General features: G+C 44.8%; 58 protein-coding genes (2 of these 58 cut by a window edge). 26 read left to right on the top strand and 32 right to left on the bottom strand.

Features of this window, described 5'->3' with window-relative positions; genetic code table 11:
- Positions 1-1,814 carry the 5' portion of a carbamoyl-phosphate synthase large subunit gene (gene carB / locus H8K55_RS12350; protein ID WP_186942373.1) on the bottom strand. Its footprint begins 1,405 nt before the window's first position, so only the first 1,814 of its 3,219 coding nucleotides appear in the window; its start codon is at positions 1,812-1,814; its stop codon lies beyond the left edge, outside the window.
- On the bottom strand, positions 1,807-2,973 hold the full coding sequence (carA, locus tag H8K55_RS12345; RefSeq protein WP_329605036.1) for a glutamine-hydrolyzing carbamoyl-phosphate synthase small subunit: 1,167 nt from the start codon (positions 2,971-2,973) through the stop codon (positions 1,807-1,809). The genes carB and carA overlap by 8 nt, the downstream gene beginning before the upstream one ends.
- Before the next feature lie 332 nt (positions 2,974-3,305).
- On the opposite strand from carA, the gene rsxB reads away from it, so the two are divergent.
- Together rsxB and nth are read left to right on the top strand one after the other, a co-directional pair.
- Positions 3,306-4,007, top strand: coding sequence for an electron transport complex subunit RsxB (rsxB, locus tag H8K55_RS12340; protein WP_186942420.1), 702 nt, complete (start codon positions 3,306-3,308; stop codon positions 4,005-4,007).
- Between the two features lie 21 nt (positions 4,008-4,028).
- Entirely contained in the window at positions 4,029-4,676 is a 648-nt protein-coding gene (gene nth, locus H8K55_RS12335) for an endonuclease III (protein ID WP_186942371.1), read from the top strand.
- A 61-nt stretch (positions 4,677-4,737) separates the two neighbouring features.
- On the opposite strand, the gene H8K55_RS12330 is transcribed toward nth, so the two are convergent.
- A complete protein-coding gene (locus tag H8K55_RS12330; RefSeq protein WP_186942370.1) occupies positions 4,738-5,322 on the bottom strand; it encodes a malonic semialdehyde reductase in 585 nt (194 codons plus the stop codon).
- A 154-nt stretch (positions 5,323-5,476) separates the two neighbouring features.
- Between H8K55_RS12330 and H8K55_RS12325 the strand changes: the two genes are divergently transcribed.
- Positions 5,477-5,908 (top strand): DUF1841 family protein, encoded by a 432-nt coding sequence (locus H8K55_RS12325; RefSeq protein ID WP_186942369.1) that lies wholly within the window; start codon positions 5,477-5,479, stop codon positions 5,906-5,908.
- A gap of 78 nt (positions 5,909-5,986) precedes the next feature.
- On the opposite strand, the gene H8K55_RS12320 is transcribed toward H8K55_RS12325, so the two are convergent.
- Together H8K55_RS12320 and H8K55_RS12315 are read right to left on the bottom strand one after the other, a co-directional pair.
- Complete coding sequence (locus tag H8K55_RS12320) at positions 5,987-6,331, bottom strand: c-type cytochrome (protein WP_186942368.1); 345 nt, start codon at positions 6,329-6,331, stop codon at positions 5,987-5,989.
- 12 nt (positions 6,332-6,343) lie between these two features.
- Positions 6,344-6,676, bottom strand: coding sequence for a c-type cytochrome (locus tag H8K55_RS12315; protein WP_186942367.1), 333 nt, complete (start codon positions 6,674-6,676; stop codon positions 6,344-6,346).
- Between the two features lie 289 nt (positions 6,677-6,965).
- Here H8K55_RS12315 and H8K55_RS12310 point away from each other — a divergent pair, with 289 nt between their 5' ends.
- Positions 6,966-7,820, top strand: coding sequence for an AAA family ATPase (locus H8K55_RS12310; protein WP_186942366.1), 855 nt, complete (start codon positions 6,966-6,968; stop codon positions 7,818-7,820).
- 57 nt (positions 7,821-7,877) lie between these two features.
- On the opposite strand, the gene H8K55_RS12305 is transcribed toward H8K55_RS12310, so the two are convergent.
- The 4 genes from H8K55_RS12305 to H8K55_RS12290 form a co-directional block, all read right to left on the bottom strand.
- Positions 7,878-8,900 (bottom strand): VirK/YbjX family protein, encoded by a 1,023-nt coding sequence (locus H8K55_RS12305; RefSeq protein WP_186942365.1) that lies wholly within the window; start codon positions 8,898-8,900, stop codon positions 7,878-7,880.
- Positions 8,901-9,188: 288 nt separating this feature from the next.
- The gene (gene ilvC, locus H8K55_RS12300; RefSeq protein ID WP_186942364.1) at positions 9,189-10,205 is read right to left on the bottom strand and encodes a ketol-acid reductoisomerase; all 1,017 of its coding nucleotides are present in this window, start codon (positions 10,203-10,205) and stop codon (positions 9,189-9,191) included.
- Between the two features lie 164 nt (positions 10,206-10,369).
- Positions 10,370-10,861 carry an acetolactate synthase small subunit gene (gene ilvN / locus H8K55_RS12295; protein WP_186889435.1) on the bottom strand — a complete coding sequence of 164 codons (492 nt, stop codon included), beginning with the start codon at positions 10,859-10,861 and terminating at the stop codon, positions 10,370-10,372.
- Entirely contained in the window at positions 10,861-12,636 is a 1,776-nt protein-coding gene (locus H8K55_RS12290; RefSeq protein ID WP_186942363.1) for an acetolactate synthase 3 catalytic subunit, read from the bottom strand. The genes ilvN and H8K55_RS12290 overlap by 1 nt, the downstream gene beginning before the upstream one ends.
- Positions 12,637-13,274: 638 nt before the next feature.
- Between H8K55_RS12290 and H8K55_RS12285 the strand changes: the two genes are divergently transcribed.
- From H8K55_RS12285 to H8K55_RS12240, 10 genes are all read left to right on the top strand, one after another.
- Positions 13,275-13,844 (top strand): RNA polymerase sigma factor, encoded by a 570-nt coding sequence (locus tag H8K55_RS12285; RefSeq protein ID WP_186942362.1) that lies wholly within the window; start codon positions 13,275-13,277, stop codon positions 13,842-13,844.
- Entirely contained in the window at positions 13,841-14,272 is a 432-nt protein-coding gene (locus tag H8K55_RS12280; RefSeq protein WP_186942361.1) for a DUF3619 family protein, read from the top strand. The genes H8K55_RS12285 and H8K55_RS12280 overlap by 4 nt, the downstream gene beginning before the upstream one ends.
- 2 nt (positions 14,273-14,274) lie before the next feature.
- Positions 14,275-14,949, top strand: coding sequence for a DUF3106 domain-containing protein (locus H8K55_RS12275; protein WP_186942360.1), 675 nt, complete (start codon positions 14,275-14,277; stop codon positions 14,947-14,949).
- An 18-nt stretch (positions 14,950-14,967) separates the two neighbouring features.
- Positions 14,968-15,489, top strand: a complete 522-nt coding sequence (locus H8K55_RS12270) for an RDD family protein (RefSeq protein WP_329605033.1) — start codon at positions 14,968-14,970, stop codon at positions 15,487-15,489.
- A 129-nt stretch (positions 15,490-15,618) separates the two neighbouring features.
- Complete coding sequence (locus H8K55_RS12265; RefSeq protein ID WP_186942358.1) at positions 15,619-16,293, top strand: TetR/AcrR family transcriptional regulator; 675 nt, start codon at positions 15,619-15,621, stop codon at positions 16,291-16,293.
- A 9-nt stretch (positions 16,294-16,302) separates the two neighbouring features.
- Positions 16,303-16,863 carry an LOG family protein gene (locus H8K55_RS12260; protein WP_186942357.1) on the top strand — a complete coding sequence of 187 codons (561 nt, stop codon included), beginning with the start codon at positions 16,303-16,305 and terminating at the stop codon, positions 16,861-16,863.
- A 249-nt stretch (positions 16,864-17,112) separates the two neighbouring features.
- Positions 17,113-17,322 (top strand): DUF3460 family protein, encoded by a 210-nt coding sequence (locus H8K55_RS12255; protein ID WP_186942356.1) that lies wholly within the window; start codon positions 17,113-17,115, stop codon positions 17,320-17,322.
- A gap of 51 nt (positions 17,323-17,373) precedes the next feature.
- The gene (locus H8K55_RS12250) at positions 17,374-18,228 is read left to right on the top strand and encodes a segregation and condensation protein A (RefSeq protein WP_186942355.1); all 855 of its coding nucleotides are present in this window, start codon (positions 17,374-17,376) and stop codon (positions 18,226-18,228) included.
- Positions 18,229-18,270: 42 nt separating this feature from the next.
- A complete protein-coding gene (gene panC, locus H8K55_RS12245) occupies positions 18,271-19,110 on the top strand; it encodes a pantoate--beta-alanine ligase (protein ID WP_186942354.1) in 840 nt (279 codons plus the stop codon).
- Between the two features lie 10 nt (positions 19,111-19,120).
- Positions 19,121-20,053: a cobalamin-binding protein gene (locus H8K55_RS12240; RefSeq protein WP_186942353.1), complete on the top strand. Its 933-nt coding sequence runs from the start codon at positions 19,121-19,123 to the stop codon at positions 20,051-20,053.
- A 251-nt stretch (positions 20,054-20,304) separates the two neighbouring features.
- Here H8K55_RS12240 and H8K55_RS12235 read toward each other — a convergent pair whose 3' ends face one another.
- Positions 20,305-20,481, bottom strand: coding sequence for a hypothetical protein (locus tag H8K55_RS12235; RefSeq protein ID WP_186942425.1), 177 nt, complete (start codon positions 20,479-20,481; stop codon positions 20,305-20,307).
- 187 nt (positions 20,482-20,668) lie between these two features.
- Here H8K55_RS12235 and H8K55_RS12230 point away from each other — a divergent pair, with 187 nt between their 5' ends.
- Positions 20,669-21,307 (top strand): protein phosphatase CheZ, encoded by a 639-nt coding sequence (locus tag H8K55_RS12230; RefSeq protein ID WP_186942352.1) that lies wholly within the window; start codon positions 20,669-20,671, stop codon positions 21,305-21,307.
- 116 nt (positions 21,308-21,423) lie between these two features.
- On the opposite strand, the gene H8K55_RS12225 is transcribed toward H8K55_RS12230, so the two are convergent.
- From H8K55_RS12225 to H8K55_RS12210, 4 genes are all read right to left on the bottom strand, one after another.
- Positions 21,424-21,648, bottom strand: coding sequence for a hypothetical protein (locus H8K55_RS12225; protein ID WP_186942351.1), 225 nt, complete (start codon positions 21,646-21,648; stop codon positions 21,424-21,426).
- Between the two features lie 196 nt (positions 21,649-21,844).
- A complete protein-coding gene (locus H8K55_RS12220) occupies positions 21,845-23,449 on the bottom strand; it encodes a serine hydrolase (protein WP_186942350.1) in 1,605 nt (534 codons plus the stop codon).
- 54 nt (positions 23,450-23,503) lie between these two features.
- Positions 23,504-24,190 (bottom strand): lipoprotein-releasing ABC transporter ATP-binding protein LolD, encoded by a 687-nt coding sequence (gene lolD / locus H8K55_RS12215; RefSeq protein WP_186942349.1) that lies wholly within the window; start codon positions 24,188-24,190, stop codon positions 23,504-23,506.
- Positions 24,183-25,439 (bottom strand): lipoprotein-releasing ABC transporter permease subunit, encoded by a 1,257-nt coding sequence (locus tag H8K55_RS12210; RefSeq protein ID WP_186942348.1) that lies wholly within the window; start codon positions 25,437-25,439, stop codon positions 24,183-24,185. Before H8K55_RS12210 ends, lolD begins: the two co-directional genes overlap by 8 nt.
- 176 nt (positions 25,440-25,615) lie before the next feature.
- Between H8K55_RS12210 and H8K55_RS12205 the strand changes: the two genes are divergently transcribed.
- Both H8K55_RS12205 and recJ read left to right on the top strand, forming a co-directional pair.
- A complete protein-coding gene (locus H8K55_RS12205; RefSeq protein ID WP_186942347.1) occupies positions 25,616-26,617 on the top strand; it encodes a hypothetical protein in 1,002 nt (333 codons plus the stop codon).
- Between the two features lie 68 nt (positions 26,618-26,685).
- Entirely contained in the window at positions 26,686-28,380 is a 1,695-nt protein-coding gene (gene recJ, locus H8K55_RS12200) for a single-stranded-DNA-specific exonuclease RecJ (protein ID WP_186942346.1), read from the top strand.
- 37 nt (positions 28,381-28,417) lie between these two features.
- On the opposite strand, the gene H8K55_RS12195 is transcribed toward recJ, so the two are convergent.
- From H8K55_RS12195 to H8K55_RS12185, 3 genes are all read right to left on the bottom strand, one after another.
- Positions 28,418-28,930, bottom strand: a complete 513-nt coding sequence (locus H8K55_RS12195; protein ID WP_186942345.1) for a hypothetical protein — start codon at positions 28,928-28,930, stop codon at positions 28,418-28,420.
- 179 nt (positions 28,931-29,109) lie between these two features.
- A complete protein-coding gene (locus H8K55_RS12190) occupies positions 29,110-30,639 on the bottom strand; it encodes a S1C family serine protease (protein ID WP_230408587.1) in 1,530 nt (509 codons plus the stop codon).
- A 184-nt stretch (positions 30,640-30,823) separates the two neighbouring features.
- Positions 30,824-31,423, bottom strand: coding sequence for a hypothetical protein (locus tag H8K55_RS12185; RefSeq protein WP_230408586.1), 600 nt, complete (start codon positions 31,421-31,423; stop codon positions 30,824-30,826).
- A gap of 308 nt (positions 31,424-31,731) precedes the next feature.
- On the opposite strand from H8K55_RS12185, the gene H8K55_RS12180 reads away from it, so the two are divergent.
- The 6 genes from H8K55_RS12180 (at position 31,732) to H8K55_RS12155 (ending at position 38,816) form a co-directional block, all read left to right on the top strand.
- Positions 31,732-32,097 (top strand): hypothetical protein, encoded by a 366-nt coding sequence (locus H8K55_RS12180; RefSeq protein WP_186942343.1) that lies wholly within the window; start codon positions 31,732-31,734, stop codon positions 32,095-32,097.
- Between the two features lie 283 nt (positions 32,098-32,380).
- Positions 32,381-34,576 carry a YgiQ family radical SAM protein gene (locus tag H8K55_RS12175; protein WP_230408596.1) on the top strand — a complete coding sequence of 732 codons (2,196 nt, stop codon included), beginning with the start codon at positions 32,381-32,383 and terminating at the stop codon, positions 34,574-34,576.
- 221 nt (positions 34,577-34,797) lie between these two features.
- Positions 34,798-35,088, top strand: coding sequence for a hypothetical protein (locus tag H8K55_RS12170; protein ID WP_186942341.1), 291 nt, complete (start codon positions 34,798-34,800; stop codon positions 35,086-35,088).
- A 321-nt stretch (positions 35,089-35,409) separates the two neighbouring features.
- A protein-coding gene (prfB, locus tag H8K55_RS12165; protein ID WP_186942340.1) for a peptide chain release factor 2 occupies positions 35,410-36,514 on the top strand; the annotation gives its coding sequence in 2 pieces (ribosomal slippage) (positions 35,410-35,490 and positions 35,492-36,514; 1,104 coding nt in all).
- 171 nt (positions 36,515-36,685) lie between these two features.
- Entirely contained in the window at positions 36,686-38,218 is a 1,533-nt protein-coding gene (gene lysS / locus H8K55_RS12160) for a lysine--tRNA ligase (RefSeq protein ID WP_186942339.1), read from the top strand.
- A 364-nt stretch (positions 38,219-38,582) separates the two neighbouring features.
- Positions 38,583-38,816 carry a hypothetical protein gene (locus H8K55_RS12155; protein WP_186942338.1) on the top strand — a complete coding sequence of 78 codons (234 nt, stop codon included), beginning with the start codon at positions 38,583-38,585 and terminating at the stop codon, positions 38,814-38,816.
- Between the two features lie 146 nt (positions 38,817-38,962).
- Here the strand turns inward: H8K55_RS12155 and H8K55_RS12150 are convergent, their stop codons facing one another.
- Positions 38,963-39,955: an NAD(P)/FAD-dependent oxidoreductase gene (locus H8K55_RS12150; RefSeq protein ID WP_186942337.1), complete on the bottom strand. Its 993-nt coding sequence runs from the start codon at positions 39,953-39,955 to the stop codon at positions 38,963-38,965.
- A 166-nt stretch (positions 39,956-40,121) separates the two neighbouring features.
- Positions 40,122-40,577, bottom strand: a complete 456-nt coding sequence (locus H8K55_RS12145; RefSeq protein ID WP_186942336.1) for a CBS domain-containing protein — start codon at positions 40,575-40,577, stop codon at positions 40,122-40,124.
- Positions 40,578-40,836: 259 nt separating this feature from the next.
- Here H8K55_RS12145 and H8K55_RS12140 point away from each other — a divergent pair, with 259 nt between their 5' ends.
- Positions 40,837-42,147 carry an O-acetylhomoserine aminocarboxypropyltransferase gene (locus H8K55_RS12140; RefSeq protein WP_186942335.1) on the top strand — a complete coding sequence of 437 codons (1,311 nt, stop codon included), beginning with the start codon at positions 40,837-40,839 and terminating at the stop codon, positions 42,145-42,147.
- A 1-nt stretch (position 42,148) separates the two neighbouring features.
- Positions 42,149-42,955 carry an alpha/beta fold hydrolase gene (locus H8K55_RS12135; protein ID WP_186942334.1) on the top strand — a complete coding sequence of 269 codons (807 nt, stop codon included), beginning with the start codon at positions 42,149-42,151 and terminating at the stop codon, positions 42,953-42,955.
- 123 nt (positions 42,956-43,078) lie between these two features.
- Here the strand turns inward: H8K55_RS12135 and H8K55_RS12130 are convergent, their stop codons facing one another.
- Genes H8K55_RS12130 through H8K55_RS12120 form a run of 3 tightly spaced genes read right to left on the bottom strand, consistent with a single transcriptional unit; the run spans position 43,079 to position 46,635 of the window.
- On the bottom strand, positions 43,079-44,596 hold the full coding sequence (locus H8K55_RS12130) for a DUF4407 domain-containing protein (RefSeq protein ID WP_186942333.1): 1,518 nt from the start codon (positions 44,594-44,596) through the stop codon (positions 43,079-43,081).
- A gap of 7 nt (positions 44,597-44,603) precedes the next feature.
- Positions 44,604-45,389, bottom strand: coding sequence for a LytR/AlgR family response regulator transcription factor (locus tag H8K55_RS12125; RefSeq protein ID WP_186942332.1), 786 nt, complete (start codon positions 45,387-45,389; stop codon positions 44,604-44,606).
- Between the two features lies 1 nt (position 45,390).
- On the bottom strand, positions 45,391-46,635 hold the full coding sequence (locus H8K55_RS12120; protein WP_186942331.1) for a sensor histidine kinase: 1,245 nt from the start codon (positions 46,633-46,635) through the stop codon (positions 45,391-45,393).
- Positions 46,636-46,858: 223 nt separating this feature from the next.
- Here H8K55_RS12120 and H8K55_RS12115 point away from each other — a divergent pair, with 223 nt between their 5' ends.
- On the top strand, positions 46,859-47,803 hold the full coding sequence (locus tag H8K55_RS12115; RefSeq protein ID WP_186942330.1) for an MBL fold metallo-hydrolase: 945 nt from the start codon (positions 46,859-46,861) through the stop codon (positions 47,801-47,803).
- A gap of 4 nt (positions 47,804-47,807) precedes the next feature.
- Here the strand turns inward: H8K55_RS12115 and H8K55_RS12110 are convergent, their stop codons facing one another.
- From H8K55_RS12110 to rseP, 10 genes are all read right to left on the bottom strand, one after another.
- The gene (locus tag H8K55_RS12110; protein ID WP_186942329.1) at positions 47,808-48,332 is read right to left on the bottom strand and encodes an energy transducer TonB family protein; all 525 of its coding nucleotides are present in this window, start codon (positions 48,330-48,332) and stop codon (positions 47,808-47,810) included.
- A 14-nt stretch (positions 48,333-48,346) separates the two neighbouring features.
- Entirely contained in the window at positions 48,347-49,021 is a 675-nt protein-coding gene (locus tag H8K55_RS12105) for an ankyrin repeat domain-containing protein (RefSeq protein WP_186942328.1), read from the bottom strand.
- Between the two features lie 16 nt (positions 49,022-49,037).
- Complete coding sequence (locus H8K55_RS12100) at positions 49,038-49,823, bottom strand: TatD family hydrolase (RefSeq protein ID WP_186942327.1); 786 nt, start codon at positions 49,821-49,823, stop codon at positions 49,038-49,040.
- A gap of 89 nt (positions 49,824-49,912) precedes the next feature.
- Positions 49,913-51,061: a lipid-A-disaccharide synthase gene (gene lpxB, locus H8K55_RS12095; protein WP_329605032.1), complete on the bottom strand. Its 1,149-nt coding sequence runs from the start codon at positions 51,059-51,061 to the stop codon at positions 49,913-49,915.
- Between the two features lie 19 nt (positions 51,062-51,080).
- Complete coding sequence (lpxA, locus tag H8K55_RS12090; protein ID WP_186942417.1) at positions 51,081-51,872, bottom strand: acyl-ACP--UDP-N-acetylglucosamine O-acyltransferase; 792 nt, start codon at positions 51,870-51,872, stop codon at positions 51,081-51,083.
- Entirely contained in the window at positions 51,872-52,381 is a 510-nt protein-coding gene (gene fabZ, locus H8K55_RS12085) for a 3-hydroxyacyl-ACP dehydratase FabZ (RefSeq protein ID WP_186942326.1), read from the bottom strand. Before fabZ ends, lpxA begins: the two co-directional genes overlap by 1 nt.
- A 1-nt stretch (position 52,382) precedes the next feature.
- The gene (lpxD, locus tag H8K55_RS12080) at positions 52,383-53,477 is read right to left on the bottom strand and encodes a UDP-3-O-(3-hydroxymyristoyl)glucosamine N-acyltransferase (protein WP_186942325.1); all 1,095 of its coding nucleotides are present in this window, start codon (positions 53,475-53,477) and stop codon (positions 52,383-52,385) included.
- Positions 53,478-53,479: 2 nt separating this feature from the next.
- On the bottom strand, positions 53,480-53,998 hold the full coding sequence (locus H8K55_RS12075) for an OmpH/Skp family outer membrane protein (RefSeq protein ID WP_230408585.1): 519 nt from the start codon (positions 53,996-53,998) through the stop codon (positions 53,480-53,482).
- Between the two features lie 87 nt (positions 53,999-54,085).
- Positions 54,086-56,440 carry an outer membrane protein assembly factor BamA gene (gene bamA, locus H8K55_RS12070; RefSeq protein ID WP_186942324.1) on the bottom strand — a complete coding sequence of 785 codons (2,355 nt, stop codon included), beginning with the start codon at positions 56,438-56,440 and terminating at the stop codon, positions 54,086-54,088.
- A 71-nt stretch (positions 56,441-56,511) separates the two neighbouring features.
- Positions 56,512-57,671, bottom strand: the 3' portion of a protein-coding gene (rseP, locus tag H8K55_RS12065) for an RIP metalloprotease RseP (RefSeq protein ID WP_186942323.1). 214 nt of this gene lie beyond the right edge of the window; only the last 1,160 of its 1,374 coding nucleotides appear in the window; the start codon falls outside the window, past its right edge — the gene reads right to left on this strand; the stop codon is at positions 56,512-56,514.

The following is a 57,671-nucleotide window of genomic DNA, read 5'->3' as shown; positions in this document are numbered from 1 at the left end:
TCGTAATCGGTAGAAACGGTTTCTGGATTACAGTTAACCATAATCGTTTCGTAGCCATCTTCACGCATCGCGAACGCTGCATGCACACAGCAGTAATCGAATTCAATACCTTGACCAATACGGTTTGGACCACCACCCAAAACTATGATTTTCTTCTTGTCGGTGGGCGCTGATTCGCACTCATCTTCATAAGTAGAATACATGTAAGCTGTTTTAGTCGCGAACTCACCGGCACAAGTATCAACACGTTTATAGACAGGACGCACATTCAAAGCAATACGTTTTTCACGCACGGCTGTTCCTGTGGATTTCAAGAGTTTTGCCAAACGACGATCAGAGAAACCTTTTTTCTTCAGCTTCAACAACAGATCTTTATCGACGGCGTCCAAAGACTGTGTCTCCAGCCACAATTCGATATCAATGATATCTTTGATTTGCGCCAAAAACCATGGATCGATGCGCGTCAATTGATGCACTTCTTCCATCGTAAAACCTTGTGCGAACGCGTCACCAACGTACCAGATGCGATCTGGGCCTGGCGCACCGAGTTCTTTTTCCAAGACTTCGCGGTCAGTGGTTTTTTCGTTCATACCATCCACGCCGACTTCCAAGCCGCGCAAGGCTTTTTGGAAGGATTCCTGGAAGGTACGGCCAATTGCCATCACTTCACCAACCGACTTCATTTGTGTCGTCAAACGGTTATCCGCTTGCGGGAATTTTTCAAATGTAAAACGTGGAATCTTCGTTACAACGTAATCGATAGATGGCTCGAAAGACGCCGGCGTTTGACCGCCCGTAATTTCGTTACGCAATTCATCCAATGTGAAACCGACTGCAAGTTTCGCAGCAATCTTCGCGATTGGGAAACCAGTCGCTTTCGATGCCAAAGCAGATGAGCGAGAAACACGTGGATTCATCTCAATGACGATCATACGACCATCAGCAGGATTGACGGAGAACTGTACATTGGAACCGCCCGTATCGACACCAATCTCGCGCAAGACTGCCAAAGAGGCGTTACGCATGATTTGGTATTCTTTATCGGTCAAAGTTTGTGCTGGCGCTACCGTGATTGAATCACCCGTATGCACACCCATAGGATCTAAGTTTTCAATCGAGCACACGATGATACAGTTGTCCGCTTTATCGCGCACGACTTCCATCTCGTACTCTTTCCAACCAATCAAAGATTCTTCAATCAATAATTCGTTGGTTGGTGATGCTTCCAAACCGCGTTTGCAAATCGTTTCGAATTCTTCTTCATTGTAGGCGATACCACCACCCGTGCCACCCATCGTGAAGGATGGACGAATGATGACTGGGAAGCCGACTGTCTTTTGCACAGCCCATGATTCTTCCATGCTATGTGCTACGCCAGAACGCGCAGAACCCAGGCCAATTTTGGTCATCGCATCTTTGAATTTGGAACGGTCTTCCGCTTTATCGATTGCTTCCGGAGATGCACCGATCAATTCACATTTGTACTTTTCCAGCACGCCATGCTTATGCAAATCCAGAGCACAGTTCAAGGCAGTTTGACCGCCCATCGTCGGCAAGATCGCATCTGGACGTTCTTTGTCGATAATGCGCTCTACCACTTGCCAGGTAATTGGCTCAATGTAAGTCACATCGGCCATCTCTGGATCCGTCATGATGGTGGCAGGATTGCTGTTCACCAAAATAACTTTGTAGCCCTCTTCACGCAAAGCTTTGCAAGCCTGTGCGCCAGAATAATCAAACTCGCACGCCTGACCAATAATGATAGGACCCGCGCCAATAATTAAAATACTTTTTATGTCTATACGCTTAGGCATTTTTGTTCTTCTCCAACTTTGCTGTCTTCATCAAGTTCGTGAAACGGTCAAACAGGTAGGCAATATCATGCGGACCTGGTGAAGCTTCAGGATGACCTTGGAAACAAAATGCTGGTTTATCCGTACGGGCAAAACCTTGCAAAGAACCGTCGAACAAAGATACATGCGTGACGCGGCAATTGTCTGGCAAGGATGCGGCATCAACCGCAAAACCATGATTCTGCGAAGTGATCAAAACTTGTTTAGTATCAAGATCTTGCACAGGATGGTTGGCACCGTGATGACCAAACTTCATCTTCAAAGTTTTTGCACCAGACGCCAAAGCCATAATTTGATGACCGAGACAAATACCGAAAGTTGGAATACCTTTTTCGATCAATTCCTTAGACGCTGCAATCGCGTAATCGCAAGGTTCTGGATCGCCAGGGCCATTCGACAAAAATACGCCATCAGGATTCAATGCCAGTACGTCCGCCGCTGTAGATTGCGCGGGCAACACGGTTACTTTGCAACCGCGCTCTGCCAACATACGCAGAATATTACGCTTCACGCCGAAATCGAAAGCAACGACATGAAATTCTGGATTACTTAATTGTCCGTAGCCTTGACCGAGTTTCCATTCTGCTTCTGTCCACTCATAAGACTTAGAAACAGAAACCACTTTCGCCAGATCCATGCCCGACAAACCTGGGAAAGACTTCGCCAACTCTAAAGCTTTCGCTGCATCTTTGCCCACCAAAATCGCACCACCTTGCGCACCTTTTTCGCGCAAGATACGTGTCAATTTGCGCGTATCAATACCGGCGATAGCAACGATGTTTTGTGATTTCAGGTAATCCGCCAAAGATTGCTCAGAACGGAAATTCGATACCAGCAAAGGCAGATCTTTGATGATCAAACCAGCAGCATGAATTTTATCGGATTCGACGTCTTCCGCATTCACACCCGTATTGCCGATGTGCGGATAAGTTAAGGTAACGATTTGGGAACTATAACTAGGGTCAGTCAAGATTTCTTGATAACCAGTCATGGAGGTATTGAAAACAACTTCACCGATCGTATGACCGGCGGCGCCAATGGAGACACCCGTAAAAATCGTGCCATCAGCGAGGGCAAGAATAGCGACGGTATCGGGATTGGAACTTAAGGACTGCGGAATGGGCAGCAAGGGCAACTCCTGTAGTGTTACCGCCGTTGCGCGCCCAAACATCGATCGTTACTTGCTGTTCTCAGAACACCGCTTTAATAACAGAGCGCTATCCGGAGAATGAGGAACAATCAAAGTAGAGAGTGATTTTTTGGATATGCGCTACGACGAGATTTGAATAAGCTAAACCCTCGAATTATAGCGCAATTGAGCCCCTCAGGCAATCGCAGAATACTTTCCAAAAAGCATTTTCTCAATTTTAGGCTGCAATCTGCTCGCAAACTTAGAGGGAAATACTGAAGATTTTCACAAGGAATTTGTCCAGCTTTAGCTTTGAGCGGATAATATCAACTTTATCGCAAAGAGAATTAGAAGCCGTGGCACCCACTCTCGCTGAACAAATCAATAACTTATTACCACAAACGCAATGCACCAAATGCGGATACCCCGCCTGCCAAGAATACGCCCTTGCGATAGCAGATGACAGTGCAAACTACAATCAATGCCCTCCCGGTGGACAAGAAGGTATCAATAGACTCGCCAATTTATTAGGCAAAACAAGCATTCCCTTGAATCCAGCCAATGGCATAGAGAAAGCACGCACCGTCGCCTTTATTGAGGAAGCCACCTGCATCGGTTGTACGCTTTGCATACAAGCATGCCCAGTCGATGCCATCATGGGTGCGAACAAGCAAATGCATACCGTCATTCCTGATTTATGCACGGGCTGCGATTTGTGTGTTGCGCCCTGCCCAGTAGATTGCATCATTATGTTACCAACCTCTAGCACATCAACTGGCTGGCAAGCGTGGTCACAAGAACAGGCTGATAGCGCAAAATTACGCCACCAACAAAGAGAACTGCGTCTCATTCGAGAAAAACAGGAAAATGAAAAACGCTTATTAGCAAAGGCGCACGAAAAACTCCAATTAGTCTCGTCCGAGACCGCAGAAACGCAAAGTGAGTTAGACGAAAAAGAACGCAAGAAGAAAATCATCGCCAACGCAATCTTACGCGCCAACAGCAAAAAAGAGCTGCAACAATAATATTAAGTCGACCGAAATCTTATGAATGCCAACAAACGCCTGGAAATATTCACCCGCTTGCGAGCACAAAATCCGCATCCGACCACTGAGCTAGAATACACAACGCCGTTTGAATTATTGATCGCGGTCTTACTATCCGCCCAAGCGACCGACGTCTCCGTAAATAAAGCAACTAAACGGCTCTACCCTATCGCCAACACATCACAGAAGATATTTGATTTAGGTGTAGACGGCTTAATTCCCTACATACAAACGATAGGACTTTTTCGCACCAAAGCCAAGAATACCATCGAAACTTGCCGCATTTTATTAGAACAACACAAAGGTGAAGTGCCACGTACACGAGAAGCTTTAGAAGCGCTACCTGGCGTCGGTAGAAAAACGGCGAATGTCGTGCTCAACACTGCATTTGGTGAGCCTACGATTGCGGTCGACACGCATATTTTCCGCGTTTCAAATCGCACTGGTATCGCGCCAGGAAAAAACGTTGATATCGTCGAAGAAAAATTATTGAAATTTGTGCCGAATGATTTCAAACTCGATGCCCATCATTGGCTGATCTTGCATGGTCGCTACACTTGCATTGCGCGTACACCCAAATGTTGGAATTGTATGATTGCTGATTTATGTGAATTCAAACAAAAAACGCCCTTACCAGAGAATGTGTAAGAGCGTTTGTTTTACTACGACAACGATCAAGATTTGACCTACATCTCGCCTAATCACCTAATTAAACGATTTGGCACGCCTCATCAAAATCCAAACGTGGCGAACGCGGGAATAGTTTTTCCGCATCACCATAGCCGATACTGCACACAAAATTCACTTTTACTGGCGTATCGGCAAAAAAAGCAGCATTGATTTTATCCGCATCAAATCCTGACATAGGGCCACAATCCAAACCTAAAGCACGAGCTGCCATCATCATGTAAGCACCTTGCAAACTAGAGTTTCTGAAAGCAGTCGCTTCAATATTCGCTTGATTACCTTCGAACCAAGAGCGTGCATCAGGCGCATGTGGAAATAATTTGATCAATTTTTCATAAAACGCTAAATCCATCCCAATGATTACAGTCACAGGCGCCTGGCGCGTTTTTGCTGCGTTACCTGGCGACATACATGCTACCAGTTTCTCTTTTTGCTCTGCCGATTTTACAAATACAAAACGTGCTGGGCATGAGTTAGCTGATGTTGGCGCCCATTTCATCGCATGGTAGATCGCCTGAATTTGCTCATCACTAACTGCTTTATCCAACCAAACATTGTGCGTGCGTGCGGAAGAAAATAATAAATCCAATGATTCTTGATTTAACATGATGAGATAACTTTCAATAAACGAAGTCGCGATCATAACCGAAAATAGTTTTTTCTTCAGGGGCATGCTCCCCAATATGATCAGGCAAAAATTACGGGCATATCAAATCCCCAGTAAAATACTGAAATTCAATCAAGAGCTCATCAAGCAGAACATGTTCAATCCCAGTCAAGACGACGTACGCCGTTTTTTTTGCGAGACCTTCCGCAAATATCACGCTAAAGAAATTCTCACGCCTTTAGAAACCATCGCTGCCGATTGGATTTCTCAACATCCTGAATATGCCGAAGACTTTCGCGATGTTGAAGCTGCACTACAAAGAAATTACAGTGTCGATTCGGGCAAAACCAATCCCTTTCTTCACCTCTCTATGCATTTGACGATCGCTGAACAAGTCACGATTAATCAACCACATGGTGTGCGTGTTGCGTATGAAGCCTTGGCGCACAAAAAAAATTCCATTCACGAAGCACATCATGAAATGATGGATTGTTTGGGTGAAATGATTTGGAATTCGCAGCGAAATGGTACGCCACCAGATGGTGAGGCTTATTTATCCGCCTTGATGCGCAGAGCTGGAAAATAGATACAAACACCGCATTCAAATGAGCAATAAAAAAGCCACGCGAGAACGTGGCTTTTTTTCGAGCAAAGCGCAGAAAAATTATTTCTTCAGAACTAAGCTACCTTGCAAACTATTTAAATACGCTGCAATGTTTTCAATGTCTGCATTGCTCAAAGCTTTGGCTTGCGCTTCCATGATCGCATTACTACGGCCTGAAGTACCTACTCCAGCGCGTTGATAAGATTTCAATGCCTGAACCAAATAGTCCTTATGTTGACCAGCCAACTTCGGATAGCTTGGATCAACAGGCTCATTAAAATTAGCACCATGGCATGATGCGCAGTTAAATTTGGCAGCAGCTGCTTTACCAGCTTCTATATTTGCACCTGCAAATGCAGCAGAAGACATGACAACAGCCAAAACGGCGAAAGCGATTTTTTTCATAATTTCCCCTGCTTATTTTTGTTGTGCGTTTTGTTGTGAATAGTAAGCAGCTAAGTCAGCGATATCCTGATCGCTCAAGCTACCGGCAATACCGCGCATTGATGGATGTTTGCGATCACCTTTACGATAGGCTTTCAACGCACTTTCAATGTATTTCGCAGATTGACCACCAATCATAGGCACTTGATAAACTTCAGGGAAAGTTGCTTTATAACCTGGGATTGCGTGGCAACCGATACACATTGCCACTTTGTTTTCTGCGGCTTTCGCATTACCAACAACTTCAGCCGACACAGCAACCTGTGCGACGCTCGCCAAAGCGAGTAGAGCAAATAATTTTTTCATATTAGCTGAGAGAAAATAATCAAGAAAATCAAAACAGCGATTTGATCGAAGTCAGCATTTTAGCCGATAACCGTTAATTTTGCGCAAATTTCATGTGTGTTTCAGTCACAAATTACGAGGCAAAGGGCATTTAAGTAATTCTTATGAAAACACAATTCAGCAATTTTGACGATTCGAGGCTTTCCGCCAGAATTCCCTTGCTTCACATGTAAATAAGTTTTTTTGTTTATACTCGTACCTAAATTTTTAGCAGCTCAACGCAACAAATCCTTTCGCATCATTTCACTACATGAAAACCAATCAACGTTTTAACGGTGCAGACAACTATGTCGCCACCGATGATCTCAAGCTCGCCGTCAATGCTGCATTAACCCTGCAACGCCCTTTATTGATTAAAGGTGAACCAGGTACAGGCAAAACCATGCTAGCAGAAGAAGTCGCTGCGGCCTTAAATATGCCCTTGATGCAATGGCACATCAAATCTACTACCAAAGCACAGCAGGGTCTCTACGAATACGACGCCGTCTCGCGTCTGCGCGACTCACAACTCGGAGATGAACGCGTAAAAGATATTCACAACTACATTGTCAAAGGGGTATTGTGGCAAGCCTTCCACGCCGACGAACCTGTAGTTCTTTTGATTGATGAGATCGACAAGGCCGATATTGAATTCCCTAACGATTTATTGCGTGAATTAGATCGCATGGAATTTTATGTCTACGAAACCCGTGAAATGATACGTACCAAACATCGACCTTTGGTCATCATTACCTCAAACAATGAGAAAGAATTACCTGACGCCTTCTTGCGTCGTTGTTTCTTCCATTACATTAAATTCCCTGACAAAGAAACTATGCAGGCGATTGTCAATGTACATTTTCCGAATTTAAAAAATGAATTGCTCAACAATGCTTTGGAAGCCTTCTATCAATTGCGCGAAGTCAATGGCCTCAAGAAGAAGCCATCCACGTCTGAATTGATCGATTGGTTGAAATTATTACTGGCGGAAGATATACCTGCGGAAGCTCTACTGAGCAAAGAGAACAAGAATATCGTTCCCCCGCTACATGGGGCGCTCTTGAAGAACGAGCAAGACGTACATTTGTTCGAGCGACTAATGATGATGTCACGTAATCATCGTTAACATTGACAATCAGCGGATGCCTCATGCAAATGGAGCATCCAGCCGTGTCCAAGATGTCTATGCTTGCACGAGCCCTGACATCTGCAAAGTTGTGGAGTTAGCCTTATCACCAAAACCTAATGCCTGTTGAACCTGATCACGCAATTCAGCGATCAGCAATGCACGTCGACGATACTCACTACGCTTATTTGATGGACGTTCATCGATAGACTTTTCAACCAAACTAGTAGGTATGGCGTAGTTGCCACTTGCATTTTTCCCACCGCCAGCCAACTCCCACAATTGATTATATTCAGCGCTCACGCTCTTCTTAAAACGATAACGCCATGCTTGATAAATGTGATTCTCAAGTGAAATGCATTCAATATTATTGCAATTCAATTGCTGCCCTATCGTTCGCAACACTTCGATCAACAACAATCTTGGCTGTATGCCATGCATCGCCACAGTCGCCAATTTAATTTTTTGTCGCCCCTCACAATTCCCAGACTGAATTCCACCTACCTTGAAGGCAACACCATCGACACTCTTCGCCAAGCTAAAAGTCAAAGACAGCAAAAAGTCTCCATTAAAACTCATTATCAAAGTCGCTCCACCTTCACGCTTGTAAGCGTCATTACGCACTAAATGTACTTGCACGACCTCTTGCTTTTTTCCGGTCAATTTCAGCACTTCGACTTTTTTTGAAAAAAGCAGGCTCTGAAAATGTTCTTGGGTAAAATTTCTCCGCATTAATTCAAAATTATCACGCAATAAGCACGCTCGCTCGAGTGCTGACAGACGGCGATCAAAGAAAGGTCGATGCACAGCTTCCAACAAACTTGGCTCAAATTTGGTCGCATGACGTAGTTCGCTTTGACGAATATAGGAGAACCACATCACGCTTGCTCTTGCATAAAATACACATCTTATCAAGAATCGGAGACGTTTTATGGCGCCGACAAAGGTAAACGGGAACGCCTGCACTACTGCCCAAAGAATATGAGAGATTGACTGTACGACAACCCGATAGAACACTTTCCCCCTTGAAATAAAGCTATTTCCCAAAAGTGCAACGACGATTTCTTCGGCAAATTCCATAAATCATTTTTTCTGGTTACAAATCATTTCACATTGTAACTTAATGTAGCAAAGCAGAATAACCTTATGTTACGTCAAATCGAAAATAGTTATTTCAATTTAATCATTAAAAAACCATCATTACATCCACGTTCCAACTAACTGAATTTGAATTCAGTTGATATCTAGATCGACGACGTTGCGCAGTGATCAGATCAATAAATTGAAAAAGCCACCCGAAGGTGGCTCTGTTCTTACAGCAAAAACTTAACAAAATAAATGTTACATTTTGTTAAAATAAACGGTGAATCAGTTTTTCGATTGATCAACCATTTTATTCTTCGCAATCCAAGGCATCATCGCGCGCAATTTTGCACCGACTTGTTCGATTTGATGTTCAGAATTCAAACGACGACGAGAGATCAAAGTTGGCGCGCCTGCTTTGTTTTCCAAGATGAAACTCTTCGCGTATTCGCCTGTTTGAATGTCTTTCAAACATTGACGCATTGCCTGTTTAGTATCGTCAGTAACAATACGCGGACCAGTAACATATTCGCCGTATTCTGCATTATTTGAAATCGAATAATTCATGTTGGCGATACCGCCCTCATAGATCAAATCGACGATCAATTTCAGCTCGTGCAAGCATTCAAAGTAGGCCATCTCTGGTGCGTAGCCGCCTTCAACCAAAGTTTCAAAACCTGCTTTGATCAATTCCACTGCGCCGCCGCACAAGACTGCTTGTTCACCGAACAAATCGGTTTCAGTTTCTTCGCGGAAGTTGGTTTCGATAATACCAGCACGACCGCCACCATTTGCCATTGCATAAGACAGAGCGATGTCGCGAGCAGCACCAGATTTATCTTGATACACAGCGATCAAATGTGGCACGCCGCCACCTTGTGTGTAAGTTGCGCGCACTGTATGACCTGGTGCTTTTGGTGCGATCATGATCACGTCCATATCAGCACGTGGAACAACTTGACCGTAATGGACGTTGAAGCCATGTGCAAACGCTAAAACAGCGCCTTGCTTTGCATATGGTGCGACGTTTTCGTTGTAGACCTGAGCGATATTTTCATCAGGTAACAAGATCATGATGACGTCGGCTTCTTTGACCGCATCATTCACTTCTGCCACTTTCAAACCAGCATTTTTTGCTTTATCCCAAGACGCACCGCCCTTACGCAGAGCGACTGTGATCTGACAACCAGATTCACTCATATTTAATGCATGTGCATGACCTTGTGAACCGTAACCGATGATGGCAACTTTTTTGCCTTTGATCAATGAGAGATCGCAATCTTTATCGTAAAAAACTTTCATTTTAATATCCTATAAATTTAAATTATTCAAAATCGAAACTGAAACTAAGTCGCCAACATTGGCGTTAATCTGGACCGCAGAGACACCGAGAGCACGGAGGAAGAATCTTTCAATTCTCGGTATCCTCTGCGCCTTCGCGGTTTTACTTCTTCTGCTAAATCTGATTACACTTTCAGGATGCGTTCACCACGCCCAATACCAGAACCGCCGGTACGGACTGTTTCCAGAATGGCGGTACGTTCTATGGAATCGATAAAGGCATCGAGCTTTCCTTTGTTACCGGTCAATTCTATGGTGTAGCTTTTTTCAGTGACGTCGATGATACGGCCGCGGAAAATATCCGCCGTGCGCTTCATCTCTTCACGCTCTTTACCGACTGCGCGCACTTTGATGAGCATGAGCTCACGCTCAATATGCGCACCTTCAGTTAAGTCGACCACTTTCACCACTTCAATCAAACGATTCAAATGTTTGGTGATTTGTTCAATCACGTCATCTGAACCAGTGGTGACGATAGTCATACGTGATAGTGTTGCATCTTCGGTAGGTGCAACCGTCAAAGTTTCGATGTTATAACCACGCGCAGAGAATAAGCCCACTACACGCGATAAGGCGCCCGCTTCGTTTTCGAGCAATACGGAAATAATGTGTCGCATTACAAATCCTCCGAACCAAGCAACATTTCAGTCAAACCCTTACCGGCTTTCACCATGGGCCAAACTTTTTCGTCTTGATCTGTAATGAAGTTCATGAACACCAACTTATCTTTCATAGCGAAAGCATCATGCAATGCACCATCGACATCGGCTGGATTTTCGATCTTCATCCCCACATGGCCATAAGCTTCGACCAACTTAGTAAAGTCAGGCAAAGAGTCCATATAGGATTCGGAATAACGACCAGCATAATCAATTTGCTGCCACTGACGCACCATACCGAGCGCACGGTTGTTCAGCAAAATAATTTTTGGTGTCAAATGATATTGCTTACAGGTTGCAAGCTCTTGGATACACATCTGTATTGATGCTTCACCTGTAATACACGCAACCGTTGCATCAGGATTCGCCATTTGCACGCCCATCGCATACGGCAAACCAACACCCATGGTGCCCAAGCCACCAGAATTAATCCAACGTTTTGGTTGATTAAACTTGTAGTACTGCGCCGCCCACATTTGATGCTGACCAACGTCAGACGTGACAAAAGCATCGCCCTTGGTTATCTCGCATACTTTTTGAATAATCGATTGCGGCTTAATGATCTCAGAAGAATCGGTATAGCCAAGACAATCTTGGGCGCGCCATTTCTTAATCTGCTTCCACCAATCGGCGAGAGGTTTCGCATTTGGCTTTGCATCCGATGCCGCCAATTGTGAGAGCATTTCAACCAAGACATCTTTCACATTGCCGACGATAGGAATATCCACCTTCACACGCTTGGAAATGGATGAAGGATCGATATCGACGTGGATAATCTTGCGTGGATGTGATGCGAAATGCTTAGGATTACCAATGACTCGATCATCAAAACGCGCACCGATCGCGATCAAAACGTCGCAATGTTGCATCGCCATATTAGCTTCATAGGTACCGTGCATCCCAGGCATACCGACGAATTTGTCGTCTGTCGCACGATAGCCACCAAGCCCCATCAAGGTATTGGTGACAGGAAAACCCAATTGATCGACTAATTTATTTAATTCTGGTGCTGCATTTGCCAAGATCACACCACCACCGGTGTAAATCATTGGACGTTCCGCCTGCAACAGCAATTGAACTGCTTTACGAATTTGCCCTGCGTGACCTTTATCGACGGGGCGATAAGAGCGCATCTCAATTTCTTTAGGGTAGTGATAAGTGGTTTTGTGATTGCTGATATCTTTTGGGATATCAATCAATACTGGCCCAGGGCGACCTGTAGTCGCAATGAAGAAAGCCTTCTTCACCGTATCGGCCAGATCACGTACATCTTTCACTAAAAAATTATGCTTCACGCATGGACGAGTAATGCCCACGGTGTCACATTCCTGGAACGCGTCTTCGCCAATTGCATGGCTAGGCACTTGACCGGAAATGACGATCATGGGAATAGAATCCATGTAGGCTGTGGCCAGCCCTGTCACAGCATTCGTTACGCCTGGGCCGGATGTCACTAAAGCGACACCAACTTTATTCGACGAACGGGAATACGCATCTGCGGCATGAATCGCTGCTTGCTCGTGACGTACTAAAATATGTTGGAATTTACTCTGATTGAAAATCGCGTCGTAAATATAAAGTACAGCACCACCCGGATAACCGAATACATGCTCAACGCCTTCTTCTGCGAGACACTTGACGAGAATTTCTGCGCCTGTGTACTCAGTGTTGCGGTCGAGGGTTTTCTCGGCACCGCGTTCCGATTGACGATCGGACGGTCGTTCTGAACTCATCTTGTTTCCTTTCAAGGTCCATTGGAGATTGATCGGATGTTCTTTCCTGACGAAATTCAAATTTCAAAAGCGGTCAGCTGACGTTCCTTTTTGTGCGGTCACTTTCCCCTTCTACTATCCGTTGGATAATATTCCAGGCAAAGCTTAATGGCGACTCGTGCGGTCAGGGTAAGGCTAAGAAATATTAAATTTCTCACGCTTGTGGCATGGGTTAGAACAAACTGCTACTAACAATTTACTGATAGTGACTTGTTGACAGAGGCATTGTGAGCCAGATCAAACAAGTGTTGGTACTCCGAGATTTTGGAGCGAGGCTCTACACTACTGCGATGCAACAATTTGGTCAAGTATATTTAGCGTGTATCGACAAGAAATTTCAAAGAAAACCGTAAATTCAAGTGCTTATCGCCTATTTATCTAACAAATAGACGAAGATTTTCATCAAATAAGAGGACATCATCAGGCTTTTTTGCTAGCATGTGCGCACTTTTGGTACGCGCGCAAAAAAAAGCATCGCACCGAAAATGTGCAAATGATGTAAACCAATGTTACGACTTGATCGTTAAGGCGCTTACGCTTGCATTTCGCTTTTTCTAACATTTTAGAAATTTTACGTTTTCCAAGGCACCATCCCCCGCATGGCAACCACTAAAGAATTATCCAACTTTCTAGAAGGCGTAGAGCGCCGCGCATTCAAACACGCAGTCTACATGGTGCGTAATGAAGAATCTGCGTTAGATATTGTGCAAGATGCAATGATCAAATTATCAGAAAAGTATGGTGACAAACCTGCTGATGAATTGCCTCTGCTTTTTCAAAGAATTTTGCAAAACACCATCTTGGATTTTTTCCGTCGAGAAAAAGTTCGCAATAATTGGGTTACCCTCTTTTCAAATATCACAACGAGTAATCAAGACGACGACAACTTTGATATATTAGAGGTTCACTCGGCGGAAGAAGGAAGCGAAGCCGCAGAATCAACAGAACAAAAATTAGAAAGAGAACAAGTTTTAAATATTATTGACGATGAGATAAAAAAACTACCAACGCGTCAACGAGAAGCCTTCCTCATGCGTTACTGGGAAGACATGGATGTTGCAGAGACCGCAACCGCCATGGGTTGTTCAGAGGGGAGCGTGAAAACGCATTGTTCAAGAGCTACTCACGCACTGGCAGCGTCACTTAAAGCAATAGGGATACATTTATGACTTACGCAAAAGAAAAAGAGGAAATCGACTTCGCCTATAAAGTGCGACGTGCGATGACCGAATCAAGCGAAAAACTTCCAGATGCTACATTGGAACGTTTGGCGGCAGCGCGTCAATTGGCCTTATCGCGCAAAAAGGAGGCCGAACCTAGTCGCGCCTTAGCATTTGGCGGTGTACTCGCAGGTAGCAATGGCATGTCATTTTCACAAAAAACTTGGTTTAATAAATCTTGGTTTGCGTTAGCTTTCCTTGTATTAGTGGCTGGTCTTTATGGTCTCTACGAATATGAACAAGAGCAACAAATCAATGATTTAGCTGAAATTGACGCTGCTGTACTGGTTGATGAGCTGCCACCAGATGCTTATTTAGACAGTGGTTTCAATGCTTATCTAAATAAAGAAACACCACCTGCAAAGACAGAGGAATAAGAGTGCGCATTAAGAATTTATCGTTCGCGTCAAATCTTCACATCATCGTCACACTATTGGCCATTAATATGGCCAGTAGTGCTTTTGCGTTCCAATCTCCGCCTCAAGCCACGTCGGCATCGACACCGGCCGCAGAGAATAGTGGAATTAGCGCCGCCGCTTCGACCACGTTGAGCCCTGCACAAGCACCGACTCAAAAACCAAATGCTGCGCCGGTCACCACGGGTAAAACCACATGGGCACAACTGAGTGCAGAACAAAAAACTGCCCTCACCCCACTCGCTAAAGAGTGGGACCAAATGGATGCTTTGCGCCAAAAAAAATGGCTGGGAGTAGCGAATAAATATACCAGCATGAAACCAGAAGAACAGCAAAGAGTTCAAGAGCGCGTGCAGACATGGGTTAAGATGACGCCGGAACAACGTATGGCGGTGCGCGAAAATTTTGCGAATACGAGCAAAAAATCTCCTGAGCAAAAATCAGCACAATGGCAGCAATATCAACAACTGAGCGAGTCAGAAAAACAAAAATTAGCAAATGAAGCCAAGGTGAAGAAGACAATTACAACAATTCAACCGGAATCTAAGCGCACAACGCCAGCTTTGGCGCCGTTGAAAAAAGGTCCCCCAACAGCTAATCCAGCAAGTAACAGCGCATCACAAGCTAGCATTAAGTAATTTGAAGAAATAGTACAAGTGACTCAGAATAATTCCGCTCCACAATTCCCTACTCCAAGTTTAAAACGCCGCCTCGTATGTATGATGATCTACGAAGCGGCATTAATCTTTGGTGTCATTTTTTTTGCCAGCTTTATTTTCGATGTCAGCACTCAAAGTAAGAGTGCACTCACCATGCGCCTCGCAAGAGAGATTTTTTTGTTTTTTGTTATCGGCAGCTATTTTGTTTTTTTCTGGCAGCGTAGCGGACAGACCTTGGCAATGCAAACTTGGCGCATCAAGTTAGTAAATGACGACTATCAACGCGTACCAGTCATCAAAGCAGTCGTACGTTATTGCCTCGCTTGGATGTGGTTTTTGCCTGGATTTATTGTTGCATACCAGTTTGGACTAAAAAATGCACAGCTCGCAATTCCCGTCGCGCTTGGTTTTTGCGGCTGGGCAGCGACTGCCTTTTTTGTCAAAGATGGCCAATTCTTGCATGATAAATTGGCCAAAACGCGCCTGATAGAACTCCCCAAGCCAATTGAGAAAAATTAAACAAGATCAAATTTGATTTCGTTTAATCACATTTTTACACCTGTAAATTTGGGGTATTGCTTGATTCAATGATATTCTATTGCCAAACGATCGCTACTTGCGATTAGACAAAATCAATAGGCATTCAACATGCAAACCAAAACACCAAGACGAACGCGCGACCGCATATTAGATCTATCACTCAAGTTATTTAACGACTTTGGTGAGCCGAATATCACGACGACGATCATCGCTGAAGAAATGAGCATTTCTCCAGGCAATCTGTACTACCACTTCCGCAATAAAGAAGACATCGTCAATTCTTTATTTCTGCAATTTGAAGAGGAAATCAATAAGAAACTTGCATTTCCTGAAGGTAGAAAAGCCAATATTCAAGACATCTGGACTTACCTGCATCTGACCTTTGAATTGATTTGGCGCTATCGTTTTTTCTACCGCGACCTCAACGATTTACTAACACGCAATCGCAAATTAGAACTCACTTTTAAGCAGATTCTGAATCACAAAATTAAAGTAGCAACAGAATTGTGTCTGGGTCTGCGTGCAGACGGTGAATTTGAGGCAGATGACATCACGGTAGAGGCACTGGCAACCAATATGGTCGTTGTTGCGACTTACTGGCTATCGTACGAATACGTCCGTAATCCGCGTAAATATACCGAGTTGCAAACGATGTCCGAATCTCTAGCGCGTGGCTGTTATCAAGTCATCGTACAAATTAGCCCCTATTTGCGTGGCCACACCAAAGAAGTTTTTGAGAAGCTGTCTCATGACTATCTCATGAAAATTAAACGAGAAACCTAGACCAAGCTCATGAAATCAATTTGTGTTTACTGTGGATCATCTAGTGGTAACTCTCCTGCATTTCACCAGGCTGCATTGGCATTAGCAAAGCAATTGACCAATCAAAATCTCGAATTGATCTATGGCGGCGGTGATGTAGGATTAATGAAGATTATCGCGGATGAGTGCCTGCGACTCGGTGGGCATGTGACAGGGGTCATCCCTCAGGCGTTATTAGACCGCGAGGTGGGTCATCGTAATTTAAACAAACTGCATGTGGTAGCAAATATGCATGAGCGCAAAGCCTTGATGGCTGAATTGTCTGATGGATTTATTGCTCTACCTGGTGGCATTGGGACCCTGGAAGAATTATTTGAAATGTTTACGTGGCTGCAACTCGGCTTCCACCACAAACCTTTGGGCTTATTAAATGTGAATGGTTTCTACGATCATTTATTGCAATTTCTAGAACACGCGGTATTTTCTGGCTTTTTAAAACCCGAACACAACGCCTTATTGATCAAAGAGATCGATCCTTCGCTATTACTGAATCGTATGCACCATTTTGAAGATGCTATTAACGCTAAATAAGACTAAATAAAGCTCTAAATAATTTAAATTCAACTGAAATCACCTTCAGAAAGATCAAACTAGCTGACTGCAACTAGCTTGAGAGTTTGATTTGATTAAGAATTTCGCATTTCAGACACAATATTTTCCAGGAATAAGCGCTCTAATCACAGGAAAGCTTACATTTACGAGGTAAAATGCGAGGCTAACCTGAATCCATCATAAAAATGTTGGCGCAGTCACCGACCCTTACCTTTCGATTGAAAACCCATGAAATTTTCCAAACAATTTTCTCTCTATCAATCTGAAGCCACGCAATTTCTCAACGGCTTAAAATCAGCAAATCCACAATTAGAACAAGGTCAACGTGACGGTCGCGCCCTACTTTGGGATAAAGCGCCAATTGATCTTGATACACAACGCCGCACAGCAGAAGCGCGCGTAGATCAGCAGCCTTACGTCTATCAAAATAAAAATTAAGCACGGTCTCAGCTAACTGAAATAAATCGTTAGCGACGAAAGCTTCCGCGCATGTCTACACAAAATTTATCCACGACAGAATTGCCTCTCATCGGTGCCACTGACAGCACACCCGATGTCGTGGACGGCTTGGCTTTTGCAAAGCTATATGGCGAGCCTTTATTCAAGCTTCCTAACGACTTATATATCCCACCAGATGCCTTAGAGATATTTCTAGAGGCGTTTGAGGGACCTTTGGATTTGCTGCTTTATCTGATTCGCAAACAGAATTTCAATATTCTTGATATTCCCATGGCGCAGGTGACGCAACAATACTTGCTTTATGTCGATCAAATTCGCAAACACAACTTAGAGTTAGCTGCTGAATATCTGCTAATGGCAGCGATGCTGATTGAAATCAAATCGCGCATGCTGGTACCTAGCAATAAAGCACAAGAAGGCGAAGAAGCGGATGATCCGCGCGCGGCCTTAGTGCGCCGCTTGCTTGAGTATGAGCAAATGAAGTTGGCGGCATATGATTTAAACACCATTCCGCAGCTAGGCCGTGACTTCTTGCATGCCCAAGTATTTATCGAACAGAATACTATTTTGCATTGGCCAGAAGTAAGAGTCGCCGACTTACAACAAGCCTGGGCAGATGTTTTGGGCAGAGCAAAATTGGTAGCCCATCACAAAATTAGTCGCGAAGAATTGTCGGTGCGTGAACACATGAGCAGTATTTTGCGCCGACTACAATCCAACAAATTCGTTGAATTTGCCGATTTATTCGACCCTAGTCGTGGCGCCCCTGTTCTGGTAGTTAACTTCGTCGCCCTACTCGAATTGGCGAAAGAAACTTTAATCGAAATCACACAAGCCGAAGCCTACGCGCCTATTTATGTCAGGCTGGCCTACGCGCCGGTTTGATCATTCCCTCATTGCCTTACCTCATATTACGATCTTAATCACATGAAAATTATTTCCTCCATTGAAGAGCTACGCGATCAATTACGCGGACAATTACGCACAGCTTTTGTTCCGACAATGGGAAATCTGCATGAAGGTCATTTGTCCCTGATGCGTTTGGCACGTCGACATGGAGACCCGGTTGTCGCGTCAATTTTCGTCAATCGTCTGCAATTCGGTCCCAATGAAGATTTCGATAAATATCCTAGAACATTTCAAGCGGATATTGAAAAGCTAGAAAAAGAAGGTGTGTATGTTTTATTTGCACCAAGCGAGAAAGATCTCTATCCGGAACCACAAGAATATCGTGTACAACCGCCAAATGACTTGGGCGATATTCTTGAAGGTGAATTCCGCCCTGGTTTTTTCAACGGCGTGAGCACCGTCGTCTTAAAACTTTTTTCGTGCGTACAACCTAGAGTTGCAGTTTTCGGAAAAAAGGATTATCAACAACTGATGATTATTCGTAATATGGCGAAGCAATTTGCGCTACCTACCGAAATCATCGCGGCAGAAACATGGCGCGCAGAAGATGGATTAGCATTGTCGTCCCGCAATGGTTATTTGAGCAGTAGTGAACGTGACGAGGCGCCGACACTTTATAAAATTCTCAATCAAGTGGCGGATCAAGTTCGCAGTGGTGACCAAAACTTAGCGACTATTGAGCAGCAAGCAATGCAAGAATTAACCCAACGTGCATGGAAACCTGACTACGTTGCTATTCGTAAGCAATCCAATTTGCAGGCTCCAAGCGCTGAAGATCTGGCGAACAAAGAAGCGCTTGTCGTATTAAGTGCGGCTAAGTTAGGCAATACTCGTTTGATCGATAATTTAGAAATATAGGTCAATCACGATGTCCATACTATCGCCTGCTCTGCGTCACATCATTAGTGTCAACATTGGTGCCAGCCTTATTGCCGCCAGCTTGAATTTTTCTTGTGCTTTTGTAGCGCAAGCAGATGTAAAAGTCATCGATGACGGGCAACGCACAGTCAGTCTGGCGCAACCAGCAAAACGTATCATCAGCTTAGCGCCACACGTCACTGAAATGATTTTTGCGGCTGGTGCCGGGCAATTCTTAATTGGCGTCAGTGACTATAGTGACTATCCAGAGCAAGCCAAAAAGATCCCATCTGTTGGTAATATATTCGCGCTGGATCTGGAGCGTTTACTAGCTCTGAAACCGGACTTAGTGATTATTTGGGGCACTGGCAACGCGAAGCACTTGGCAAAAAAATTACGCGATAACAAAGTCACAGTTTTTGAAAGTGAACCTCACACTTTTGAAGATATAGCGAGTTCATTAGAACGGATTGCCGTCCTAAGTGGCACTGAAGCGATTGGCAATATCGCGGCCAAACAATTTAGAGAACGTCTGCAAAGCTTAAGTAGCAACTATCGCTTAAAAGATAAAGAAACCGCTATCAGCGTCTTCCATCAAATGGTCAAAAGTCCGCTGATGACGGTGAATCAAGAACATTTCATCTCGAAAATGATCACACTCTGCGGAGGCCGTAACGTATTCGCGGAATTGAAAGATATTAGTTCCACTATTACGGTGGAAGCGCTATTGGCAGCTAACCCCGAACTTATTTTCAGCAGCGGCAAGGACAATCTCAAGTTACTGAAAGACTGGGAAGGTTTCCCGACCCTACAGGCTGTCAAAAAACAAAACTTGTACAGCATACCCGGTGATTGGTTGCACCGTGCTGGGCCACGCGTATTAGATGCGACCGAACAATTATGTAAAGACATTGCTGAAACACGCAAAAAAATTCAGCGCTAAAAAAATTCAGTACTAAGCAGTCGCTAAATAAGTCGAAAAAATCTGACTTTAAGCACCCGTGCGCAATGTTTTATTTTATCTTATCGACGTAAGAAAATAGGTACACATCACAAAAACAATGGATGGCGAACTCTCCCCCCTCTCGAACTAAGCTGCATTATTACAATCACGACTAAATCAGCAAAAATAAAAAGGAAATGCGAATCACTGCATTTCCTTCCTTGATATTTGTTCGCGTCCGCTGAAATCAGCTAAGCGGGTTCATTTTTCTGATTAATATAGTCGTCAGTAGTCTCCACTTCGGCAGGCTCATTGTCATCTGCGTCAACGCTTCCGCGCTCTGCCCGATTTTTTAATTTCTCTTCCTTTTTTCGCTTCTTCGCCAATTCTTTTTGACGTTTCTCATATCCGTAATTTGGAGTGGCCACAATGATCCTTTAATTTTTCCAACACTTTACCACATGGTTTCACATCTCTCTGAGATATAAATTCAGTAAGAAGTAAAAAGGAGAATTCCATTTATGATGTATTTTTTCCCAAAACAATCTTTTATATTGAAGGATTAATTTTTCTGATTTAGTATGGATTCATCAATAAATGCTCAAAAGGCCTGATATGAATCAAACACCACCGGCAGTTAATGGGACTGTAGATGATAATCCTGAATTGATGTACAAGGGATTAGGGCATGTCGTTAGGGCTTTACATGATGCTCTAACCTGGGTTGGCGCCAACGATATATTAGCTGAAGCATCGAATGAATTTCCCTCTGCACGAGAGAGACTTAATCACATAGGTGTCTTAACAGAAAAAGCTGCCAACACTGTTTTATCCACTGTCGAAGACACTTTGCCTTTACAGCATGCTGCGACTAAAAATGCTGAAGAATTGCTGTCTCAATTCAATCGTGTCCCGCTAGAAAATTTATCTAAAGAAGAGTTATTGGCAATAGCAAATCAAGCTCACAGCTTTATTACCGTATCCAAGAGCAATAGTATGACGATGGAAAAGGCTTTGTCCGAGATTATGATGGCACAGGATTTTCAAGATCTGACGGGTCAACTCATAAAAAAAGTGGTGAATCTGCTTGAAAGAACTGAAACTGATCTGCTTGAATTACTTATCAGCGGAGCGCCAGCGGGCACTATTTCTGCAATGAAAAAAGAAGATCTGCTAGCCGGCCCAGGAGCTGTTGGAGGCGTGCAACTTAATCAGGAAAATGTAGATGATTTATTGTCAGATCTCGGCTTTTAATACAACAGACCCAATAGTATGTTCTGATCGGCTTTAGGCTTATGAGGTAAGTTTAATTAGGGGTGCCCCCCTACAACAATAAAACAATCCTGAAATTACCAAAGCCAAACACGCAATCATCTTGCCTTTGACAAAATCACCAACCATTTACGAAACAATAGAATTTCCAAGTGCCCAGCCTGAACGCCAGTCGAACATTCGATCACAGGGTTCACTTGATATTGGCGATTTCTAAAATCTTTGCATACAAAAATTTCGCGACGTCCAAAACGCATTAAGAATGTGCTTGGTGAAAATTGCACAGCAAAGCGTGTATCAAAAGATTGTTCTAAGTTAGTCATTTGGCGAATTCCCCATAAATAATTATCGAAACTGCTAAAACTGAACACAGCGATCAAACATTCAAATAACTGTATGCATATCCAGTGATTGGTACTGTAAATGAAAACACCTGATCATGCAATCAGTATTTGTAAGCTGTTGTTTTATCTCGATTTATTACAAAATAAGGAATTCTTTATTTTAACTAATACCCAATTATGGTTTTACAAGGCGGAAATCTAAATCATGAAAATCGAAGCTAAAATCGGTTGCAGGTGAAATTGCTTTCATCGACATAGACACAGGTTTTCCTTCAACATCTAAAGCAAAATTAGCATAGGCATCTGCATTAAGCGTTCTATCATTCCATTTCACAATGAAGGTATTTCCCTTGTAAAAATGCATTTCACCGGTTAATGCGGGCGAGCGTTTCGCACTAAAAATCATTTTTCCATTTTCCGCACGAATACTGATATCGCCGAACCAATTATCTCTGTAAGTCCCTAAGTAAATCGACTGGTCGATCTTATTATTCGCCTTATTTTTTTGTTGCGTCTCAATTGCCTTCCATACATCAGCCACTTCTTTATCGTTTTCGGCATCACGCTTTAATTGACGCTCGTGATTTTCTTTTACTCTGTCAATCGTTGGCATGCCCAAATAGCTGTCTTTAATCGTATTCGTAATCGACGTAAATGCGGCACCGGACTCTTGATTCGTTAACACAATAATTCCTAATTTAAGTTCTGGAATTAATGTTACTTGCGTGACCATTCCTAACAGCCCACCGGTATGCGCCACTTGCTTATATCCTTTTACGTCACTCAACCCCCACCCAATACCGTACGAGGCAAAATGGGTGTTGTAAGTTCCTGTATTGGTGCCTGTTTGCAATATGGTTTGTGGCGACCACATCTCGTGTTGTACCTTTTCGCTGAAGAGCCTTTGCTTATTTTCTGTGCCATAAGTTCCCTTATTTAACTGCATTCGAACCCATAGGCTCATATCATGAATATTGCTGTAAATTCCCCCTGCCGCATTGATCACTTCATTTGGTCTGAAGGGTACCGTTTGTAACGCGCCGTTTACTGGCACATGAGGGTCAACCTGATTTTCACCGTGCTTTAAACGTGTAATTGATGCCGCACTTTCATTCATGGCTAGCGGCTTCATGATGCGCTGTTCAATAAAGTCTTCCCAGCTCATTCCAGAAACACGTTTAATCACTTCACCAGCGACAATATACAAATTATTGTCGTAATCGTACTTAGCCCGGAAACTGGAAACCGGTTTCAAAAACCGTAAATTATGAATCACGTCTTTAAGAGTAAAATCGCTGCCATCCGGAAAAAACATTAAGTCGCCCGCCCCAAGACCCAATCCGCTACGATGCGTCATCAAATCTAACACTGTAAATTCATCGGTAACATAGGGGTTATAAAGTTTGAACTCAGGAATAATATTGGTAACTTTTTCATTCCATTTCAGCTTTTTCTCATCGACTAAGATTGCCAGCGCTGCCGCAGTAAAGGCTTTTGAGTTCGATGCAATTCCTACTAACGTATGTTCATCCATCGCCAGTTTCGATTTAATCGAACGAACACCGTAGCCTTTGCTATGCACGACTTGGTCATCTTTAATCACGGCAACCGAAATACCAGGCACGTTAAAAGTTTTCATCGCCGACTCAACTACGGCATCAATTTGTGCCGTCGTCAATACTGGAGGATTCGCTTGCACATTCGACTGCGCATGCGCCAAGTGGCCAACCATCACACTGGTCAAACATATCCATAAATAAGTGCGTACAATTTTTTTCATCTTTGTCTCCACAATTTCATTTTTTTCGCATCAGCATTTTTAGGGTTCAAAGCATCAACCCGCGGTTAATCCATTCGATGTCAATCGCAAGATTCGATCACAACGTTTCGCCAAGTCTGCATCATGCGTAACGATGACAAACGCTGTTCCCAACGTTTTCGATAACTCCAGCATCAAAGCAAATACTTGATCTGCAATACCACGATCAAGATTCCCAGTTGGTTCATCGGCTAATACACAAGCAGGATTCGTCACCAGAGCACGCGCCAATGCAACGCGTTGACGCTCACCACCAGAAAGCTCACCTGGGACATGAGTAATACGATGTTCCAAACCCACTTTACTTAACATTGTCTTCGCAATTGCTTGTGCTTCTGCTCGCGGCATACGGCGAATTAGCAAAGGCATAGCGACATTATCGAGCGCTGAAAATTCCGGCAAGAGATGATGAAACTGGTACACAAAGCCTAAGGATTTATTGCGCAAATCACCGCGCGCAGATTCGTTCATATTCGCAAAATCATAGCCTAATAAATTAACGATACCTCGACTCGGCGTATCTAATCCGCCCAATAAATGCAATAAGGTCGATTTACCAGAACCTGAGGCTCCAACGATGGCGACCCGCTCGCCAGCTTGTATTGAGAACTCAACCGACTCCAGCACTTTCACTGCCTGTTCGCCTTGACCAAAGGTTTTTGCCAGATTTTTACAAGACAAAACTGTTTGAACTTTACTCATAACGCAGAGCCTCCGCAGGTTTAACGCGGGCAGCTCGCCAGCTAGGATAAATTGTCGCTAAAAATGCCAATACAATCGCAATACCGCCGATAGTCCAGACATCTGACCAATGCAAATCGGAAGGCAAGGTACTGATTACATAGACTTCTTTTGAAAGAAATTGTATGCCGAGTATTTTCTCAATAAACGGTACGATGACATCGATATTCAGAGCGACAATTATTCCTGACAGCACACCAAGTGCAGTGCCAAACAATCCCACTAAACCGCCCTGCACCATAAAAATTTTCATGATCGACATAGGCGATGCGCCCAAAGTACGCAAGATCGCGATATCCGCTTGTTTTTCCGTGACAGTCATGACCAAAGTCGAGACCAGATTAAAAGCCGCCACAGCAATAATCAAAGTGAGAATGATGAACATCATGGTTTTCTCAGTTTTTACTGCCGCGAAATAATTGCTGTTCTGTTGTGACCAGTCACGTGCAATTAAACTACCACCCAATGTTCGACTCAATTCAAATGCGACTTGCGGCGCTTTTAACATGTCTTTGATTTTTAGACGTACGCCGGTCGGTGCTTCCTGACGAAAGAATTTTTGCGCATCCGCGATATGAATAAACGCCATGCCAGAGTCGAATTCGTAATGCCCTGCCTCGAACACTGCTACGACAGTAAAGCCTTTTAAACGCGGGATGGTGCCCGCTGGTGTAAGTTGACCTTCAGGCGCGGCTAATGTAACTTTATCGCCTATGCCTACATGCATGGCTCGCGCCAAATCAACACCCAAAATTATATTGAAAGCGCCTTCTTTCAGATCCGTTAATTTACCTGCTTTGACCTTAGTCGCAATGATAGAAACTTTAGGTTCATCTTCTGGCAGAATACCGCGTAACATGGCACCACGCATCACGCCATCATTCACGATCATACTTTGCGCGTCGACATACGGCGCTGCAGCAAGGACTGCTGGATGCTTCAAAGTTTGCTGCGCGGTCGCTTGCCAATCTGGGATCACACCACTGGCATCAAATACTTCTATGTGAGGCAACACAGAAAGCATGCGGTCACGGACTTCCTTCTGAAATCCATTCATGACCGACAAAACAATGATTAAGGCCGCGACACCAAGCGCGATGCCGGCCATAGAAATAAGGGAAATAAAAGAAATAAAGCTATTGCGACTACTGCGACGCCCGGCGCGGGTGTAGCGTAAGCCGACTAACCATTCAAAAGAGAGGTTTTTCACAAAGTTGGTATTCCAAAGAAATTAATTACGAACATAAAACTACTCTTGCCAGAAGCAGCAAGCTATTTCCCCCATTGATGCTCAACAACACGGTCACATCAAGCCTGATTAAGTTAAATCGATGAAAAAAAGCTGGCAAATCTTCAAGAGCCCGTAGTTTGCCATACAATGACACTATGAGCCATTTAGAAATTATTGTGCCTTTTGGCATTCCCCCCGCAGCTTTGGCTAAAGAGTTAGTCAAGCAAATGAAAACGCCTTCGCTGGCAAGCCTATTGGGCTATGCGCGAGGCAAGAATATACATGAACATGATGAGTTCGCCAGACAATTGCCTCACGAAGCGTGGCTGACACGCGCATTCAAGACGCCAACAAATATTGCAAATAGCTCGCCATTGACGCATCAACGCATGCAAGCTTTTGGATTACAGCCAGCGCACGGATTTTGGTTCACATTAAGCCCCATCCATATCCACATTGCACGCGACCACATGGTGATGACGGATCAGCGCCGCTTAGAGATCGATGATAAAGAATCACGCGCACTTTTTGATGCCGCACAAGAAATCTGCGAAGAATTGGGCAAGCCTCTGCTCTATGGTGATGCCAAAACCTGGTTCTTACATGCCGACGAGTGGCACGCCATGCACACAGCAAGTCTCGATGCCGCCGCCGGTCACAATATGGAAATTTGGATTGCCAAAGGTGAACACGAAGTGGCCTGGCGCAAACTACAAAATGAAATTCAAATGCTGTGGCATATTCATCCTGTCAATCAAGCGCGCGAAGAGCAAGGCCGCACTACCATTAACTCGGTTTGGCTGCATAGTGGAAGTGCAGAAATGCACGCCACCATTCATCAAACGAATACGCCGCATTTTAATGTCATCAAAGATCAAACTGATTCAACTAGCATTTTAGTTGAGGACTTATTAGAACCCGCACTCAATAGCGACTGGGGAAATTGGCTGGCACGCATGAATCAGCTAGAAAAAAACTGGTTTGAACCTGCCTTAGGTGCCTTACAGAATAAGCAGATTAAGACTTTGCACCTGGTATTGAGTGATGGTCAACGCTTGTGTCAAATTTCTTGTCGGGCGCCACAAGCATGGAAATTTTGGCGGCAACCTAGTCTTCAAACTTTATTAGCATTAGCGAATTCACCCGCTAAAATCTAGCAGCAAGCAGCAGTAAAAAACATTCCGCACCAATTTTAAAGATTTTCATCACTCAGCATTCTTATTCTATGACACGCATCAGCATCCGCCCTTACCCATTTCGCCAGGCAGAATTACTCAAGCAAAGTGGTTTGCATCCCGTATTGGCGAGGCTTTTTGCGGCGCGTGGTATCGTTACTGCAGAAGAATTATTGACGGATCTGCCTGCATTGATCCCGCCCAATCAATTACTGAATAGCGAAAAAGCGGCAAAATTCTTAGCCGATGCGATTGCCGCCAACAAGAAACTGGTAATCGTGGCGGATTATGACTGTGATGGTGCTACCGCCTGTGCGGTTGGTTTGCGTGGTTTAAGAATGTTAGGTGCAACAGTTGATTACATCGTGCCGAATCGATTTGAATATGGCTATGGCTTAACACCGGAAATTGTCGAACTCACCGCGCGCGAAAAATCACCCGATATCATCGTTACTGTCGATAACGGCATTGCCAGCATAGATGGAGTCGCTGCCGCGAATGCGCGTGGCATACAAGTACTGGTCACCGATCATCATTTGCCTGCAGATAGCTTGCCGCAAGCGAGCGTCATTGTTAATCCTAATCAGCCATTTTGCGACTTCCCTAGTAAAAACTTGGCGGGTGTCGGCGTCATGTTTTATGTATTGTTAGCATTACGCGCAGAGCTACGTCAACGTGGTGCATTCGATCAACAAAATCAACCAAAACTAGATACCTTGCTCGATCTGGTCGCGTTGGGAACAGTAGCAGACGTCGTAAAACTCGATCCCAACAATCGAATTCTGGTTGCTCAGGGTCTTAAGCGTATGCGCGCTGGTCGCATGCATGCTGGGATTGCCGCGATCTTTCGCGTCGCTGGTCGTGAACCCCGTTTAGCCAGTCCTTTCGATTTAGGCTTTGCGGTCGGCCCCAGACTAAATGCAGCTGGTCGTTTGGCAGACATGTCACTCGGCATCGAGTGTTTAACCACAGACGATGAAGGGCGCGCTTGGCAGATTGCACAAGAACTCAATAGCATCAACGCTGATCGCAAAGATATAGAACGCGAAATGCAAGATGTAGCACTACTCCATTTAGATGATTTTCAAGCGCAAGACACACACACTATTACCGTATTCGACGCCTCTTGGCACCAGGGTGTAATCGGGATTGTCGCTTCACGTTTAAAAGACAAATTTTATCGCCCGACAATTACTTTCGCTCCGGGTGACGAAGGTTTGATCAAAGGTTCAGGCCGATCAATTCCCGGTTTCCATTTACGCGATGCCTTAGATTTGGTTTCTAAACATGCCCCGAGTTTGATACAAAAATTTGGCGGCCATGCGATGGCGGCGGGCTTAACCATACGTGCTGAAGACTTTGAAGCGTTTCAAATTGCCTTTGAAGCTGTCGGTAAATCATGGTTAAGACAAGAGCAATTAGAACGTATTATCGAAACTGACGGCGTACTGGAAGAAGCCTATTACTCCACCGATTTTATTGAACTCTTGGACAGCCAAGTGTGGGGGCAAGGTTTTGCACCGCCCATATTCTGCGATGAATTCAAATTAGTATCGCAAAGAATTCTTAAAGAACGGCATTTAAAAATGCTGCTAGAAAAAAATGGAATGCGTTACGATGCCATCTGGTTTGGGCATACCGACAGTTTTGGCGAGCGAGTCAAAGTAGCGTTCAGACTAGATGCTAATGAATACAATGGCGTCACCAAAGTACAGCTATTGGTTGAGCATGTTGAGCAGGCTTGATCAATATCTGAGATAAAGACCTGTACCTGAAGGTTACCTACTCGGGTATCGAATCGTTTTTCACTTTTGAATTTTGCGCATTCTGTGCAATAAATTTCAAAATCATACCTATCATACCAACACTCACTGCATCAATATTCCAGTTCCATTTAATATGACGTGAGCCTTGGTTAATCCATGCTTCTATGCTTGGTACAAATAATATTGCAGCCATTGCGGCGTACATCAGGTAATCACCCAGCGCTCGCAAATCTTGAAGTAAGGCCAAATCAAATGACATGCTTAACGCATACTTTTTCAATACATTTGCGGCCGTCCATAAAGCGCATAAATACACTACTGGCACCAACAAGCCGGTCCAAAAAAATGGCAATTTCAAAGACATCATTAGTGTGTTACTGAGGCTAAAATTATCGCCTAGGGTATAGATGGGCAGCAATTGCAAAACTCGCTCTACTAGCAGGTTCAAGGCTAATAGACACACTATGACTTTGACCAGAACACTAAAGCTGGAAAGGTATTTGGATTCTGTTATTTGCGTCTGAACCATATGTCTTTTCTACTTTCATAAATTGAACTTGGATGACTTTGCTTAGAAGCAAGCATCGTCAACGAATTTCAGTTCATGCTGAATCACAAACATTTAATTTTCAAAAATTAAAGCGAACAAAAAAGCGCGTCAAATTTACCTGATGCGCTTTTTTCGTCCTTCGTTACCGTGCCAACAATTTACTTCGCATCCCAAATCGCCATCATATCGACCGACCCTTGCGAGCGTATTCCGTTATCAGATAAGACACCTTCAGTCGCTGCCAACATTGCTTTACGCGGCAGAACCATCGTTTCGCCGTAACGTTGATCATAGTGAATTACAATCAAATCGTCCTGCATATCGCGTAACAAACCAACCAGATGCTTCAGGCTTTTGACAGGAATGCCGTTGATTGAATAGATCACAGAACCGAAACGATTGCTATAGCCAGTCACCAATTTATGTGGAAAAAATGGAGAGCTCACAACCACCAATTCTTCTCGATCCTTCGACGGCATTTCGCCACGCAAAGTCACCAAAGGGCTTGCATTGTAAGCGTAGCCATTCAAAGCTGGTGCATTGTTACTGAGAAAGCTCAGATATTCGACTGTAGCGCGCGAAAACACGATTGGCCCCCAAATAAAATAAGAAGGATAACCACCTTGCAAATCGCCTATGAGGTGTGGTCGTGACGTGTAGACCGGGGCTTGTACTTGCATTACTTTGCCTGAGCGAATAATACCCAAGGGAACTCTACCGCTCGCCGTAACTTGTTGCACTTTGTACTTAAACATCACTCTGACGCTAGGTTTAAGCTTAACCATGCACTGATTATCAATCGGCGTATCGCCAATATGCGTAATCACATCCCACTCCTGCAAACCATTATTCGCAGCACCTTCATAAGGTTTATGCACAATACAGCCTTCAACATTTTTATCTAACTTCAGGTACTCACGCACGGTTGGATTTTCTAAAGTTTGCGTCACATCTAACAACGACGGTTTGCCGTCATACTTATTATCTACAACATCTTTTAAGAAAATTTCTATCTCTTCATTCGGAATAATGTATCCGATATTTTGCGCGTTCATTAAACCTGAAAATGCGAGTCCTATCATCTTGTCGCCAGCGATCACCGGCCCGCCGCTATTGCCTGGGTTAATCGCTGCATCAATTTGTATTCGTAATCCGCCCGTACTGCCGTCATAATCAACAAATTCAATGCGCGAGACTATCCCTTTAGTAATGGAGAGCGAGTTTCCCCCGGTCGGATAACCATAAGCAAACACGGCATCCGTCACTTCCGGTAATTTATTACTACGCACAACCGCTGCATGTGTATCGAAAAACTTCTCGTCATCTAATTTTAAGACCGCCAAATCCATACCACGCGAAATCGCAACAACAGTCGCCGATACTTTATCGCCCTCTTGCCCGGTTTGAATTTGCACCTGACTGGCATACTCAACCACGTGTGCATTGGTTAGAATTCGGCGTCCTTCAATGACGACGCCCGAACCTGTGACTTCTTGCGGAGAAGACTTGCCCCAGGGTTTAAACGGATCAGGGCCCCTTAACGTAGAAAATACTTTTACGACAGATTTCTCTAAATGCGCTACAGCGGGTGTCGCTACCGCTTTAGTACTCAGCGCTTGCGCTGGCAACGCTGAAATCATCACTCCAACCAAAACCAGATTCAAACCCAAGAAAAACTTTTTAAACATCTGAGAGTCTCTTTGCATAAATTAATTTCTAATAAAAATAGTGAAGAATGACACACAACCAACAGCTGATACAAACAAATTCAAACAATAACAAATAATTACAATCAAAAAACAAAGTAAATTCCTACTCCATAATCCGCATAAATAACACTCTATATGAACTGGCGATTTTTCACATCACCACTTACTGCTTTTGCGATCGCGACTCGGCATCTAACTTACTGGGATCATTAGAGGTAGTGGCGCATGATTTTCCACTAACAACACCTTTTAGATAAGAACGTCGAACGATTCCGGCAATACTTGCTGCAGCCACTTCACGCGCATGACTATCCGCTCCGGTAAGTCGCCGCACCCAAGAACGAAATGGCACGAACCCTTCCGTAAAACTTCTTAATGCATTAATGGTGGCATTTCCCAATTCTCTCTCGACAATGTTGCCATGTTCGTCTACTTGTGCTGCGTCAACATCGGGTCCCAATACGGCATTCAAGTTCTGTATTTCTCGCTCGTACCATGCGCAATCAGCACCAGGCACGATCAAGTACGGAGCTTTTCGAGCGCTGATTAAAACTTCTGGAATTTCGGTTCTTACTATATTTAAGTCACTTAGAGGAGAAGTCATTGCAGAACCCACTCGCGTATCAAACGCTGGTTCAGAATTTCCCTTATTGGTATTTTTCTGTTCATTTTTGCTGGCCGTTGAACAAGCGGCTAAACTCAATAAAATCATACCCAGCATAAACAAACGCAAACGTATGCCGATGAAAATTTGCGATTTCATAATGCCCTCAACTTTCTTTCTCCATGCACCAGAGACGATGCTAATATTTTTTCAACAAAAAAGATTTTACCTGCTGTTGCTACCTACAGTTTGTCTTTATAGAAATTTATTTACTACCGTCTCCTCAAATAACAACTTACCTTGATCGCCGATTTTTGCGTTTAATCCTGCTGTTTTTGCGTTCTATCTAATGCCATCTGTCACTTTTCATTAAAGCGCCTAGATTGGAGAAGTCAATCGCGCCTTTTGGGATTGATAAAATCGAAAAACAGTGTTTTTAATCTATATAGACAAAATAAGGAGCTACCATGAAAACCCTCTATGCCAGCCTCGCCATCGTCACTTTGATGATTTCAGCAAATGCGCTAGCCGCAGATCCGGATGTCAACACCTCAGTAACAATCAAGGGTGCGGCAAGAATCGCCCCAGTATATGTCTCGCCAGACGAAGCAAGAGAAATTGTTGGCCGTTACGTACTCGATAACGGCAAAACACTCAACATGACACAAAAACAAAATCGCTATTATGTTGAAATTCCTGGTCAATCTCTGATTCAACTTATTCCCATTAGCGCCACCACTTTTGTCTCTAGTGATAAGTCAATTCAACTCAAATTCACGCCTGCAATGGATGGCAGAACAACACAGGTCATAGCACGCTATGTCGAGGGTTAGGTTTGATCAACGTCTAACGATAGTTAGTCGCAAGTTAGTCGCAATCACGCCAAAGCCGAATCCGCTTTCACGTTTTAGGGATCCGACTTTGGCGAGAAAATAGCCAATTCACACAATCACTAACAAAAACAAAGGCTTACAATCACTCAGATTCACAGAATATGGGCGAAGACTTGCAGATTCAGGTAAAATCACGCCCATGAATCCTGCACCGAAAAATCTCTTCGCCTCACCGCGCTATCGCCCCGATGTTGGTGGCAAACATGCCGCCCCTTTCCTCCCTATGTCACGCGCCGAAATGGACGTACTAGGTTGGGATAGCTGCGACGTTATCTTAATCACTGGCGACGCCTATATCGATCATCCCAGTTTTGGTATGGCCTTAGTTGGTCGTTTATTAGAGCAACAAGGATTCCGAGTCGGCATTATCAGCCAGCCTGATTGGCATTCTGCGGAAGATTTTCGCGCATTAGGACGTCCCAATTTGTATTTCGGCATCACCGCTGGCAATATGGATTCCATGGTCAATCGCTACACGGCAGATCGTAAGATTCGTTCTGAAGATGCCTATACACCCGATGGCGATCCAAATAAACGTCCAGATCGTGCGGTCGTAGTCTACGCCCAACGAGCCCGCGAAGCCTTTCCTGAAGTGAACGTGGTGATTGGCAGTATTGAAGCTAGCTTACGCCGTATCGCGCATTACGATTACTGGTCAGATAAAGTAAAGCGTTCCGTATTACCAGATTCGAAAGCTGACCTGCTTTTATTCGGAAACGCTGAACGTGCAATTGTCGACTTAACGCACAGACTCGCGGCAGGTGAACCTATCAAATCGATACGCGATTTGCGTGGCACGGCATTCATGACGTCGTCAAATTGGTTACCCAATGAAGATTGGGCAGAGATTCAATCTATCAAGATCGATACACCAGGCAAGGTCGAAGCACATACCAATCCGTATGAAATGATGCCGGAAAAAGACGCGAAATGCACTACAGGTGACGGTTCAACGCCTTCGCCCGCTGTCGAACCCGATGTCATCAAACAGCAAGCCATACGCATTATGAGTCGCGAAGAACGACAAGCAATGCTGCGCAACAAACACAATAATACAGTGATTCGCCTACCTTCTTTTGAAGCCATCAAAGATGATCCGGTGATGTACGCTCACGCGTCTCGGGTATTCCATTTAGAAGCAAATCCCGGCAACGCTAAAGCACTATCGCAAGCACATGGTGACCGAGATGTCTGGATTAATCCGCCACCATTACCACTCGCCATGGACGAAATGGATGGCGTGTATGACCGTGCTTATGCACGTGCACCGCACCCTAGTTATGGCAAAGCGCGTATCCCTGCATGGGAAATGATACGTTTCTCCGTCAACATCATGCGTGGTTGTTTTGGCGGTTGTACTTTCTGCTCAATCACTGAACACGAAGGCCGGATTATTCAGAGCCGCTCTGAGCCATCCATCTTGCGTGAGATCGAAGAAATTCGTGACAAAACTAAGGGCTTCACTGGAACTATTTCCGACTTGGGTGGGCCAACTGCAAATATGTATAGACTCGCCTGTAAAGACAAAAAGATCGAAGAATCTTGCCGTCGCTTATCCTGCGTTTACCCTGGCATATGCAGCAATTTAAATACTGATCATAGCAAACTGATTTCGCTATATCGCAAAGCGCGTGCGATTCCTGGCGTAAAAAAAATCCTGATCAGTTCAGGCTTACGTTACGACCTCGCCGTACGCTCACCAGAGTATGTCAAAGAATTGGTCACACACCACGTTGGTGGTTTGTTGAAAATCGCCCCCGAACATACTGAAACCAATACTTTATCCAAAATGATGAAGCCTGGTATTGGTGCTTATGATGAATTCAAAGCGATGTTTCACAAGTATTCTAAAGAAGCGGGCAAAGAGCAATATTTAATTCCCTACTTCATTGCTGCACATCCGGGAACGACCGATGACGACATGGTGAACCTTGCTTTGTGGCTGAAGAAAAATGACTTCAAACTAGATCAGGTGCAGACCTTTATGCCTACACCTATGGCTTTGGCAACTACGATGTACCACACGCGTAAAAACCCGTTAAAAAAAATCACCGCCGATTCTGAAGTCGTGGAAACTGCGCGCTCAGGCAAGATTCGCAAATTCCATAAAGCCTTATTGCGCTATCATGCACCGGAAAATTATGAGATTGTCAAAGAAGGTTTGTTGCGCATAGGACGCGGAGACTTGATTGGTAGTAGTGAGCGCCATTTGATTCCGTCGCGCGCACCTGTTGTGGCAAGCTTAGTGAATGCTGGCGTGGTACCTGTCAAACGCGGTATAGCGCCAAAACTAAACACCTTCGGCAAGAGCTCGGCAACACGTCTTGCAGCGAAAGTAGCGCCAGCCATTTCCAAATCTGGCCTAGCCTACAATCCGGCCAAACCCAAAAAAGCGCCCGTTAAATCAGGCCGACGCTAATCTATATAATCCATCTAATGCTCGACGTTGTAGTTCATCTTACAAACAAGCTGAACCACAACATCGAGCACCAATCGCAACAAACAACAACTTAATCATATTCCCTGCGTCCCACTAGCATCTCGCGTTACAATTTCCCTGCGGAAAATCAACCCCGCCCACTTCCAGCACTATTTACAACCTCACAAGTCTCAGCAGTCTCACGCCCAAGGAGAGTCGCAATGAAACATATGAAAACGGTGTTAATTCTAGAACATACCGAAGAAGTATTTGATAAATTGACTTGCGATGTTTGCGGTGCTGAATCTCATTGGGATGAAAACTGGTCAAGTGCGGAGCCAGAAAAGAAGATAACAACCATACAATTAGACGAGGAAGAATCTTTTCCAAATGGTGGACAATCAACACAGACCCAATATCACATTTGCCCGACTTGCTTTCAAACCAAACTCAGTACATGGTTTGAAAGTCATCGCCAAGCCCAACCCACCATAACAAAATCCGTCTGGTAAAAAAGATACCAACATGGCTCACAAGGCCGTTCAGTTACCCACCTATATCTGCCCAGTCGATCCCGCGAAAGCGGGAATCTAGCGACGCAAGAGCTTCAAGATACTGGGCCCTTAGCTGAGTATGTAAGCAATGATGAAGGTTCTATCAACTGAAAATTCAAGACCAATGCGATGAAAGGTGCTTGACAGAAAAACGCTGAAAGCCCTGAAATTAAGCTAAATTAACCCCAATTCAAGCTTAAATTGAAGCCCAATTACGCAAGATGCCAACCCACTCAGGTATAATTAAGGGTTTATTTATCTCACCTAAAAGAAGCCCAAATGGAAGCCGAACGCCTCAATAGCATTGCCAACCTGCTTATCGACTTAACTAGTCGTGAAGCCGAACTTCGGAGGTATCTTTGACTTCGATATCAAGTCAGAGAAACTCGAACAAGTTAACGGTGAATTAGAAGATCCTAAAGTTTGGGAAGAACCTAAACGCGCACAAGAACTTGGCAAAGAAAAAAAATCCTTAGAAGCCATTGTTCATACCCTCATCAAGATTGATGCCGATCTGAAAGACGCCAACGAAATTTTCGCGATGGCGCGTGAAGAAGACGACGAAGACACGCTAGAAGCGATTGAAGCCGACGCTGCGCATCTGAAAGAATTAGTTGAAGGCATGGAATTCCGCCGGATGTTTAATAATCCCATGGATCCAAACAACTGCTTTATTGATATTCAGGCTGGCGCTGGCGGCACTGAGGCGCAAGACTGGGCATCGATGCTGTTACGCCAATATTTACGTTATTGCGAACGTAAAGGTTTTAAAGTTGACATCCTCGAACAATCTGATGGCGAGGTTGCTGGTATTAAGACTGCAACACTCAAGGTTGAAGGTGAATACGCTTACGGCTTTTTGCGCACAGAAACTGGCGTACATCGCTTAGTGCGTAAGTCACCATTTGATTCTGCAAATGGCCGTCACACCTCATTCTCTAGTTTGTTCGTCTATCCAGAAGTCGATGAATCGTTTGAAATCGACATCAATCCTGCTGACGTGCGCGTTGATACCTATCGTGCTTCTGGTGCCGGTGGTCAGCATATCAATAAAACTGATTCTGCGGTTCGTTTAACCCATGCACCTTCCGGCATCGTCGTTCAATGTCAAAACGATCGCAGTCAACATCGCAACCGTGCTGAAGCATGGGAAATGTTAAAAGCAAAATTGTTTGAATTGGAATTACGCAAGCGCATGAGTGAAAAGCAAAATCTGGAAGACACTAAGACCGATGTCGGCTGGGGTCATCAAATTCGCTCCTATGTACTGGATCAATCGCGTATCAAAGACTTGCGCACCAATTACGAAATGGGTAATACCAAAGCAGTATTGGATGGCGATTTAGACGGATTTATCGCGGCCTCACTCAAGCAAGGTGTGTAAAAATGTGCGCGCACAAATCCAATTCTAGGACGCATTACGGCGTTGCCAATGCTCGCAATACCGACGTATTGCTGTGCTTGTCGCCTTGTACTGCATCCCTATAATTGAATTTCTAAACTCACATTTCCGATTGCATTATTAAAGAAACAAAATTTCATTTTAGAGAAAATCATGTCCGACCAACAAAATACAGCAGCAGAATTGCCACAAGACGAAAATTCGATTATCGCTGAGCGTCGTGCCAAGCTCGATGCGATTCGCGCGAAGGGTGTCGCCTTCCCTAACGATTTTCGTCCTAAACATAAGGCCGCTGACTTGCAAGCTCAGTATGGCGACATTAGTCGTGAAGACTTAGAAGTGCAAAACGTGGAAGTTGTTGTAGCTGGTCGTATGATGCTCAAGCGTGAAGCTGGTAAAAAAGCAGCGTTCGCAACACTGCAAGATGCGTCAGGCCTCAAAGCCGATGGACGTATTCAGTTATACGTCACGACGGATAAAACGGGCGAAGCAGAAATGGAAGCCTTCCGTCATTATGACTTGGGCGACATTCTTGGTATTGAAGGTGTTTTATTTAAGACTAAGACTGACGAATTGACCGTCAAAGTAACGAAGTTGCGTTTGCTGACCAAGTCTTTGCGCCCTCTTCCTGATAAGTTCCACGGTTTATCCAATCAAGAAACAAAATACCGTCAGCGCTACGTCGATTTGATTATGAGCGAAGAAACACGTCGCACATTCAAAGCGCGTACTGCGGCAATGAATTCCATCCGTAGCTTCATGAATAGCCATGATTTTATGGAAGTGGAAACACCAATGTTGCACGTGATTCCAGGTGGTGCTGCGGCAAAACCCTTCATCACGCATCACAATGCGTTGGACATGGAAATGTATCTGCGTATCGCACCAGAACTGTATTTGAAACGATTAGTAGTCGGCGGTTTTGATCGCGTATTTGAAGTCAATCGTAACTTCCGTAACGAAGGTGTATCGCCACGTCACAATCCAGAATTCACGATGATGGAATTTTATGCGGCGTACGTTGATTACAAATGGTTGATGGACTTTACCGAGTCCGTCATTCGCAAAGCCGCCATCGATGCACACGGTACTGCTGTCTTGACTTACCAAGGCAAAGAACTGGATTTGTCCAAACCATTCCAACGCTTGACCATTGTTGGCGCCATCAATAAATACGCGCCGCACTACACAACCGAGCAATTGGGCGACGCAGAATTTATCAAAGCAGAATTGAAAAAATTTGGTGTAAAACCATTTGCCACTGCAGGCTTGGGCGCATTGCAATTAGCCTTGTTTGAAGAAACAGCCGAAGCGCAGTTATGGGAACCGACTTACATCATCGACTACCCGGCTGAAGTCTCTCCATTAGCACGTGCTTCTGATACGGTTGCAGGCATTACAGAGCGTTTTGAACTGTTCATGACAGGTCGTGAAATCGCCAATGGTTTTTCAGAATTAAACGATGCAGAAGATCAGGCAGCTCGTTTCATGGCGCAAGTTGCCGCCAAAGATGCTGGCGATGAAGAAGCAATGTATTACGACGCGGACTATATCCGCGCTTTGGAATACGGTTTGCCTCCAACCGGTGGTTGCGGTATTGGTATTGATCGTTTGATGATGTTGATTACAGACTCACCAAATATTCGTGATGTAATTTTGTTCCCGCATTTGCGTCGTGAGGAATAAGATTTCTTTGATTCGAAATTGAAGTTTTGTAGAAGAGGAAGCTTTAAGGTTTCCTCTTTTTTTGTTTCTGTTGTTGATTTACGTTCACAGGTCGGGTGTGGCCCGACAGCCAATTACCTTTTTTGCTTCGTCAAAAAAGGTAATCCAAAAAAGACGACCGTAGACTCGCCCTGCGGGTGCTTACGCTACGCTTCAGCATAATTTGTGCATCACAAAAAATGGGAAAGTGTTGAAACTCGCTACGCTCAAACAACAACACTTTCTTATCCATTTTCTGTGACGCACAAATTACATCGTCTCAAACGGGGGTAAGTCAAAGGCAAATTCAAAAACAACGACCTACAACGGCTATTGGAAAAAATGAATGTCCGTCGAAACTGATTGTTTTGATCTTGTTGTTGATTTTGACCTTCATCCACTTCTGACACTGCCAATTGTGCAGGACAGAAAATGGATAAAGAAAGTGGCGTTGTTTGAGCGTAGCGAGTTTCGACACTTTCCCATTTTTTGTCTTGCACAATTGGGGAGCCGAAGGCCAGTGGCGGCGTGGTCGCCTTTCTTTGCTTACTTTCTTTGGCGAAGCAAAGAAAGTGAGTAGCTGTCGGGCTACCCCCGACCTACAGACCCAAAAATCACCAAAACACTTCATCAAGAGACGAGAGAAAAGCCAAGCAAATAGACAAATCACGCGTGGGCAGAAAAATCCTGCCCACCCTACAAAACCATCAACCATCCACTAACAATTTACCCAATTTCCTGCGCCAACCCCAAGCCACTCAAAAACGCATTCTCCACGCGCCCGCCGCCATCCAATCCAGTCGCAAACCAATCGCCACACACACCAATTTTCGCCTTAGAATCCCACAAAAACGATTCAGCAAGTGGCGTATCAGCTTGCGCATAACGCCAGCGATGTGTCACCGAATGAATCGCTTGAATTGGTGAACCGGTCGCTTCATGAAATGCTTTAGATAGCTTCTCCTTGGCTCGTTCATGATCATCTTCTAAATGCTCAACGCTCCATGCCGCTGTCGCATGACAGACCCAGCGCTCTCCCGCACGATGATCGGGCTTGGAAGTATCGCGGGCAATCCAACCTAATCGTGAGTTCGCGACCCATGCGCCGTCGTAATCAAGGTTCAGTGGATGCTGAAAACCCAGCATCAATACCCAACATGGCTGCAAACGTACATCCGCAACTTTTTTGCTAAAACTTGCATGCGTTTTTAAGAGTGCAGAAGCTTGTTCCGGTGGAATCGCCATAATGACGGCATCGAATGGTCCTGCAGATGCCGCGACCGGAACATCATCCGTTTTCACAGACAATATCCATTGTTCACCATGCGCTTCCAGAGCAACTACTTGCTGCTCTAAACGCACGTCCAAACCGTGCGCTAATTGCTTCCCTAATGAACTCATACCTGGCACTGGTACGTAACGCTGCGTACTTGCGCCTGCCGCACTGGTTGTACCGTGATCAAGATTGACCAACTTGCTATCCCAAGGCACTACCCATTCCAATTTACGCCAATCCGCGACCTCTTTCTTGAATCGATCTGAGCTCGCCGTAAAATATTGCGCGCCGTGATCAAAGCCACCGAGTTCGGTTTGTCGTGTACTCATACGTCCGCTGACGCCGCTACTTTTCTCATACACAGTGACATGATGCCCCTGCGCCTGACATTGACGGGCTGCGGTTAATCCAGCTAAACCTGCACCGATGATGGCTACCTGCATACTCTTCTCCTTATTTTTATCGAACTTCAATCTAACTTTCATCCAACACAAATATCAAACACAATATCAAACACAAACTTCACATGACAGGAATTACACTTCAACAAATTCAAAAACCTCGGACGAAAAAAAACCCACAATTCACATCGTGGGTTTCGCACTATTCTTATGATTGTTCTTTTTCATCTTCAACTGGCCAGTCGCGGATGTAAGCCTTCAACATCTTATTCTCAAAACTTTGTGCTTCCAATACTGCACGGGCAACGTCATAGAATGAAATCACGCCCATCAATGTTTTTGCATCCATCACCGGTAAATAGCGCGAGTGTTTTTCTAACATCATACGGCGCACTTCATTCACCTCAGTTTCGGGCGTGACCGTCATCGGATGATCATCCATATACTTACGAACGGTTCCATCGCCCAAAGAGCCACTGTTTTTGTGTACGGCGCGGATCACTTCACGAAAAGTCAGAATACCAACCAGATCACCAAACTCCATCACAATAAGGGAACCTATGTCTTTTTCTTCCATAAAGGCGACCGCCTCAGTCATTGGAGTATCTGGCGTAATCGTAAAGAGAATATTCCCCTTCACTTGCAGAATTTCAGAAACTTTCATTTTATTCCTCCGATCTGATAAGGCATCAAGCCCAACTTGCTGTCAAACACTTAACGAGAAGCGTCGCGGTCTTTGCTTTCTTTCATCTAATGTATCGCAAGCATCCGGAAAAATCTAGTGATTAAGAACAAGTATTTTTGATTTATTGCAAGATCTCGCCCTATCTGTGGTTTGCTGAAAATGAATGCTACGTCAAGTCTTTTCAAAAACTTGGCAAGTGCGTAGGATGTCGGCATCCAAATAAGGAGAATACCAGTTTATGAGCGGTCCAAAATACCCAGGCTTTGACACTTTGTCATTGCATGCCGGTGCCGTAGCTGATCCAGCTACCGGTGCACGAGCGACTCCGATTTATTTCACATCCTCGTTCGAATTCAAAGACTCTGATCATGCAGCGTCCCTTTTCAATATGGAACGTGCTGGCCACGTCTATAGCCGTATTACGAATCCGACCAATGCAGTATTAGAAGAACGAATGGCTGCGCTGGAAGGCGGCGTAGCTAGCATCGCCGTTGCAAGCGGACAGGCCGCCCTGCACCTTGGCTTGTCAACGATTGCAGGCGCGGGCTCGCACATCGTCGCTTCGCGTGCCTTATATGGTGGCTCGCATAACTTGCTAGCCTACACCATGAAACGTTTTGGGATTGAAACCACATTCGTTGACCCACGTGACCTCGATGCCTGGCGCAACGCAATACGTCCAAATACAAAGGTGTTGTTCGGCGAAAGTTTAGGCAATCCTGGCCTAGATGTCTTTAATATTCCCGCCATCGCAGAGATCGCGCATGACCATCATTTGCCTTTAATGCTCGATTCCACTTTCACGACACCTTATCTGTTACGCCCTTTTGAACACGGCGCAGATCTGGTGTATCACTCTGCAACCAAGTTCTTGTGCGGACACGGGACAGCAATTGGCGGCGTCTTAGTCGATGGCGGTACGTTTGACTGGCAAGCGGCTTATGAGAAAACCGGACGTTTCGCCGAGCTTTGTGAACCATATGAAGGTTTTCACGGCATGGTGTTTAGTGAAGAATCAACTGTCGGTGCCTTCTCATTACGCGCTCGTCGCGAAGGTTTGCGCGACTTCGGCGCCTGCATGAGTCCGCACAATGCTTTCGCCATTTTGCAAGGAATAGAAACTCTGGCTCTGCGTATGGATAGGCACGTTGCGAACGCACGCAAAGTCGTTGAGTTCTTGTCTTCACATGCTGCGGTAGAATCCATCGCTTTTCCAGAATTAGAATCGCATCCCGATTACGAACTGGCGAAGACATTACTACCAAAAGGCTGTGGCTCGGTCTTCTCTTTCAATATCAAAGGTGATCGCGCTGCAGGCCAACGTTTTGTCGAATCCTTGAAAGTCTTTTCCCATCTCGCTAATGTCGGTGACGCCAAGTCGCTGGTCATTCATCCCGCTTCCACGACGCACTTCCGCGTGCCCGCCGAACAATTAGCGGCATCAGGTATCAGCGAAGGCACGATTCGCCTTTCAGTTGGTTTGGAGAGTGTCGATGATTTGATTGAAGACTTGACACGTGGTTTGAAAATGGCGCAGAAAGGCAAATAAGATGTACCTAACGATACAAAATAAAGAAGTCTACGCGTACACTGGAGGCAAGGCCTTTAATCCTAATCTGCCTACTGTCATCTTAGTGCACGGCGCGCAGAATGATCATTCAGTCTGGGCAATGCAATCACGTTATTTGGCACATCATGGATTTAGCGTGTTAGCGCTGGATTTGCCAGGCCATGGTCGCAGTGCCGGGCCAGCCTTAAGCAGCGTAGAAAAACTAGCACGTTGGTTGCTGGAATTAATAGAACTCAGCGGTGTACAACAAGCCTATGTCGCTGGTCACAGCATGGGCTCCTTAGTCGCATTGGAAGCCGCCAGCATGGCACCAGAGCGCATACAAAAACTCGCTCTACTCGGCACCGCTTTCCCTATGAAAGTATCAGACGCCTTGCTATTTTCAGCACAGCACGATGAACAATCGGCAATTGATATGGTGAATATTTTTTCCCACAGCAGCATGGCACATAAACCATCTTGCCCAGGCCCTGGTTTCTCGGTGATGAACGGCAGCATGCGCCTGATGCAAAGAATTTCCTCTATCAATCCCGACCAAGTTTTTTTCAATGACTTCACTGCTTGCAATACCTATTTGAATGGCGAAGAAGCTGCGAAAAACGTGCAATGCCCGACGCTGTTTTTGCTGGCGCGCCAGGACATGATGACGCCGGTCAAAGCAAGTTCTTTGTTATCCAACGCAATCAATAACAAACAGATTCACATCATTGAAAATTGTGGGCACTCTATGATGAGTGAACAAGCTGATGCGGTGTTGGATGCTTTGCTTGGGTTTATGAAGAATTGAATCCTGACTCAATACAAATCTCAGATTGAATTTTCCTGCTGTTCCCGCGAAGAGCCTGTTCCCGACTTAAACATTCGATGGCAAGTTCTTCGCGGATATGACAAACCAGACAGTCAAGCACCATCAAACCTTGACTGCTGATCGCTGCAAACCAGATAGGCTATCCAATATCTTCGTAATCGTTTCTTGCACCATATTCTCAATACGCGGATCAACACTTCCCGCGTTCAAAACACCAGACGCATTCTTCAATTGCTGAATCGCTTCGAGCTGTAACAGATGTAATTTCAATGCTTCGACATTCAAACGCAACTCAGCATCCATTTCTTTTAGTTGCTGATGCAACTGCGTCTCAAGCACTTGCTCCAAACGAACACGTGTTTGCGCCAATTGACCATCATCTGCAAGCCACACCGCTTGCTCACCTTTTGCTTGCATACTCGCTTGCAAGCGTCTGATTGCGATTTGCTCTTGTTGTGTTTGTAGTTGTTCAGCAATCTGATCTTGCGTGGCAATTTCCATACTATTGAATTTCAAATCAACATCGGTCGTCGATGTAAATTTCACTAAAATCGCTACCATTTCAATCGCAAAAAACCAAGTCAACCACCAGATCAATTGAAAACGTCGATTCGCATCATTACGAACTAAATCGGCCACGGCGGCAAAATCAGCAGCAAAACCTGATTGTGCAGCGAGAGTAATTTTTTTCTCTTGCGATTCGCTCAGCGCGATCTCTTTTTGCTTTGCTTCGCCAATATGCGTTTGCACTTGTTTTTGCTCAGCGAGTAGCACTTTCTTCTCGGCGTTTTTCTGTTGTTTCCATTCCAGCAGCTTATTCATCACAACACTGTCGGCGCTTTGACATGGCGCTTTTGCCGCATTCAGCTTTTGATTTAATGCGGCTATCTTCGCATCTAATAAGGCGTCTGGCGTGTTGCTATTTTTCTGCGCCAATAAGGGGCGCAATTGGCGCTGCAAGGCAATATCTGTTTTAGCAAAAGCTTGCCAGCACACTTTGGCTCTTTGTCGATACGCGGCCAAATCAGGTGGTTCACCGGCAAGCAGCAAATCAACTTGTTTAATTGCACCATCCACACGGGTCGCATCATTACGCAATGCTGGCAAACCAACGGCTAATTGCGCAGACTGCATATTATCAATCAAACGCGTCCGCGCCATCTCACCTACTTTGACATCAATTTCAGCGCGATTACTTTCAACAAAGAAGGGATACACCATCGTCGATGCAGATAACAATGCCAGCAATCCGCGCCAGCTTAAGCCGAATAACTTCTTCCACCACGCAGCATCGGCACGGATGCTAATGAGCATTTGCCGTTCTAAACACCATTGAAATGCCGCCCAAATAACTCCTGCAAAAACAGCACCCCACGCCGAGATCGTACTCATAGTCGCGAGCATGTGTCCCATGCCATACCCAGAAAAAATCGCGAAGAAGATTACCAAGGATCCAATACCATAATATTTATGACGGCCGCGCGTAAATCGATATGTACCATGTTGATCACGCTCCTCTAAGACGTCAACTGGCACCGCAGCGGATAGCGCCAGAAAACTCAAGGCGGCACGCCGCCACTGCCAGTGAGATTCTTTGGCAGAATTTGCTGAAACAAGCATGATGACCTCACATATTGCGGAATAAAACCATAAAGGGCTGGCTGACTGTTAAGGTCTCTGGTCGTGTTTTTAATTTGACGATGCCCTTACCTGTATCGTCGCGCGCAATCGAAGCGATCGCTTTCAGATTGACGATGGTGGATCGGTGAATTTGTTTGAAGATATTCGAATCGAGTAATTCTAGTAATTCACGTATGGGTTTGCGTAACAGGGATTCACCTTCCGCCGTCATGACAACTGTGTATTTATTGTCGGCTTTAAAATAAGCAACGTCATCGACCATAATCAATTTGGTTTCTGCTCCTGAGCTGGCGGTCAACCACACCAAGGGCTCGTTTTTCTGAGTACCTTGAAATGCCGTTTGTAAATTCTTGGCGCCACCCAAATTTAATTGTTGCAGCAAACTCGAAACCGCATTGAGGTCTTTCATCGCCCGATTTTGCAAACGTTGCACAGTGGCAGACAAGCGATCATAAGTCACAGGTTTAAGCAGGTAATCCACCGCACCCTTATCGAACGCATCTATCGCATATTGGTCATATGCCGTCACGAAAACAATCTGCGTATGCGGACTACTTTCTTTCATGGCTTCGGCAATTTCTATCCCCGTCAAACCCGGCATGCGAATATCAAGGAAAGCGACATCAGGTTGATTTTCGATGATCGCTTCAAGTGCGCTGGCACCGTCGTCACAGGCGGCGACAATTTCTAAATTCGGCCAAGCTTTATTCAATTGTTCAAGCAAGGCTTCGCGCAACAGACTTTCGTCTTCGGCTACGACACATTTAGGCATCTTATTCTCCCTGCAAAAAACTAGTTGGGACGGTAATCGTCGCAGCCACGCCACTAGGGAAATTCGCGACGATATGGAAGTTAGCGTTATTCCCATAAGCCAGGCGCAAGCGTTCACGTACGTTCCTTAAACCTATACCAGTTCCAGCACCTTCAGCACTAAATCCACGACCATCGTCGGCAATTGTCACGGCCACATTGTTTTCATGCGCACGTGCCAAGATCCAAATCGTACCGCCGCCGGTCTTCGGTTCCAAACCATGCTTAATCGCATTCTCGACCAAGGTTTGCATCATCATAGTTGGGAATAAAACTGGCTTCAAATAATCAGGCACTTCAATCTGAAAATTCAAACGTGAGCCCATACGAATCTTCATGATGTCGAGGTAAGCTTTGGCACGCTCTAACTCAGCACCGATCGTCGATGGTGCGTCTTCGGTTTTGGGTAAGGAATGACGCAAATAGGTGATCAAATTGCCCAACATGATATCGGCACTGGCAGGATCGGAGCGCGTCAATAATTGTGCGCTCGCCAAGGTGTTATACAAAAAATGCGGCTCAACCTGTGCATGTAAGAGATTCAGTTTGGCGACAGTAAGTTCTTTCTCAGTCACCGTTTGTTGAGCGCTCGCTTTTTCTTGTTTGCGACTATCGGCGATACGACGTGAAATCGCGCGCCCCAAGGCTTCTGCATTCTCGAGATTGGTACCGTTATCGACCAAAAACCAATCAGTCCAAGCCGCACGATCAGGCTCACAAATCATCGTGACGCTGCAAATATCCGTACCTGGTGAGACCGTTGCTAAAATTTGATTATTACCACTCTCTAACCAACTAAACAGCCTCGATTCACTCAAGAAATCACTATGATATGGATGAATGCGCTTGACCTTAGCGCGCAGTTGCAAGCTATCAGCCGCACTTTCTACGCGTTCTACGCCCGGCAGTTCTTTAATCGCCGCTTCGATCAACGCAAACGCAGCATTTGCGTCTAATGGGATTTCAATCTGGCGTCGTTGACGATTCGATAAAGTGCTGGCGTTCACATCCATCGTAATCAGGCGTACCCGACGTATATGCGAAAACGCGCCTATCATCGCAAACAAACCAGCACCGATAGGTAGTAATTCGACACCACGAATATGATTGACTCTGAACAGCAACTCCATCAAGGACATTAGTACAAAGAAAACCGCGAAGCCCCAACCGAAAGTGATGCGCGCAATAAAGAAAAGACTGGTTAACATTTTATTCTCCGTGGATTAGATGTTGCTCAGCATAAGCAAGCATCCAATAAAGTTCGCGTATTATCCGATGAAAGACAAAAAATAGAGACAAAACCTGTGATTTCTGGAGTAAAAATGCGCAATTGAATTACTGCGACATTCAGATTGTCAGAGCATATTTCATACAGATAATCTATGGCATGATGCAAGTTATCTTTACCGCAATTTAATTACTTTCTTCGCTATGAAATCACGCCGTCAATTTTTGCAGCACACAGCCCTTGCAACCGGCATGACTTTGCTGTCTCAAGCCGGATTCGCCAACGCCCCAGCGGCACCGGGAATGCGATTAATACTATTGGGAACTGCGGGCGGACCAACTCCTAAGAAAAATCGTGCTGCACCCGCACAGATGATACTCATCGATGGCGAAGCTTACGTGATCGACTGTGGCAACGGCCTTGCGCAACAAATCATCAAAGCAGGCATCAAGTTATCTGCGATACGCCATGTATTTTTGACCCATCATCACTCCGATCACAATGCCGACTATGGCAATTTGATGCTGCTAGCATGGGCAGCAGATCTCGACCATCGTATCGATACTTACGGACCTGCGCCGATAAAACGCATGACACAGCAATTCTTAGCGTTGAATGAATTTGACATTAAGACTCGCATACAGGATGAAGGTCGACACCCACTCAAGTCTTTGATTGTTCCGCACGAGCTCAAGGACGGAGGTCTTGTTATGCAAAATCAACAGGTAAAAGTCACTGCAGCGCAAGTCGTACATCCACCAGTGACGCCTGCATTTGCTTACCGGTTTGAGCATCAGGGAAAATCTATTGTAATTTCTGGCGATACTAGTTATTCAGAAAATCTGGTGCGCTTGGCACAAGGTGCTGACGTATTAGTGCATGAAATTATGCATACACCATCCCTAGATCAACTACTCGCTACCGAACCCAATGCGACGCGCTTGAAAGAACATTTGCTTGCCAGTCATAGCACAGCAGAACAAGTTGGACGTGTTGCGACCGCAGCGAAGGTAAAGAAACTCGTGTTATCGCATTTTGTTCCCGGCGGCTACCCTTATTTGGATGATAGCGTGTGGCTCAATGCGGTGCGTCCTTATTTCGACGGCGAAATCCTAGTCGGAAGTGATTTGATGGAAATACAAGTCTAGTCACTCACTGATTTGCTTGTGGCAAAGCGATAGTCCTTAATTGAAAACGTCCATCCGAATTAAACAACCAAGTTTCAACCATATCGAGCTTACCCTGTTTCAAGAGTAGTGCTGACGGCATTGGAAATGGCTGTGCATTGACTAAGCTGGATAAAGCGCTTGTTTCCGTTTCCCTGTCCTTATTGCTTCGTACGATGGCTTTACTAAGTAAATGCCCATGTGCATCCAAAGTAAATCTCAACACGATCACCGAACGTAACAAGGCTTGTGGATTGCCGGTATAGATCTTCGCCGCATTGACACGGGACAGATGTGTGGCAAATTCAAGTTGGTAGGCAACTAAGGTTTTTGCATTGGATTTCACATTGGGCTTCACTATCGCCGGTTGATCAGAGTTACTATCTATTTTTCCTAGCGCTTTTAGCTTGTCGATCGAAGTATCAGACTTCAATGTATCGGTCTTAGGAGCACCACAAGCTGTCGATAACAAGCTTAGAATCAACAGAAATCGGCGCAATTTAGAGTTCATCGCAATCCACAAATTTATTTGCGTTCCGTTGCTCTTGCCTGCATCAATTCTTTTAACATCGCGGCAATCTCACGCCGTTCAGATTCCACTGCGAAATCGTAAGCAGTCCAGCCCAGCATATTTTTTAAAGAAATATCCGCACCTTCAGCAATCAGAAATCTAACCATGCTCATTTCGCCTCGGCGCGCTGCTAGCATGATGGGCGTGGTCTTATTTGGCGTCTCAGCATCTATGTAGGCATAGTGCGCTATCAGTAATTCGACGATATCAAGATTGCCGACAACCGCTGCATAATGCAATGCGGTCCAACCTTGTTGATTGACTTGCGCACCGGCATCAATGAGGCGCTGTACCGTGTCTTTTTGTTCGAGGTAGGCAGCCAACATAATCGCTGTATCGCCATTCTTTGCGCGTTGATCGAGTTGAATTTTTGGATGCTGTAGCAAGTACTCAAAAACTCGTTGTGAGTTTTCTCGTACGCTGATCATCAATAAAGTTTCGCCACGATCTGTTTCTGCGAGATTAATATCGCCTTGCTGCTCTGCGTGTTTTTTGATGGCACTGACATCGTCAAATCTGGCAGCGCGAATAATTTGTTCTGCGACAGAAAATGATGACGATTGCGCCCATGACATTGGCGCGAAGAGCAGTAATGAAATCCAAACCGTAAAGAAGCTCAAGTAGCGCATGGATTTTTCTTCTGCCTTAATTTTTTTGTGCAAACTGAAAGAGATCGAAAAAATTTTTCGTCGTTTGTTCCTGCACCTGCGCCAACGGCAATTGTTTTAGGTCCGCTAAAAATTCACCGACATGTTTCACAAAACTCGGTTCATTCATTTTGCCGCGATGTGGAGCCGGCGCGAGATACGGCGAATCAGTTTCTATCAAGATACGCTCGATTGGCAAGGCTTTCGCCACAGCCTGTAAATCTTTCGCGCTTTTGAATGTCAAAATACCAGAGAAGGAAATATAAAAGCCCATCTCAACCGCTGCCTGCGCAACTTCCAAAGACTCAGTAAAGCAATGCATGACGCCCGCGACGCCGCCTTGATCGGTACCCGCGCCCTCTTCCCGCATAATTCGTATCGTATCTTCCGACGCCGCACGGGTATGAATAATCAAGGGTTTGCGACTCAAACGCGATGCCCGGATATGTTGGCGAAAACGTTCACGCTGCCATTCCAAATCGCCCTTAAGTCGAAAATAATCTAAGCCTGTTTCGCCAATCGCGATGATCTTAGGATGTTGCGATAATTCGACCAAACGCTCAGCACTAGGATCTTCTGTATCTTCATAATCAGGATGCACCCCAACTGAAGCGTAAATATGCGGATACTGTTCAGCCAAAGCCAAAACCTGCGGAAAATCAGGCAAATCGACTGAAACGCACAGCGCATAAGTCACACCATTGTCTTCCATGCGTTGCAACAATTCAGGCATACGTGCTGCCAACTCGGGAAAATTAATATGACAGTGTGAGTCGATATACATGATGAAAAACTTCCAGCTGAATTTGAACACCAATTAAAATGTTATGTTCAACAATGTGAAAAACGCTTAAGCGTGCTTAAGCGAATAACTTAGCGATGGTGAATAAGATTGAGTACCGCCTGCGCAGAGATGCCAGCGGTGTCACGCAGCAATTCGTGATGCATGTCGGTAAATCGCTGCTTTAAACGCTTTTGCAATGCTACATCATTGAGTTGCTGCCAAAGCGCATCTGCCATATTTTGCGGCGTCGCTGCGGATTGCAAAAATTCCGGCACCAAAAAATCTTCTGCCATAATATTTGGCAAACCTATCCATGGCTGATAGCCCATGTGCTTTAAAACATGCCAGGATGCCGCCATCATTTTGTAAGCGATGACCATCGGTTTCTTAAATAATGCTACTTCCAGCGATGCCGTTCCCGATGCCACCAATACGACATCTGCAGCCGCAATCGCGGTGTGTGATTTGCCTTCCATCAGTAAAATTGGCACTTCATCTAACTGCGCTGCCAAGACTAATTCCGAATAGTAAGCACGTTGTTTGGTTCCGACCATAGGCACCAAAAACTGCAGATGTGGGTCGCGTTGCAAGAGCAATTTAGCGGTTGCGATAAACGCAGCCGTATTGTATTTAATCTCCGACATGCGACTGCCCGGCAGTATCGTCACAACGCGAGCATCTAACTCTAAACCGAGCTCTTCTCGCGCTGCCTCAACATCTGGCTCCATAGCAATCACTTGCGCTAAAGGGTGGCCAACATAGGTCGCAGGAATGCCTGCTTTACGATAAATTTCTTCTTCAAAAGGAAAGATCACCAACATGTGCGAAACCGCTTCAGCAATCTTCTTGATCCTGCCACCACGCCATGCCCAAATGGACGGGCTAATGTAATGCATAGTCGGAATGCCTGCGCGCTTGAGTTGAACTTCCAAAGCCAAATTAAAATCAGGCGCATCGACACCAATAAACACATCAGGCTTTTCATCCAATAATTGCGCCATCAATTGTTTACGAATGCCAGAGATCTCACGATAATGCCGCAAGACTTCAAACAGGCCACGGACCGAGAGTTTTTCCATAGGAAAATCGCTCTGAAATCCATATTCCGCCATGTGCTTACCACCTATCCCGTGCATCAAAGACTCAGGCAATTGCGGACGCAAGCCCGATAACAAACGGGCTGCTAACATATCGCCAGAGGTTTCTCCGGCGACCATAGAGATGATGGGTCGAGTCACAATAATTGATACACGGTGATTAACGCACAATACCGCGCGTAGACGTATCAAGGAATTGGCGGAACGAAGAAATGTGTTCAGCGATTTCAGCCGTTTGCGCTGCTATTTCCTTATCCAGCTCAGCTTTTGCTTCGTCCAAAGTCAAACCCGATTTGTATAAAGTTTTGTACGCCTGACGTATCGCAGAAATTTGCTCGCGGCTAAAGCCACGACGCTTCAAGCCTTCGATATTGATACCGTGCGCTGCCGCAGGATTGCCATTCAAGATCACAAACGGCGGCACATCTTGCGTCAAGCTAGTGCTCATACCGACCATCGCATGTGCTCCGATTTTGCAGAATTGATGCACATTCGAAAAGCCACCGAGAATCACCCAATCGCCGATATGGACATGCCCCGCCAAGGCCGCATTGTTGGCAAAAATCGTGCGATTACCGACGTGGCAATCATGGGCGATATGCACATAAGCCATAATCCAGTTATCGCTACCGACCCGCGTAACACCACCGTCCTGCACGGTACCCAGATTGAAGGTACAAAATTCACGCACGACATTGCGGTCACCGATTTCTAGCAGCGTTGGCTCGCCCGCATATTTCTTGTCTTGCGGAGCCGCCCCTATCGATGAAAATTGAAAGAACTGATTATCTTTACCGATGGTCGTATGGCCTTCAATCACCACATGTGGACCTATCTTGGTACCGGCATCGATACGCACATTTGGACCAATAATTGAATAGGCACCGACTTCGACACTGGAATCGAGTTGTGCTTTTGGATCAATGATTGCGGTGGAATGAATAGCCATGATTATGCTCCTGTAGGAGTTTCGCCAGAAGTTGCCGCTGCTGGCTTTACGTCGTCGCCAGTACTGCGTAAAGTACACATCAATTCGGCTTCTACCGCCAATTGACCATCGACTGTTGCTACCGCTTTGTATTTCCAAATGCCACGTGCCACACGCAAAATTTCTACGTCCATTTTTAACTGATCGCCAGGACCCACTGGACGCTTGAAGCGAACATTATCAATACCGACAAAATACACAATCGTATTTTCATCTGGCTTTTTGCCCATCGTCAGAAATGACAAAATCGCCGCAGTCTGCGCCATCGCCTCAACCATCAAAACACCAGGCATCACAGGTTTATTCGGGAAGTGTCCATTGAAGAATTCTTCATTAGCTGTGACATTCTTGATAGCGGTAATTGTTTTACCACTTTCCCAAGTCAACACACGATCAACCAACAACATCGGATAGCGATGTGGCAGATATTGTTTGATCTGATTAATGTCTAGGGTTTTGTCGATATTTTCCATACTATTCTTCTGAGTTAGAGGTATTTAAATCTTGAATTAATGTAGTAGACACCTGTGCTTTAACTGTCTTCTCTAGTTGCTTAAGCTTATCGCGCATACTGTCGAGATTGCGTACAATGACGGCTGTTTTTTCCCAATCAGCATTCTTCGCCAAAGGATAAAAACCTGTGTATTGTCCTGGTTCATGAATTGAACGAGACACCATACTGCCGGAAGAGATATGCACATTATCGGCGATGGTCAAATGACCCAAGACCATGGCAGCACCTCCAAAAGTGCAATTCTTGCCGATCTTGGCACTACCGGCTACGCCAACGCAACCCGCCATTGCGGTATTTTCACCAATATGGCAGTTGTGACCGATTTGAATTTGATTGTCGAGTTTGACACCATTTTCGATAATGGTATCGGCCAAGGCACCGCGATCTATACTGGTATTCGCACCGATCTCAACATCATCACCGATCACTACACGACCAGTTTGTGGGATTTTAATCCACTTGCCTTTTTCATTCGCGAAACCAAAACCATCCGCACCAATCACTGCACCAGAATGAATGATGCAACGCTGTCCGATAATGCAATCATTATAAATACTGACATTCGCATTGATTTGACTGTCTTCACCAATCACCACACCACGACCGACTGAAACACCCGCAGCGATGACTACGTGTTCACCAATAAGCGCACCAGCCTCAATCGATACATGCGCAGCAATACTCGCAGTCGCTGCAACTTCTGCTTGCGAACTGACCCATGCTGACGGATGAATACCTTGTGGGGCGGCGACAGAATTTAAATCAAAAAAATACTGTGCAGCTTTGGCAAAATACACATAAGGGTTTGCTGTGATAATGCGCGCGCCTTGATAGGCGTCAGCGATCTGCTGATGATCTTGTTCAGACAAAATCAAAGCGATCGCCTGCGTTTTCTCCGCTTGCGATCTGAATTTGGAATTTGAGAGGAAGGTGATATGACGATCGCTCGCATCACTTAATGGGGCAATGCCGACGACCTGAATATCAGGATTACCAATTAACTGACCACCGAAGCGATCGACTAACTCCCCTAGTCGAATGCTTTTATTTGTCATTTTTATTTGGAAAGTGCTTTCAGTACTTTATCTGTAATGTCGATGCGTGGATTCACGTAAGAGGCGTCTTGGACCACGATATCAATTTTTTCTGCTTCGGCAATTTGACGAACGATTTTCAAAGCGCGCTCACCTAAAGCAATCGCTTCTTCTTGACGACGTTGTGCCAAATCTTCATTGTAAATACGTTGCTTACGATTGAAATCTTGATCCATTTCAGTCAGTTCACGCTGACGACGCAAACGTTCGCTTTCGGATAAGGATGGCGCATCTTTTTCGTATTTACGATAGGCAGTACGGAAACGATCATTGACTTCGTCGAGTTCCTTTTTACGCTTAGAGAACTCTTGCTCTATGCGTGAAGAGGCTATCTTCGCAGGCACGGACTCATCTAAGACACGCTGTCCGTTAAAAAATGCAATTTTAAAATCCTGCGCTTGAACTTGTGCAAAAGCAAACAAAGAAGCTGCGCCTAGCAAAAAATTGCGCATGAATTTGGACGGATTAGATAGCTGACTCAAAATATTCTCCAGATTACAAACTTCAACTTACCAACAAGCAACTACAAGCAACTGACAAGCACATCGGAAACAAAAATATAGACAAATTTAGAACCCTGTTCCCATGGTGAACTGGAAGCCCTGACGTCGATCTTCTGGCTTAGCGTTTAAGGCCTTACCGAAACTCAACTTCAGCGGTCCCATTGGGGAAATCCAGCTAATACCCATACCAACAGATGTTCGCATATCTTGCGCACGAATCTTCTGACCTTCATCAAACACATTACCAACGTCGAAGAAAGTGAACCAACGTAAGGATTTATCGGCACCTGGGAATGGAATCTGTAATTCTACATTACCTACCACGCGGGTAGAGCCACCCAGCGTATCGCCACGTGGGTCTTTTGTTCCTAAAGAGCCAGGTTCATAGCCGCGAACAGAACCAATGCCACCAGCATAAAAGTTTTTAAATACCGGATATGGTTTGCCAGCTAAACCATGACCATAGTTAATCTCACCATTCATCGCCAAAATTACTGAGCGATAGATAGGCTTAAAGTACTCGTGTTTATAGATAGCGCGGTAATACTTGAACTCGCCATAGGCAGATAGTTCAAAATTAATCCTTTGATAACGACCAATCGATGGCGTCATGACATTATCACGACTGTCACGTTGCCATGCCACTGATAAAGGAATTGAATCGTTGGTAGCAGTACCCACACCCCACAAAGCATTAGTCGGATCTTTGATGATATCTTTACCGCCAAAGTCAGCAACATACTTCAAGTAACGATACGGACTATCGGTATAAGTATCAATTTTAGAACGTTCTAAACCAATACCAAAAAATACTGTATCTAATTCAGAAAACGGAATACCGTAACGAATATTGCCGCCAGAAGATTGAATACGGTAGTAACCATACGAACCTATCGGTGGCAATGAGGTACGAATATAAGCGTCAATACTACGGCTAATACCATCATCGGTTACGTAAGGATCAACGTGGGTTAAGGCAATCGTACGATTGTACTTACTGGTATTGATGTCAAGACCAATAGTATCGCCACTACCGAAGGCATTGACTTGCTGAATCGAGCCTGTAATCGTAATTTTCTCGGCGCTGGAGTAACCAGCACCAATCATGATGTTACCAGTCGGCTTTTCGGTCACCGTTAAATTGACATCAACCTGATCGATACTCGTGGGCACCTCTGGTGTATCGACCGTAACTTCTTTAAAGAAACCTAAATACTCAACGCGATCACGTGAGACTTTGATTTTTTCACCGTCATACCATGAGCCTTCAAACTGTCTGAATTCGCGACGAATAACTTCATCACGAGTACGTGTATTGCCCGCCAGATTAATACGGCGTACATAAACGCGTTTACCCGGATCAACAAAAATTGTGAAGGCGACTTCTTTCTTTTCTTTGTCCACTAAAGGATTCGCTACCACATTCGCAAATGCGTAACCGAAATTGCCCATGCGATCAGAGATACGTTTCGTACTTGCGGTCAGCAAACCAGCGTTATAGGTTTCATTTTTCTTGAGTAACATGAGAGAAGCGAGTTCTTCTTCACGTCCAAAAGTGTCACCTTCAATTTTGACGTCCGTGACTTTATATTTGTCACCTTCATCAATATTCAGCGTGATATAAACTTGTTTTTTATCTGGCGTAATCGAGATTTGCGTTGATGTTACCTGCATTTCCAGATAGCCACGATTTTGATAAAACGAACGTATCGTTTCCACGTCACCGGACAATTTTTGCTTTGAATACTGATCAGCTTTGGAATACCAGCTAAACCAGGTTGGTGTACTCAAGGCCAGCATTTCTTTCAATTCACCGTCAGAAAATGCTTTATTGCCGATAATATTAATTTGCGCGATCTTCGCAACATCGCCTTCATCCACAGCGAAAGTCACATTCACACGATTACGTTCAATAGGAGTAATCGTAGTCGTGATTTGTGCGCCGTATAGGCCACGTGACAAATATTGTTTTTTTAATTCTTGTTCAGCACGATCGACTGTCGCCTTATCAAAAATACGGGTTTCACCAACACCGATATCTTTTAAGGCTTTGACCAATTGATCTTTTTCAAATTCTTTGGTGCCAGTGAAATCCACTGTTGAAATAGTTGGACGCTCATCCAACAAGACAACGAGTACACCATCTTCGACTTCAATTTGTACGTCTTTAAAGAAACCAGTCGCAAACAATGCTTTGATCGCAGCGATACTTTTTGCATCGTTAAATACTTCACCGACGCGTACTGGTAAATAACTAAATACTGTACCAGCTTCTGTTCTTTGTAAGCCTTCAACACGAATTTCTTTAACCGTAAAAGGTTCTATTGCAAAAGCATGACCGGAACACAAAGCTAAAGCGGCTGTGGCGAGGAGGTGGCGAGGAAATGCTGGCAAAGTTAAATTCTCTAATGGTAATTTCATTGGGGTTTTTTCAGTCTCAATATTTCTACTTGATTGCAATTTCTACAATACAACTATAGTTAACTTGCGTATTATGACATCTGTCGGACGATATCATTAAAAAAAGCAACAAGCATTAAACACAACAGCACAGTTAGCCCTCCTCGCTGCGCCATCTCTACATATTTCTCCGGGATTGGTTTCCCAATTAAAACTTCCAGCGAATAATACAACAAATGCCCCCCATCTAACACAGGTATAGGCAGCAAATTCATCACTCCCAGACTAATACTAATCAAAGCAATGAATTGTAAGTAGGTGAGCCAGCCAGCTCTAGCAGTTTGTCCTGCAAAATCCGCAATCGTAATTGGCCCCGTAATATTGCGCCAAGATACTTCACCAATTAATATCTTGCCTATCATTTTTACGGTTAATACACTGGTATCCCAAGTACGAATCACGCCACGATAAAGTGATTCCGGGGCTGAATACGATAAGCTAGTCATCTGTAAATCTGATTGCGGCGCTACCTGCACGCGCCCTATCGTCTTGCCATTTTCACTCACAGCTTCGGGAGTCACCAGTACTTCAAATTCTTGCCCTGAACCGTGCACTAACATCGTCAACGGTTTATTCGGAGATGCGTTGACGATGTCGCGGAAAGCCTGACTATCCAACACCGGTTGCTGATCAATTTGAACAATCTGATCGCCCGCTTTCAAACCTGCTTTACTCGCAGGTCCACCTTGTACAACTTCTTTTAAAATCGCCGCTGGGCGAAAAAATTCCATGCCCATTTTTTGCAAAAAATTCGCTTCGAAATCTGCCTGATTAAGCCTTGTCAAAGGCAGCTTGAATTCCAAATGATCTTCGCTTGTACTACGATCAGTATTTTTGCGCGCCACTTGTACTCGTACATCTTGCTTATCCATACCTGCTTGCAGCAGTTTCCAATGCATGTCTGACCAAGATTGCACTGTCTCACCATTAATCGTCTGTATCGTGTCTCCATGACGCAAACCGGCTTGATAAGCGATTGACGAGTCCGACGCTACACGAATCTTAGCAATTGGATCAGGAGTACCGTGCATGAACAAAGCAGAAAACAAAATGATCGCCAACACAAAATTAAAAACTGGCCCCGCGGCAACGATGGCTATTCTTCGCCAGACAGACTTTTTGGAAAAGTCTCCCGCAAGATCTGCCGCGCTTGGCGTGGCATTGTCGATTTCGCGCGAATCATAAAACTTCA

Source organism: Affinundibacterium flavidum, from assembly GCF_014284175.1.
GTDB classification, from domain to species: Bacteria; Pseudomonadota; Gammaproteobacteria; order Burkholderiales; family Burkholderiaceae_D; genus Undibacterium; species Undibacterium flavidum.
The sequence above is the reverse complement of the archived record's forward strand: the minus strand, read 5'-3'. Positions and strand labels throughout refer to the sequence as shown.

Coding starts and splice junctions, on each gene's coding strand:
- nth (WP_186942371.1), top strand. CDS start 4,029: ATGAATGCCAACAAACGCCTGGAAATATTCACCCGCTTGCGAGCACAA.
- H8K55_RS12330 (WP_186942370.1), bottom strand. CDS start 5,322: ATGTTAAATCAAGAATCATTGGATTTATTATTTTCTTCCGCACGCACG.
- H8K55_RS12325 (WP_186942369.1), top strand. CDS start 5,477: ATGTTCAATCCCAGTCAAGACGACGTACGCCGTTTTTTTTGCGAGACC.
- H8K55_RS12320 (WP_186942368.1), bottom strand. CDS start 6,331: ATGAAAAAAATCGCTTTCGCCGTTTTGGCTGTTGTCATGTCTTCTGCT.
- H8K55_RS12315 (WP_186942367.1), bottom strand. CDS start 6,676: ATGAAAAAATTATTTGCTCTACTCGCTTTGGCGAGCGTCGCACAGGTT.
- H8K55_RS12310 (WP_186942366.1), top strand. CDS start 6,966: ATGAAAACCAATCAACGTTTTAACGGTGCAGACAACTATGTCGCCACC.
- H8K55_RS12305 (WP_186942365.1), bottom strand. CDS start 8,900: ATGGAATTTGCCGAAGAAATCGTCGTTGCACTTTTGGGAAATAGCTTT.
- ilvC (WP_186942364.1), bottom strand. CDS start 10,205: ATGAAAGTTTTTTACGATAAAGATTGCGATCTCTCATTGATCAAAGGC.
- ilvN (WP_186889435.1), bottom strand. CDS start 10,861: ATGCGACACATTATTTCCGTATTGCTCGAAAACGAAGCGGGCGCCTTA.
- H8K55_RS12290 (WP_186942363.1), bottom strand. CDS start 12,636: ATGAGTTCAGAACGACCGTCCGATCGTCAATCGGAACGCGGTGCCGAG.
- H8K55_RS12285 (WP_186942362.1), top strand. CDS start 13,275: ATGGCAACCACTAAAGAATTATCCAACTTTCTAGAAGGCGTAGAGCGC.
- H8K55_RS12280 (WP_186942361.1), top strand. CDS start 13,841: ATGACTTACGCAAAAGAAAAAGAGGAAATCGACTTCGCCTATAAAGTG.
- H8K55_RS12265 (WP_186942358.1), top strand. CDS start 15,619: ATGCAAACCAAAACACCAAGACGAACGCGCGACCGCATATTAGATCTA.
- H8K55_RS12260 (WP_186942357.1), top strand. CDS start 16,303: ATGAAATCAATTTGTGTTTACTGTGGATCATCTAGTGGTAACTCTCCT.
- H8K55_RS12255 (WP_186942356.1), top strand. CDS start 17,113: ATGAAATTTTCCAAACAATTTTCTCTCTATCAATCTGAAGCCACGCAA.
- H8K55_RS12250 (WP_186942355.1), top strand. CDS start 17,374: ATGTCTACACAAAATTTATCCACGACAGAATTGCCTCTCATCGGTGCC.
- panC (WP_186942354.1), top strand. CDS start 18,271: ATGAAAATTATTTCCTCCATTGAAGAGCTACGCGATCAATTACGCGGA.
- H8K55_RS12240 (WP_186942353.1), top strand. CDS start 19,121: ATGTCCATACTATCGCCTGCTCTGCGTCACATCATTAGTGTCAACATT.
- H8K55_RS12230 (WP_186942352.1), top strand. CDS start 20,669: ATGAATCAAACACCACCGGCAGTTAATGGGACTGTAGATGATAATCCT.
- H8K55_RS12225 (WP_186942351.1), bottom strand. CDS start 21,648: ATGACTAACTTAGAACAATCTTTTGATACACGCTTTGCTGTGCAATTT.
- H8K55_RS12220 (WP_186942350.1), bottom strand. CDS start 23,449: ATGAAAAAAATTGTACGCACTTATTTATGGATATGTTTGACCAGTGTG.
- lolD (WP_186942349.1), bottom strand. CDS start 24,190: ATGAGTAAAGTTCAAACAGTTTTGTCTTGTAAAAATCTGGCAAAAACC.
- H8K55_RS12205 (WP_186942347.1), top strand. CDS start 25,616: ATGAGCCATTTAGAAATTATTGTGCCTTTTGGCATTCCCCCCGCAGCT.
- recJ (WP_186942346.1), top strand. CDS start 26,686: ATGACACGCATCAGCATCCGCCCTTACCCATTTCGCCAGGCAGAATTA.
- H8K55_RS12195 (WP_186942345.1), bottom strand. CDS start 28,930: ATGGTTCAGACGCAAATAACAGAATCCAAATACCTTTCCAGCTTTAGT.
- H8K55_RS12190 (WP_230408587.1), bottom strand. CDS start 30,639: ATGTTTAAAAAGTTTTTCTTGGGTTTGAATCTGGTTTTGGTTGGAGTG.
- H8K55_RS12185 (WP_230408586.1), bottom strand. CDS start 31,423: ATGAAATCGCAAATTTTCATCGGCATACGTTTGCGTTTGTTTATGCTG.
- H8K55_RS12180 (WP_186942343.1), top strand. CDS start 31,732: ATGAAAACCCTCTATGCCAGCCTCGCCATCGTCACTTTGATGATTTCA.
- H8K55_RS12175 (WP_230408596.1), top strand. CDS start 32,381: ATGTCACGCGCCGAAATGGACGTACTAGGTTGGGATAGCTGCGACGTT.
- H8K55_RS12170 (WP_186942341.1), top strand. CDS start 34,798: ATGAAACATATGAAAACGGTGTTAATTCTAGAACATACCGAAGAAGTA.
- lysS (WP_186942339.1), top strand. CDS start 36,686: ATGTCCGACCAACAAAATACAGCAGCAGAATTGCCACAAGACGAAAAT.
- H8K55_RS12155 (WP_186942338.1), top strand. CDS start 38,583: ATGTCCGTCGAAACTGATTGTTTTGATCTTGTTGTTGATTTTGACCTT.
- H8K55_RS12150 (WP_186942337.1), bottom strand. CDS start 39,955: ATGCAGGTAGCCATCATCGGTGCAGGTTTAGCTGGATTAACCGCAGCC.
- H8K55_RS12145 (WP_186942336.1), bottom strand. CDS start 40,577: ATGAAAGTTTCTGAAATTCTGCAAGTGAAGGGGAATATTCTCTTTACG.
- H8K55_RS12140 (WP_186942335.1), top strand. CDS start 40,837: ATGAGCGGTCCAAAATACCCAGGCTTTGACACTTTGTCATTGCATGCC.
- H8K55_RS12135 (WP_186942334.1), top strand. CDS start 42,149: ATGTACCTAACGATACAAAATAAAGAAGTCTACGCGTACACTGGAGGC.
- H8K55_RS12130 (WP_186942333.1), bottom strand. CDS start 44,596: ATGCTTGTTTCAGCAAATTCTGCCAAAGAATCTCACTGGCAGTGGCGG.
- H8K55_RS12125 (WP_186942332.1), bottom strand. CDS start 45,389: ATGCCTAAATGTGTCGTAGCCGAAGACGAAAGTCTGTTGCGCGAAGCC.
- H8K55_RS12120 (WP_186942331.1), bottom strand. CDS start 46,635: ATGTTAACCAGTCTTTTCTTTATTGCGCGCATCACTTTCGGTTGGGGC.
- H8K55_RS12115 (WP_186942330.1), top strand. CDS start 46,859: ATGAAATCACGCCGTCAATTTTTGCAGCACACAGCCCTTGCAACCGGC.
- H8K55_RS12110 (WP_186942329.1), bottom strand. CDS start 48,332: ATGAACTCTAAATTGCGCCGATTTCTGTTGATTCTAAGCTTGTTATCG.
- H8K55_RS12105 (WP_186942328.1), bottom strand. CDS start 49,021: ATGCGCTACTTGAGCTTCTTTACGGTTTGGATTTCATTACTGCTCTTC.
- H8K55_RS12100 (WP_186942327.1), bottom strand. CDS start 49,823: ATGTATATCGACTCACACTGTCATATTAATTTTCCCGAGTTGGCAGCA.
- fabZ (WP_186942326.1), bottom strand. CDS start 52,381: ATGGAAAATATCGACAAAACCCTAGACATTAATCAGATCAAACAATAT.
- lpxD (WP_186942325.1), bottom strand. CDS start 53,477: ATGACAAATAAAAGCATTCGACTAGGGGAGTTAGTCGATCGCTTCGGT.
- bamA (WP_186942324.1), bottom strand. CDS start 56,440: ATGAAATTACCATTAGAGAATTTAACTTTGCCAGCATTTCCTCGCCAC.